This is a genomic window from Shinella sp. WSJ-2 (assembly GCF_003432075.1).
In the GTDB taxonomy this organism is placed as follows: domain Bacteria; phylum Pseudomonadota; class Alphaproteobacteria; order Rhizobiales; family Rhizobiaceae; genus Shinella.
Map to the genome: position 1 here is coordinate 444116 of NZ_QWBU01000003.1, position 55499 is coordinate 499614.

The window sequence follows — 55499 nt, forward strand, 5'->3', positions numbered from 1 at the left end:
GCGCAATCAAGCTGCGCGCTGACGGCACCTTCGGTGGCGTTTCGGTCTTCGCAATGGGTGGCTGGAACACGGACGGCGATCGCAAGAACGTCTACGCTACCTGGGGTGGCGACTGGGCTGTCTGGCTCGGCGCATCTGCCGCTGTTACCGACCGCGTAACGCTGAACGCGCAGGTTTCGTTCGACGATGCTGACGAACTGGCTGTTGTTGCTAACGCCAACTTCACGGTTGTTCCGGGCTTCGTCGTAACGCCGGAAGTTGCTTACTTCGACAACGGTCTGGACGGTGGCGACTCCTGGGGTGGTATGATCCGCTTCCAGCGTTCGTTCTAATCTGACCTAGGTTGGATTACTGACCCGCAGCCCTGAAAAGGGCTGCGGGTTTTTGCGTTCTGGGCTTTTCGCAAAGCTCGCTGAGGCGCAACGCGTGACGGCCTTACGATTTGCTATCAATTTGATTGAAGCCTCAAAATAGATGCTCGGCGTAAAGCCAATCGCCCGCCTCTTAGGCGATCCTCAGAATTCTGAAATAAATGCCGAAAGCGACGGGAAAACATCCTTGTGATGGAGGAGGGGCGCGTGGCCCTGGCCGGATGCCATTCGGGTGGCGACTTTCGCTCGGTCCTGCGCCATCGCCTGAAGCGTTTGCGCGGAAAGGAGTGTTGAATGCGCGCCGCGGATAATCAGCATCGGCTTTTCAGCGAGAACTTCGAATTGCGGCCATAGCGTTGGCAGCGGCTTGCTGAAGTCGATGGCTTGGAGCTGGTCGTTCAAGGCGGGATCGTAGTCGGAAACGAGGGTGTCGTCGCGACTGATATAAAGTGCGTGGGCCATATCCAGCCAGTCAGCGGCGGCGAGGGCGGGGAAGGGTTTGCCGTGAAGCGCCGCCAAGGCGTCGGCAGCCTGCTCGAAGGACGAAAAGGTCGAGCGGCGGCCGAGATAATCCCGGATTTCGATCAGGCCCTCGGACTCGATCGCCGGTCCGATGTCGTTCAGCACCGTCCCCGCGATGAGGTCCGGCCGCAAGGCTGCCAGAATATGCAGGATGAGCCCGCCGCGTGATGTGCCGATGAAGAGGCAATGCTTCAGGCCGAGCAGGTCGCAGAGCGCAATGATGTCCCTGCATTCCACCATCACATTATAATTGACGGGATTGGGATCGTATTGGGAAAGGCCGCGGCCGCGATAATCCACGGCGATGACCCGGCGCGATTTTTCCGGATGATGGGCGAGCAGCAAGGCGAGCTGGTGAAAGTCACGGGCGTTGCGGCTGAGGCCGGGAAGACAGATGACCGGCAGGCGATCCCTGCTCTCCTGTGCCGCTGTTGGCGGATAATCACGGGCATGGAGCCTCAGCTCGTCTTCGCTTGAGAAGAAGATGTCGCGGAATGCCGGTGCGTCCGAAGAGGTCATGCGCGTGCCTTGCCTGTCAAAGGGAAGCCATCATCGCCAATTCTGCCGGCAAGTCATCCTGAAATGTGGCCTCAGCGCCCGACGCTGAGATCGTGCTCGATATCGGCGGCCTGGCCGAGGCGGGTCTTGTATACCTGGTAGTTCTCCATCACGCGCTGCACATAGCCGCGGGTTTCGGAGAAGGGAATGCGCTCGATCCAGTCGACCACCTCGTCGACCGGCTTGCCGCGCGGATCGCCATAACGCTTGATCCATTGCGGCACGCGGCGCGGGCCGGCATTGTAGGCGATGAAGGTCAGCACGTAGGAGCCGCCGAAATCGCTGATCTGCTCGCCAAGATAGTGCGCGCCAAGCGTGGCATTATAGGCGGCGTCTGTCGTCAGCCGCTCCTTGGAATAGGCAAGGCCGTAGCGCTTGGCGACGCCCTGTGCGGTGCCCGGCATCAGCTGCAGCAGGCCCTGCGCATTGGCAGGCGAGATGGCGGCCGGGTTGAAGGCGCTTTCCTGGCGCGCGATCGCATAGGCGAGCGCCTTGCCAGAGCCGGAAATGTTGGCGCCGTCGGGAATGACGCCGATGGGGAAGGCAAGCGCCGCGACATCGATGCCGCGACCGAAGGCGATCTTGCCGATCTGCAGAGAAAGCTGGTGATTGCCGCCCTTTTCCGCCTGCGCTGCCAGCAGCGCAAGCTCGCCGGGGCTCATCAATTCGCCGGCTAGGGCGCGATAAAGACTATCGCCGCGCCAACCATGGCCGGCGGCCTGGAGGCGGGCGATGGCCTGCACGGCCTCGCGCTGGTTGAAACTCGCGCGCTCTTCCGCTGTCGGCGTGGGATAGGTGACGTTCAGCGTCTTGCGTCCGAGCCGCGCGCCGGCAAGCTGGCCGTAGAAGGTGCCGGGAAAATTCGCCGCCTTGGCGAAATAGTCCTTGGCATCACCCGGCCCGCCTTTTTCTGCGGCCCGGCCGAGCCAGTACCAGGCGCGGGAGACCGAAAGCGGCCGGTCGGAGGTCTGCAGGATGCGCTGGAAATGACCGGCGGCCGTCTTTGCGTCGCCGAGATCGCGCAGGGCATACCAGCCGGCATGAAATTCCGCCTCGACGATATCGGTCGGATCGTCCGCTCCGTGCCGGGCCGCGACATTATAGGCATCGCGATAATCGCCGAGATCGGCAAGGCCCCGGCTGACGATGCGCTGTTCGTTCCACCAGGCACCGGGATTGATGAGACGGGCGGGATCCTCCGGCATGGCGACAAAGAGTTTCGCCGCCGCGCGATAGTCCTGCTTGCCGCGCAGGTTGCGGATGCGCAGGAACGTATAGGCCGGGTCCTTCTGCCAGCTGGCATCCACGGCCTTGATCAGATCGCCGGCATTCTTGTTCTTGCGGATGACTGCCGCCCAGGCGCGGTAGAGCGACTGCGCCTTGCCGAGATCGCCGAAACGCTGCGCCTGGTCGGCGCGGTCGCGGTACAGCAACATCTCCATGCGTGACTTGTGGTCCTCGACACTGAGCAGCGCGCCGAATTCGGCAAGAATCGTATCCTCGATATCCTTGGAAAGCGTGTCCTTCTGCCAGAACGAGCGCAGGATGTTCGTCGCCCGCGGTGTGTCGCCCGTTGCGACGAGCGCACGCGACAGCACGATGGCGCCCTCCGCCGTCTCCGGCGTGGTGGTGCCGAAGGCGGCGAGCACATCTGCCGTCGCCGGGTTTTCCCGCGCCATCGCCTTTTCGGAATTGGCGCGCAGCACCGTCAGACCCGGCCAGCCTTTCAGTTCGCGCTGAGCCTTGGCGATCTCCCAGGAGGGCACGCCGCGCTGGCCGGAAACGGCGATCGCCCAGGTCAGGATATGGCGGTCGAGGCTGGAGGAGGGCAGGCGGTTGCGCGCGGCAATTGCCGCCGCGGCATCGCGATTGGAGAGGGCGTCGAGCCCTTCGCGCAATTCGGGGCTCACCGCCGGCACGCTGTCGGCGCGCGGAATGGCACTGGTGATGACCTCCTTCGAGGGCATCTCGGCGGCAAAGCCAAGCGGTTTGATGTCGGCGGTACTGTCGGCCTCGACGGGCGATGAGCGCAGCGCAAGCCCGGCTATACCGGCAAGCAGCAAGGCGCAAAGAGCGAAACTGTTTGTCGAGATCATGCTACATCCCGGATGCCGTGGCAGGCGACGCGTCGGTGCGTGATTTTCCGCCTGTTTGTGAACACTCATTAACCCTTTGTTGCCTTAACGAAACCTTAACCGCTCATCTCACTAAGCCGTGAAGGCAATTTCATCGAAGGCGACGGATCAGGTGAAACGAATATTCGTGTCCCAGAGCCAATTCCGCCTTGTTTGTGCATGAAAAACGCCCGTCGCGGCGCTTGCCGCATGACCGTCACCCGACTATTGTGCCAGCGTTTTTAACCACGGAATACGGCCAAAGCATGTAAGCCCAAGGGCGGCTTTGGCCTCAGGAGTTCTGGATGTTCAAGGGATCCCTTCCCGCTCTCGTCACCCCCTTTACCGATGCCGGCGCCGTCGATGAAGACGCGTTCGCGGCTCATGTCGAATGGCAGATCGGTGAGGGCAGCCACGGTCTCGTTCCGGTGGGCACCACCGGCGAGTCGCCGACGCTGTCCCATGACGAGCACAAACGGGTGGTGGAACTCTGCATCAAGATCGTGAAGGGTCGCGTTCCGGTCATCGCAGGTGCGGGATCGAACAATACCAAGGAAGCGATCGATCTCGCACTGCATGCCGAAAAGGCTGGTGCGGACGCGGTTTTGGTAGTGACGCCCTATTACAACAAGCCGACGCAGAAGGGCCTGTTCGCGCACTATGCCGCGATTGCCGGCGCCGTGAAGCTGCCGATCGTCATCTACAACATTCCCGGCCGTTCCGTCGTCGACATGACGCCGGAAACGATGGGCGCGCTGCACAAGGCGCATCCCTCGATCATGGGCGTCAAGGATGCGACGGGCAAGATCGAGCGCGTGTCCGAACAGCGCATCACCTGCGGCAAGGATTTCGTCCAGCTTTCGGGCGAGGACGCAACCGCGCTCGGCTTCAACGCCCATGGCGGCGTCGGCTGCATCTCGGTCACGGCCAATGTCGCGCCGCGCCTTTGCGCCGAATTCCAGGAAGCGACGTTGGCGGGTGATTACGCCAAAGCACTGGAATACCAGGACAAGCTGATGCCGCTGCACAAGGCGATCTTCCTGGAGCCCGGCCTTTGCGGCGCGAAATATGCGCTGAACCGCACCCGCGGCATGAACCGCTTCGTGCGTTCGCCGCTTCTGCCCACTCTGGAGCCCGCCACGGAGGCTGCCATCGATGCGGCGCTGCGCCATGCCGGTCTGCTGAACTGATATGGCAACAAAAGCACGCCCAGCGACGGTCAAGAAGATTGTAGCGGAAAACCGCAAGGCCCGCTTCAACTACGAGATCATAGACACCTACGAGGCCGGTCTGGTTCTGACCGGCACGGAGGTCAAATCGCTGCGTGAAGGCAAGGCCAACATTGCGGAATCCTACGCCTCGGACGAGGGCGGCGAGATCTGGCTGATCAATTCCTACCTGCCGGAATATCTGCAGGCGAATCGCTTCAATCACGAGACCCGCCGCCGCCGCAAACTGCTGCTCTCCAAGCGCGAGATCCATCGCCTCCGCGTTGCGATCAATCGCGAGGGCATGACGCTGGTGCCGTTGAAGGTCTATTTCAACGATGTCGGCCGGGCCAAGCTCGAACTCGCGCTCGCCAAGGGCAAGAAGCTGCACGACAAGCGCGAGACCGAGAAGGAACGCGACTGGAACCGCCAGAAGGGCCGCCTGCTGCGCGATCGCGGCTGACGCTGTTTCTCAAGCGCCGGCGATCAGGCCGGCGCGTATCCCGATTTCAAGATGAAATTCAGAACTGCGCGTAAAGCTGCGCGATGACCGACTGTTGCGCGGCGCGGGCAAGCTCCGCACCGTTCGTCTCGGTCGGCACGTCCGGCGAGGGAGCCGGGTTGGCGCTCGGCGTGCGCGGAGCGAGGAAGGACGAGAGCAGGGCGTTGAGATCCGTGCTCTCGATCGCCAGACGCGCCGTCGGACTGCGCTCTGCGGAAATGCGCGCTTCGCCTGTCGCCTGGGCGGACGGCACCGCATAGACGGGGACGTTGGAAATACCCGGCTGGCCGTTCGGCGCGTAGAGGAAGCTTAGGTCGCCGATATCCTCGGCGGTCTCCGACGGTGTCGAGACCTGCGTGACGGGCTGCGGCACGGTGAGCGCGGCAAGGGCGGAAACAGCGGGACGGTTTTCTACCGCAGGCGTCGCCGCACGCATTTCGAGCGCGTTCGATACGGCCCGGTAGCTGTTGCCCGAAAGCGAGACTGCGTCCACCATGTTGTAAGATGTCCCAATGCGAAATGACTGTACGGCAATGGGGATATCAGGAGAGTCTTGCGGAACATTGATGGTCCGCAGGCGCATTTGAATCAATGTTTAACGGAACATGGAGACGCCTGGAATTTCAGGCTTGCCGTCTCGCGAAATCTCACAAAAATCGCGGGCACTGCCCTGAACGCATTAACGTCCCGGAGCGGGACGTTAAGGACGACGGCGAAAGAGGGTTTACTCGGCGACGTTGTCTGCCGCCGGCTCGACATTGCGCTGCGGGCGCTCGGACGGGTCGCGGCCGATTTCGGCCTTCAGCGTGCCGAGATCGATGAAATAGTCGGCCTGACGGCGCAGGTCGTCGGCGATCATCGGCGGCTGGGTCTGCATGGTGGATACTACGGAAACCTTGCGGCCCCGGCGCTGCAAAGCCTCGACGAGCGTGGTGAAATCGCCGTCGCCGGAGAAGATGACGAGATGGTCGACCGTCTCGGACTGCTCCATGGCATCGATCGCAAGCTCGATGTCCATATTGCCCTTGATCTTGCGGCGGCCGAGCGAGTCGGTGAATTCCTTGGCGGGTTTGGTGACGACCTTGTAGCCGTTATAGTCGAGCCAGTCGATCAGCGGGCGGATCGAGGAATACTCCTGGTCTTCGATGAGGGCGGTGTAGTAATAGGCGCGCAGCAGGTAGCCGCGTTTCTGAAAGGCCTTCAGAAGCTTCCTGTAGTCGATGTCGAAGCCGAGTGTTCTGGAAGCCGCATAGAGATTTGCACCGTCGATGAAGAGGGCGATTTTCTCGCGGGGGTCGAACATGTCGGGAAATCCTTTTAAGTAGAAGTTGAGTTAAACAGGTTAGTTTTGAACATGTTCCGGCCCTTTCGGATGCACTGGCCGGTTGAATTATCTCTTTTTCATATAATCTTCATTTAGGGCAGCCGAAGACGCTTTCCAAGCAAACCTAGGTTGCGGATACGATTTTTGTCGCCGGCAACGTTTCCGCAAATTCAACGGCCTCGGAATTGGAGAACAGTTCCCGCGCCTTATCTCATTTGTCGGATATTTAGACTTTCATCCTGACGTAACGTCAGGGCTCAACCGGAAATTACATGGGCAGGCTTATGACACGCGAGCGGGCGGATAAAGAAGGAAAAACTTGAATTTTTCCTGCGTTGCCTGTATCGGGCATGCAAACTCCTGAAATTCTCGATCACAAAGGACAGGCAATGGCCCGTGTCACCGTTGAAGATTGCATTGACAAGGTAGACAACCGCTTCGAGCTGGTTCTGCTTGCAAGCCATCGCGCCCGCCTCATCTCGCAGGGGGCCGCCATCACCATCGACCGCGACAACGACAAGAACCCCGTCGTTGCTCTGCGTGAAATCGCCGACGAAACACTGTCGCCCGACGACCTCAAGGAAGACCTGATCCACTCGCTGCAGAAGCATGTCGAAGTGGATGAGCCCGAGCCCGATCCGGCAAGCCTCGTTGCCGACACGGCATCCACGACGGCAGCCGTCGACGAGGACGAGGACCAGCCGGAAACCATCACCTTCGACCGCATGTCGGAAGAGGAACTGCTGGCCGGTATCGAAGGTCTCGTACCGCCGGAAAAGAGCGACGATTACTGATTTCGGTAACTTACCGAAACCTTTGATATTGCGAATGCCGGTGCGCCCCTCTTATGGTCGGGGCGCACTTTTTTTTGCCCCGCCGCGCGGGGAGGGAGCCGATCGAGAATGATGCGCCAATATGAACTCGTCGAACGGGTTCAGAAGTACAAGCCCGACGTCAACGAGGCCCTGCTGAACAGGGCCTATGTCTATGCGATGCAAAAGCATGGGCAGCAGAAGCGGGCGAGCGGCGACCCCTATATCTCCCATCCCCTCGAAGTCGCCGCCATCCTGACCGACATGCGCCTCGACGAATCGACGATCGCGGTCGCCCTGCTGCACGATACGATCGAGGACACCAGCGCGACGCGCGGCGAGATCGACGAACTGTTCGGCGAGGATATCGGCGCGCTGGTCGAAGGTCTCACCAAGATCAAGAAGCTCGATCTGGTTTCCAAGAAGGCCAAGCAGGCGGAAAACCTGCGCAAGCTGCTGCTTGCCATTTCCGATGACGTCCGTGTGCTGCTCGTCAAGCTCGCCGACCGGCTGCACAATATGCGCACGCTGGACCATATGACGCCGGAAAAGCGCGCCCGCATTTCCGAGGAGACGATGGATATCTATGCGCCGCTCGCCGGCCGCATGGGCATGCAGGACATGCGCGAGGAGCTGGAAAACCTCTCCTTCCGCCATATCAATCCCGAAGCTTTCGAGACCGTCACGAAGAAGCTGGAGGAGCTTTCTCGCCGCAACGAAGGCCTGATCCGCAAGATCGAGGACGAGCTGCGCGAATTGCTCGTGGTCAACGGCCTCGACGACGCGCTCGTCAAGGGCCGGCAAAAGACGGTCTATTCGGTCTTCCGTAAGATGCAGTCGAAGTCGCTGTCCTTCGAGCAGCTCTCCGACGTCTACGCCTTCCGCATCCTTGTCGACGATATTCCGGCCTGTTACGCCGCGCTTGGCATCGTGCACACGCGCTGGCGCGTCGTGCCAGGCCGCTTCAAGGACTATATCTCGACACCGAAGCAGAACGACTACCAGTCGATCCACACCACGATCGTTGGCCCCTCACGCCAGCGCATCGAGCTGCAGATCCGCACCAAGCGCATGCACGAGATCGCCGAATACGGTATCGCGGCGCATTCGCTCTACAAGGACAAGGAAGTGGTGAACGGCGACGAGCGCACGACGTCGCCGCGCTCCAATGCCTATGCCATGCTGCGCCGGACGATCGAGTCGCTGGCCGAGGGCGACAATCCGGAAGAGTTTCTTGAGCATACCAAGCTGGAACTGTTCCAGGACCAAGTCTTCACTTTCACGCCGAAGGGCCAGCTGATCACGCTGCCGCGCGGCGCTACCCCCATTGATTTCGCCTATGCGGTGCACACCAATGTCGGCGATACCTGCGTCGGCGCCAAGATCAACGGCCGTATCATGCCGCTCGTCACACGGCTCTCCAACGGCGACGAGGTGGAAATCATCCGCTCCGGCATTCAGGTGCCGCCGCCTGCCTGGGAAGAGATCGTCGTCACCGGCAAGGCGCGCGCCGCCATTCGCCGCGCCACCCGCGCCGCCGTGCGAAAACAATATGCCGGGCTCGGCTATCGCATTCTGGAGCGCACGTTCGATCGTGCTGGAAAATCCTTCTCGCGGGACGGTCTGAAGCCGGTGCTGCACCGGCTCGGCCAGAAGGATGTCGAGGACGCCATCGCGTCCGTCGGCCGCGGTGAGCTGTCCTCGCTCGACGTGCTGCGCGCCGTCTTCCCGGATTATCAGGACGAGCGCGTGACGGTGAAGCCCAACACGGAGGAGGGCTGGTTCAATATGCGCAGCGCCGCCGGCATGGTCTTCAAGCTGCCCGGCAAGGCGAAATCCGCGCTGGAAGGCGCAGAGACGGAAACCGGTCCCGAAGCCCTGCCGATCCGCGGCCTCTCCGGCAACGCCGAGGTGCATTTCTCCGCCGGCGGCGCCGTGCCTGGCGATCGCATTGTCGGGATCATGGAAAAGGACAAGGGCATCACGATCTATCCGATCCAGTCGCCGGCGCTGCAGAAGTTCGACGACGAGCCCGAACGCTGGATCGACGTGCGCTGGGATCTGGATGAGGCCAACAACACCCGTTTTATGGCGCGCATCATGATCAACGCGCTGAACGAGCCGGGCACGCTTGCCGAAGTCACCCAGACGATCGCAACCAGCGACGTCAATATCCGCTCCATGTCGATGACGCGGGTGGCGACGGACTTCACCGAAGTGCACATTGATCTCGAGGTCTGGGATCTGCGCCAGCTGAATCAGCTGATGGGCCAGCTCAAGGAGCTCCAGTGCGTTTCGACGATCAGTCGTGTGTTCACATGACGGTTCCCATGCAAAAATATGGCATCCTGCCTTGAATGAGGCAGGTTTGCCCAAGATTTGACCAGTCGTTATGCGCTTTACGCATGGCTGTATTGGAATAGTGTCGCTGGTGCCTTTGGGTGTCTCATCCTATCTTCTGCATCGGGAGGTAACCGAAAGAGGTTTACCATGTTGAAGCAGATCAAGAACTTCGCCCGCGCCCTGCGTGTACCGAACTCCGAAGAGCGCGAAATCGCCTATCTCAACGGTGCGATCGACCGGATCGACCTGGAATATCGCCAGCGTCAGATCGACCGCGGCCTGTTCCGCAAGTCTTTCTAACTCTTGAGATCGAGTGGCGCACAGGGTGCGCCACGGCCGTCCGCGGCGCCGTGATGGCCGCCCGTCAGCGCCCCCTTGGCGCCATTGAAATGCCATTAACGGATCGGCTATGTCTTGGGCATGTTGTTCAGACGCCGAAAAAAGGCCTCGATGGCTGACCGGTTGCGCGAATTCTTCTGGCCGCGCAAAGGGTTGACGCGTCCGGCGCGTTATCTTGCCAAGCGAATCCTGCGTCTCTCCGCGTCACCGCACGCGGTGGCCGCAGGGGTTGCGGCCGGTACGTTTTCGGCTTTCACGCCGCTCATCGGATTCCATATCATCTTTGGCATGGCGCTCGCCTATCTTGTAGCCGGCAATCTGCTGGCCGCAGCGCTTGCCACGACCATCGCCAATCCGCTCACCATTCCGCTGATCGCCCTCGCGACCTTCCGTGTCGGCGAGGCCCTTCTCGGTATTACCTCCAGCGAAGCGGTGACGGCGGCTGAACTCTTCCATCGGCTGGAGCATCTGCAGCTTTCCGAACTCTGGCAGCCGGTCTTGAAGCCAATGCTCGCAGGCGCCGGCCTTCTCGGCCTTGTAACCGCCGCCATCGCCTATGGCGTGACACGCTTTGCCGTGCGCGCCTTCAAGGCGCGGCGTCACGCACGCCTTCTGGACCGCGCCGGCCTTTCCCCGACCCGCACAACACCACTTTCCCCCGGAGAAACGACCCTATGATCATCGGTATCGGCAGCGACCTCATCGACATCCGCCGGGTGGAGAAGTCGCTGGAGCGGTTCGGCGAGCGCTTTACGGAGCGCTGCTTCACCGAGGTCGAACGGGCGAAATCCGACGGGCGCAAGAACCGTGCGGCATCCTACGCCAAGCGCTTCGCCGCCAAGGAGGCCTGTTCCAAGGCGCTTGGCACGGGTCTGGCGCAGGGCGTGTTCTGGAAGGACATGGGCGTCGTCAATCTGCCGGGCGGCAAGCCGACGATGAAGCTGACGGGCGGGGCGCTGGAACGGCTGAAGCAGATGCTTCCCGCAGGCCACGAGGCACGCATCCACATTACCATCACCGACGACTTTCCGCTGGCCCAGGCCTTCGTGATCATCGAGGCGCTGCCGCCGGTAACGCCCGGATAGCCGGTATTCCGCGTCTTTTTGACCGACGCGATTTCCAACAGACAACCTTTCCTCTATAGAGGGCCAAATGTTCGCAAATAAGGAAAAGTCCGGCGTGGCAGAGAAGACAGAAAAGGCCGAAGGCGGCCTGTGGGAAAACGTCAAGGTCATCATCCAGGCGCTGCTGCTCGCCGTGGTGATCCGAACCGTGCTCTTCCAGCCCTTCACGATCCCTTCCGGCTCCATGATGCCGACGCTGCTGGTCGGCGACTACCTCTTCGTCAACAAGTTCTCCTACGGCTATTCGAAATATTCGCTGCCGTTCTCGCCGAATCTGTTCTCCGGCCGCATCTTCGCAAGCGAGCCGAAGCGCGGCGACATCGTCGTCTTCCGCTTCCCGCCGAACCCCGATATCGACTACATCAAGCGCCTCGTCGGCCTGCCGGGTGACCGCATCCAGGTCAAGGACAGCGAGCTTTACGTCAATGGTGTCGCTGTGCCGCGCGAGCACAACGGCTTCTTCCGCGCCGATGACCAGTACGACACCGGCGAAGACGTTCCGGTGTTCCGTGAGACGCTCGACAACGGCGTGACCTACGACACGCTCGACACGCGCCCTGGCACGGTCGGCGACAACACGCGCGAGTTCATCGTGCCCGAAGGCCACTATTTCATGATGGGCGACAACCGCGACAACTCGGCCGACAGCCGCTTCGACGTCGGTTTCGTGCCGGCGGAAAACCTGATCGGCCGCGCCAGCCTGATCTTCTTCTCGCTCGGCCATGACACGTCCTTCAGCGAAATCTGGAAGTGGCCGACGAATCTGCGCTGGGATCGCCTGTTCAAGGTCGTTGAATGAAGGGCGCCATTCCGCTGAACGACGTCAACCGCAAGGCTCTCGAGGAGCTGATCGGCTACGCCTTCACCGACAAGGACCGTCTCGACCGGGCGATCACGCATGCGAGCGCTCGGCCGGGAAAAGGCAGCAATTACGAACGGCTTGAATTCCTCGGCGACCGCGTGCTCGGGCTCTGCGTCGCCGAGATGCTGTTCCGCACCTTTCGCGATGCGAAGGAGGGCGAGCTTTCCGTTCGCCTGAACCAGCTGGTCAGTGCGGAAAGCTGTGCGGCGGTCTCCGACGACCTTGGCTTGCACCGCTTCATCCGCACCGGCGCGGATGTGAAAAAGCTCACCGGAAAAGCCATGCTGAATGTGCGCGCCGATGTGGTAGAGTCGCTGATCGCCGCGATCTATCTCGACGGCGGGTTGGAAGCCGCCCGCGGCTTCATCCTGCGCAACTGGGAGGGCAGGGCGGCCCGTGCGGAAGGCGCGCGGCGCGATGCCAAGACCGAATTGCAGGAATGGGCGCACGCCCGTTTCGGCCTGACGCCGAACTACAAGGTGGACGAGCGCTCCGGCCCGGACCACGATCCCCGCTTCACCGTGACGGTGGAAATCAGGGGCGTGAAGCCGGAAACCGGCATCGACCGCTCGAAACGGGCCGCCGAACAGGCGGCCGCAACGAAGATATTGGAACGCGAGGGCGTCTGGCCGAAGAGCCAGGGCGCGGATTAAACGGACAACATGACCGAAGAACAGAACAACCCCGCCGAGACTGGCGCTGCCGTCGAAGGCCCGACCCGCTCGGGCTTCGTGGCGCTGATCGGTGCGACCAATGCCGGCAAATCGACGCTGGTCAACCGCCTCGTCGGCGCCAAGGTGTCGATCGTCAGCCATAAGGTGCAGACGACGCGCGCCATCGTGCGCGGCATCGCCATCCACAACAACGCCCAGATCGTTTTCATGGACACGCCCGGCATCTTCAAGCCGCGCCGAAGGCTGGACCGCGCCATGGTCACGACCGCCTGGGGTGGCGCCAAGGATGCCGACTTCATCATGTTCCTGATCGACAGCGAGCGCGGCCTGAAGGGAGATGCCGAGACGATCCTGGAAGGGCTGAAGGAAGTCCACCAGCCGAAGATCCTCGTCTTGAATAAGGTCGACCGCGTCAAGCCGGAGGACCTCCTGAAGCTGACGGCTGCCGTCAACGAGGTGGTCAAGTTCGAGCGCACCTTCATGATCTCGGCGCTGAACGGCTCGGGCTGCGAAGACGTGATGGATTACCTCGCCGCCGCGCTGCCGGAAGGCCCCTGGTACTATCCGGAGGACCAGATTTCCGACCTGCCGATGCGCCAGCTCGCGGCCGAAATCACGCGCGAAAAACTGTTCCTGCGCCTGCATCAGGAGCTTCCCTATTCCTCGCATGTCGAGACGGAGAAGTGGGAGGAGCGCAAGGACGGTTCGGTGCGCATCGAACAGGTCATCTATGTCGAACGCGACAGCCAGAAGAAGATCGCACTCGGCAAGAACGGCGACGCGATCAAGGCGATCTCCACGGCGTCCCGCAAGGAGCTGTCGGAAATCCTCGAGCAGACCGTGCACCTCTTCCTCTTCGTGAAGGTGCGCGAAAACTGGGGCGACGACCCGGCCCGCTTCCGCGAAATGGGGCTGGATTTCCCGACGTCTTGATTTTGAGAGTGGGGCTGCAACGCAGCCCCATCTGCTTTACGCCCGCGCCCGACGCTCCGGGCTTTGCGCCGCATCGCGCGCCTTTTCCACCAGCCGCTGCATTGCCCAGATGCCAAGGTCTTCGAGTGGCTGCGGTTTGCAGATGAGATAGCCCTGGTAGAGGTCGCAACCGGCGGCGGCGAGCAGGCCCATCTTCTCCGTCGTATCGACACCTTCTGCGATCACCGACATATCCTGCGCATGGCAGAGGGCCACGAGGGCGCGCAGCGTCGGCAAGGCAGCCGAACGGGTGAGGCTTTCAACCAGTTCGCGGTCGAGCTTGATGGTCTCGGCGGGATATTCGATGATCTGCTGCACCGACGTATAGCCCGCTCCGAAATCGTCGATAGAGATGCGGAAGCCGCGGCTGCGCAGGATCTCGATATTGCGGCGCGACTGCTCGCCGAGCTTGACGGCGAAGGTCTCGGTCAGCTCGATCTCGATGAGACGCGGATCGACGCCATGCCGGTCCGCGCAATCGCAGAAATGATCGCTGATCGACTTGGTATAGAGCTCGGCCGAGGAGATGTTGATGCAGAGGATCGTTTCGGCGCCGAACAGCTTCTTGATCTGGCCGTATTCGGCCATCGCCCTGTCGATCACCCACCAGTCAATCTTGCTGAACAGGCCGGTCGTCTCGGCGATCGGGATGAATTCGTCGGGCGTGACGCGGCCGAGAACCGGCGAATTCCAGCGCAGCAACGCCTCGCAGCCCATCACCTTGCCGTGACCGTCGACGATCGGCATGTAGACGAGGTGGAATTCGCGGTCAGGATCGAGCACCCGCAGCTCTTCCTCGATGCGGCGCTGGCGGTTGCGCTTCTCGTGCAACGAACGGGAATAGCGCGCCGAGCCGTTCTTGCCCTGGGACTTCGCCTGGTACATGGCGGCATCCGCATTGGCGATGAGTTCGGGCAGGGTGCGGGCGTCCTCAGGATAGACGGCGATGCCGATGCTGGCGGTGACGGGATAGGCCTTGTCCAGCACCTCGAACCCTTCGCCGAACAGCGCCAGGATCTGGTTCGACGTCTCGGTAATCGTGCCGCTGCCCGGCTGGCAGCGCAGCATGATGGCGAATTCGTCGCCGGAAAGCCGCGCGAACAGACCATCCGGCAAGCCGCGTTCCGTGACGGCGCGCGCGACGATCGCCGAAATTCGGGCGGCGAGAACCTTCAGAAGCTCGTCGCCGATTTTGTGGCCGTGTTTGTCGTTGACGAACTTGAAGTTGTCGACGTCGATGAAGAGCAGGGTGCAGCCGATATCCTCGGCTTCTGCCTCTTCGAGGATCTGGGTGGAACGGATGTTGAAATATTCGCGGTTGGAAATGCCCGTCAGTGTGTCCGTCCAAGAGGCGTTGCGCACGAGATCGAAGGATTGCATCGAATGGTCGTGCAGGCGCTTGACGTTGGCCGAGAGGCGGCCGATCTCGCCGGCCTCGTTCATGTCCGGCAATGCGCTGCGGCTGCCGGTCATGACGTCGGTGAGCTGTCGGTCGAGGCGGGCGATGGGATTGGTGATGTAGCGGCGCACAAGGCCGAGCACGAGCACGATGGTGCACAGGCTGAGCGCGATGGCGCCGAGCGCCAGCAGCGACTTCAGCGTCCAGAGCCGTTCATCGAGGAATGTAGGGTCAGGCGTCAGGCGTGCGAAGAGCGAGGGGCTGAGCGTCGCGGTGGCCGAAAGCGCGCCCTGGGCCAGAAGCTGGTGCTGGCCGATTTCGATCTCGGCGCCGTATTCCTTCTCCAGCGCGCGCTTCATGTCGAGGAAGAGCTTTGGCCTGACGGCCGTCTGCACGAGGATCGCGCCGTTCTTTGCGCTGGCGACGGGGCGGTTGAAGGTCAGCGGATCGATGAATTCCGAATGCACGATCAGCGGCTCGATGCCCTCGACATTGAGGTAGCTCCAGGAGGACAGCCGCGGGCTCGCGATCACCTGGCGGGCATGCTCGACCTGCTGGCGCGTGATCTCGGCAAAGGGGTCGTCGCTGTTTTCATAATAGTAATCGACCGTCAGCGGCGGGCGGATGATGGCGACGGAGATGAATTTCTTGCCGTCTTCGGAGAGCGAGGTGATGCTCTGCTGCAAGCGCACGCCGAGCGCGTTCGAGCGATAGGCGGCGTCGGGCTCGTTGACGAAGAGACGCACGGCGCCGCCCTCGACGAGCGAGTAGATCAGGCTGCGGTTCTGAGTCACCTCGTTCTGGAAGACGGCGGTCAGCAGGCCCATCTGCTGCCACAGGCGCGCGCGCTCCAGCCCGATGACCGAGGCGCTCTGCACGTAATAGATCAGCGAGGCGGCAAGAACGTAGCCAGCCAGAATGACGGGGAAAATGAGGGAGAGGGCGCGTTTACCGAGCGTCACTGATCTTAGCCAGACTGCTGATGATGCGGCGGCGGGCCTGCACCGATTGCACGGTCAGTTCCTCCTGAAATTGGCTTTTGGCCAGGATTTCCGGTGCGGCATAGATTTCGGGATTGGAGCGCATGTCTTCCGGCAGCAGCGCCAAAGCGGCGGTGCTGGCGGTCGGCATGTTGAGTTTGACGGCGTTGCGGGCGCCGTTCGTGGCGTTGCTGATATAATCGACCAGCTTGAGCGCGAAATCCTTGTTCTGCGAGCGCGCGGTTATGGAAACGCAGTCGAGCCAGGAGAGCGTGCCCTCCTTCGGCACGACATAGCGCCAGAGACCGGGCGCGGAAACCTTGTCGTTCAGCGTGTACTGGTCGCCGCTGTAGCCGAGCGCCATCCAGATGTTCGGCCCCTTGTCGGCGCTCTGGATGGAGGTGATGACATAGTCGTAGGTGAGCACATAGGGCAGCTGCGCCTTCATCAGCTCATAGGCCGCCTTCAGCGTGTCGTTGTCATTGGCATTGACCGACTTGCCGAGCAGCGCCAGGGGTGCGACGAAGGCCTCGGCATGGTCGTCATACATCGCGATGTGGCCGCGCAGGCTCTCGGCGGGCTTCATGATGTCCGCCCAGGAAGTGGGCGGCGTGGTGATTTTGTCCGAGCGGTAGAGGATGCCCATTGTGCCCCAGAAATAGGGCACGCCGAAGCCGCCGCAGCGTTTCGTCCAGCTGTCGGCATAGTCCTTCAGCGACGGCACATTCGTAGCGTCGATGGTCACGATGACGCCGCGATTGCCATAGAGCCGCGCGCCGTTCTCATTGGTGAGCACCACGTCGATATTGCTGTTGGGGTCGGCGAGGATTTCGTCGCGCGCGTCGCCGCTGTCGTAGAAGGTCTGGCGGACTTCGACACCCGTCTCGGCGGAGAAATCCTTGAGGATCTGCTCGTCGATATAGGATTCCCATATGAGCAGGTTGAGCGTGGTCGCGCTCACGGGGGCAGCCGCGGCGAAGGCCGTCAGTAAGACTGCTGCAAAGAGTGCGCCGCGCATGCCGAAGGCCCCGTTTCCCCTATGGGGGCAAGATAGGCGGCAAGACTTTATGAAGCGTTACAACCGGTAAGCTCCTGTTATTGTCCATTCAACCCTGATGCGCTTCTGCGCAGCCGGGAAGGGCGTGATATATGTTGTGGACGTGGCGACGGCCCGCTCGCCGCGCGATTGGCCTGTTTACGGCCGCGCACTATGGTCGCCGCCCGCAAGGCACCTGCCTTCCAGAATGCCAGCCAGAGGAGTTCGCCATGGCCCCGACACCGCAGAAGATCGCAAACCTGATCGCATCCGAGATCAAGGCGAGCGCCGCGCAGGTCTCCGCCGCTGTCGGGCTCTTGGACGAGGGCGCCACCGTGCCCTTCATCGCGCGCTACCGCAAGGAGGTAACCGGCGGTCTCGACGATACGCAGCTGCGTACGCTCTCCGAGCGTCTGACCTATCTGCGCGAACTGGAAGCCCGCCGCGCCTCCATTCTCGAATCCATCGCGGGCCAGGGCAAGCTGACGGATGACCTTGCCGGCAAAATCGCCTCCGTCATGACGAAGGCTGAGCTCGAAGATATCTACCTGCCCTACAAGCCGAAGCGCCGGACCAAGGCGGAGATTGCCCGCGAGCGTGGCCTTGGCCCGCTTGCCGAGCAGATCCTTGCCGACCGCGCGCTGGTGCCGGCGGAACTCGCTGAAAAATTCCTGTCGGCCGAGGTGCCAGATGTGAAGACGGCGCTGGAAGGCGCGCGCGACATCGTCGCCGAGCAGCTGACGGAAAATGCCGATCTCCTGAAGCGCCTGCGCGGCTATATGAAAGACAATGCCTTTCTGCGCTCGCGCGTGGTCGAAGGCAAGCAGGAGGCTGGCGCGAAGTTTTCCGACTATTTCGACCACACCGAACGCTGGGCGACCGTTCCCGGCCACCGGGCGCTCGCCATGCTGCGCGGCTGGAACGAGGAATTCCTGTCGGTCGATATCGTCGTCGACCAGGACAGTACCGAGCCGGTCAAGCCTGTCGAGCGCATCATCGCCTCTTTCTATGCGGTCGGCGTGAAGCCGGGCGACAAGTGGCTGGCCGAGGTCATCGGCTGGACGTGGCGCGTGAAGCTCTCCATGTCGCTGTCGCTCGACCTGATGCGCGAGATGCGCGAGCGTTCGGAAGAGGAGGCGATCCGCGTTTTCGCCCGCAATCTTAAGGATCTGCTGCTCGCAGCCCCCGCCGGTACGCGCGCCACGATGGGCCTCGATCCGGGCATTCGCACCGGCGTCAAGGTGGCGGTCGTCGACAATACCGGCAAGCTGCTCGAAACGACGACGGTCTATCCGTTCCCGCCGAAAAACGACGTGCGCGGCACGCAGGCCGAGCTCGCCTCGCTCATCCGCAAACACAAGGTCGAGCTGATCTCCATCGGTAACGGCACGGGCAGCCGCGAGACGGAAAAGCTGGTCGCCGACATGCTGGCGCAGCTGCCGGGCGCAAAGCCCACCAAGGTCATCGTCTCGGAGGCCGGCGCCTCGGTCTATTCGGCCTCGGAAACGGCGGCCGCCGAATTTCCGAATCTGGATGTTTCCCTGCGCGGCGCCGTCTCGATTGCGCGCCGCCTGCAGGATCCGTTGGCCGAACTGGTGAAGATCGAGCCGAAATCGATCGGCGTCGGCCAGTATCAGCACGATGTCGACCAAGGCAAACTCTCCCGCTCGCTCGATGCCGTCGTGGAAGACGCGGTGAACGCGGTGGGTGTGGATCTCAACACGGCGTCGGCGCCGCTGCTTGCCCGCGTCTCCGGCCTTGGTAAGTCCTCGGCGGAAGCGATCGTTGCGCATCGCGATGCCAATGGTCCCTTCGAAAGCCGCAAGGAGCTGATGAAGGTCTCCCGCCTCGGCGCGCGCACCTTCGAGCAATGCGCCGGCTTTCTGCGCATCCCGAACGGCAAGGAACCGCTCGACGCCTCCTCGGTGCATCCAGAAGCCTATGGTGTGGCGAAAAAGATCGTCGCCGCCTGCGGCCGCGATGTGCGCAGCCTTATGGGTGACAGCGCCGCGCTGAAGCAGCTTGATCCGAAGGTGTTCGTCGACGAGCGCTTCGGCCTGCCGACCGTCAAGGACATCCTCGCCGAACTGGAAAAGCCCGGCCGCGACCCGCGCCCGGAATTCAAGACCGCGACCTTCGCCGATGGTATCGACGACATCAAGGATCTGAAGGTGGGGATGTTGCTGGAAGGCACCGTCACGAACGTCGCCGCCTTCGGTGCCTTCGTCGATATCGGCGTGCATCAGGATGGTCTCGTGCATGTCTCGCAGCTGGCCGACCGTTTCATCAAGGACCCGCATGAGGTGGTGAAGGCCGGCGATGTGGTGAAGGTGCGGGTGACGGAAGTCGATGTGCCGCGCAAACGCATCGGCCTCACCATGCGCAAGGATGGTGGTGCGCCTGCTGCACGCGACAACGGCCCGCGCAACGACCGAAATGCCCCCATGAAGCCGAAGTTCAGCCAGGCGGCACCCAAGCAGCAGGCACCATCGCAGGGTGCCTTCGGTGCGGCCTTCGCCGAGGCGCTAAAAAAGAAATAAGCCCCAGTTTTTCTAATGGCTGCCGGCAGAAATCGTCGTTTGTTTTGACCCGCCCTCTTGCGCATAGTCGCGCCATGGGCGGGCTCAAAGCGGGCCGGGCGCAAGGCGCTCGTTGCCTGAAAGACAGGAAAATTGACGATGACAATGACGATTTCACGCCGGCAGGCGATTGCCGGCGCTCTCCTTGCGATACCCGCTGTGTCGGTCCTGGCCGGCGTGGCAGGGGCAGCCTCCGGCGGCACGCCGCAGGAGCAGCTTGCCGAACTGGAAGCGCGCCATAAGGGCCGCATCGGCGTTGCCATACATAATCTCGCAACGAACGCCCGGCTCAGCCACCGCGCCGACGAGCGTTTCCTGATGTGCAGCACCTTCAAGGCCTTGCTGGCCGGGCATATCCTCGCCCGCGTCGATCGCAAGGAGGAGGCGCTGGACCGGCGCATCGTGGTCAAGAAATCGGATCTCGTCGAATGGGCGCCGGTCGTCGAAAAGCGGGTCGGCGGCAAGGGCATCACGATTGCCGAACTCTGCGAGGCGACGATCACGCTCAGCGACAACGCAGCCGCCAATCTGCTGCTCGGCGCGTCGGGCGGGCCCAAGGCAGTCACGGCCTTCCTGCGCGGTTTCGGCGATAAGGTCACCCGCCTCGATCGCAGCGAGCCGGCGCTCAACTACCATGAAGCGCCTGACGACGAGCGCGACACGACCACCCCGGTCGCGATGACGGAGACGCTGCGCAAGCTGCTCTTCACGGATGTGCTTTCGCCGCGCTCCAAGGCCCAGCTTGCCGCCTGGCTCGTCATGAACAAAACGGGCGATACGCGGCTGCGCGCCGGCTTCCCGGCCGACTGGATGACCGGCGACAAGACCGGCACGAATGGCGACAAGGCCGGCAATGCCAATGACGTGGCCGTCGCCTGGTCGCCGAACCGCGGCGCCATCGTCGTTACCGCCTTCGTGGAAATGCCCGGCATTTCCGGCGACGAGCGCAATGCCCTCATCGCCGAAATCGGCCGCATCGCCGCCGCTGTCTGATCTTAGAGCTTGCCAGGGAAAAGTGGGAACCGGTTTTCCCGAAAAGACAAACGAAAACAAAAAAAGCTAGAGTCTGTGTGGTTCAGTATGGACCTGACAGACTCTACGAGGCGCTGCCGCAAGGGCGGCGCCTCAGCTCTCCAGTTCACCCTTCAGCGCCGAAAGCACGCTCATCGCGTGGCCGGCATATTGGCTGATCCAACGGTCGTGGATGGCCTGGATGGGCAGCGCGTTGAGGTGGTTCCAGCGCTCGCGCCCCTCCTTGCGGGGAATGATCAGGTCCGCTTCTTCCAGCACCTTCAGATGCTGCATCACCGTACAGCGATCCATTTCCGGAAACCTCTCGCACAGCGCGCCCGTGGTCAGCGGTGCATGCTTGATCGCATCCAGCATCTGCCGCCGCTTTCCATTGGCGAGCGCCTTGAAAACGGCGTCCTCTGTCGATTCGCTTGACATGTTATATTTTTATAACATATTTTGGCCGGGTACAAGGCAGAGGAGGGCCGTGCGCCCCAAGGAGGACGGCATGACGCTGGAATTTCGTGTGAATGGGCGGATTGGCAAGCCGGTCGCCGAAGTCTTCGACGCGGTGATCAATCCGAAGAAGCTGAGCGGTTATTTCACGACGATCGGCGGCGCGAGCGCGCCGCTTGTCGAGGGTACCACCGTGACCTGGTGGGGCATGGCGCCGGTCATCGTCGACAAGGTGGAGGAAAACACGCTGATCGTCTTCCGCTGGGATGCGATGGTCGACGAGGGGGAAGAAGCCTACAAGACACGCGTCGAGATGCGCTTCAAGCCGCTCGACGACGGCGGAACGATGGTGACCATCGCCGAGACCGGCTGGCGCGAAAACGACCGCGGCCAGAAATCCTCCTACATGAATTGCGAGGGCTGGTCGCAGATGTTGGCCTGCATGAAGGCTTATGTCGAATACGGCATCAACCTGCGCGACGGCTATTACCCCAGCGAACTCAAGGGCGTCGTTACCGCCGAGCAGCAGGATTTCACATGAGGAGGCCGCGATGAGCGTGCAGATCAAAGGCGGCATCAACATCGCCATGAAAGTGCCGTCGCATCAATATGCGGCAACCATCGCCTTCTATCGCGATGTCGTCGGCTTGAAACCCTTCGAGGCAAAAGCGCCTGCCATCGGCTTTGAACTCGGCCCTAACCGGCTGTGGATCGACGAGGCGCCGAATTACAGCCAGGCCGAAGTCTGGCTCGAGCTTTTCACGCCTGACCACGCGAATGCGCTAAGCCATCTGGAGAAGAGCGGCGCCGTGCGCTGCGACGCCGTCGAGGATTTGGGCGCGGGCTTCCGGGGTGGCTGGATCATGAACCCGGCCAATATCGTGCACATGGTGCGCGAGCCCGACGCCTGGTGATCCTTAAATCGCGGCTGGCGGCACGAGGCCGTTGGCGGCGGCCATCGGCGTCGCGTCGCTGGCCGGCGTCTGGTGCTGCAGCACGACGACGCGGCTGCCGGCCGGCACGCGGCTGTAGAGATCGATGATATCCTGGTTGAACAGCCGGACGCAGCCGCTCGATACGGCCTTGCCGATCGACCACGGCTCGGATGTGCCGTGGATGCGGAAGAGCGTGTCCTTGCCGTCCTTGTAGAGATAGAGCGCACGCGGGCCGAGCGGGTTGGTCAGGCCCGGTTCCATGCCGCCGGCCCATTTCAGATTTCGCTCCGGCTCACGCGCGATCATGTTCGGCGTCGGCGTCCAGCGCGGCCATTCCGCCTTGCGGCCGATGCGCGCCGCGCCCTCGAATTCCAATCCCGCCTTGCCGACGCCGATGCCATAGCGCATCGCCATGCCGCCGTCCTGCACGAGATAGAGGAAGCGGTTCTGCGTATCGATAACGATGGTGCCGGCCGGCTCCATCGTCTGATAGGCGACCTGCTGGCGGAAATATTTCGGATTGACCCGGCTGATATCCATCGCCGGCAGCGGGAAGCGCTCGTCGGGATGCGGCCCGTACATGGCGACATGCATGGGATCCGGCCCCTTCCTCTTCACCTCCATCGTGGTGGTGGCGCAGCCGGCCAACGTGGCGGCAAGGGCAAGAAGGGCAAGCGGGCGGAACACACACATCAAGACGGCACCTGTCATTTCGAATGTCACATCTGGCCTTTGCGGCCTTTGGCCGGTTCTTCGAGGGCAAAGCCGGCACGGGCAGGGCAAGAAAAAAGCGAAACTGTGGCAAGGGCTTAGGTGTGGCCAATGCGCCACGCGTCGTTCCGACGCGTAGGGCAGGGTGCCCCCGCTTGCGGCGAACCGGCGGACGGCGTAAGGCTTCCTGCATGCAATGGAGTGACGAGGCCATCGTTCTGGGCGTGCGGCGCCACGGCGAGACATCCGTGATCGTCGAGGTGATGACGCGCGAGCGCGGGCGCCATCTCGGCATGGTGCGTGGCGGCCGTTCACGGACCATGCAGCCGGTGCTCCAGCCGGGCAACTCCGTCGATGTCACCTGGCGGGCACGGCTCGACGAGCATCTCGGCGAGTTTCGCGTCGAGCCGCTCGAACTGCGCGCCGGCCGGCTGATGGAAACGGCGACCGCCGTCTATGGCGTTCAGGCCATGGCCGCACTCTTGCGCTTCCTGCCGGAACGCGATCCGCATCCGCATCTCTACGAAGCGCTCTCCGTCATCCTCGGCCATTTGCACGAGCCCGCGGATGCCGGCGAGCTGTTCATCCGCTTCGAGCTCGCCGTGCTGAACGATCTCGGCTTCGGCCTCGATCTGCTCGAATGCGTCGCGACGGGCGCGAAGGACGATCTTTGCTACGTCTCACCGAAATCCGGCCGCGCCGTGTCCCGTGCCGCGGGCGCGCCCTGGGCCGACAAGATGCTGGCCTTGCCCGCCTTCCTTGGCGATGAAAGCCGGCATGCGGCCGATGCCGCGGCCCTTGCCGATGGCTTCCGGCTGACGGCCTTTTTCCTCAACCGCCATGTCTGCGAACCGCGCGGGCTGGAGCTCGCCAATGCCCGCGAGGGCTTCGTGCAGGCGGCGCTGAAGGCGCTCGGCGGACCCAAAAACGATCAACCCGAAGAGGCGCATGCATGACGGTGGAAATCTATCCGGGGCTCACGGTCGGCGGCATCGGCACGCTGCCGCTCGACGTCGTGCAGCGTGACGGCGGCCTGAAGGTCCTGCAGGCGATGCTGTCGGGCGAATTGCCCGCGCCGCCCATGTGCCGGACGCTCGCCTTCTCGATGCGGGAGGTGGAGGATGGCCGCGTCGTCTTTTCTGGCATGCCCTCGGCCGATCACCTCAACCCGCTCGGCACCGTGCATGGCGGCTGGACGGCGACGGTGATGGATTCAGCACTCGGCTGCGCGGTCTTCTCCGTCATCAAGCCGGGCGAGGCCTATACCACCATCGAATTCAAACTGAACCTCGTGCGCCCCGTATTGCCCGGCATGGGCGAGGTGTTCTGCGAGGGAAAGATCGTCCATCGCGGCCGCACCATTGCGACCTCGGAGGCCTGGCTGCGCGACAAGAACGGCAAGCTTCTGGCGCACGGTACGGAAACCTGCGCCATCTTCCCCATCGAAAATCTCATGCGATAACCCCGAAGAGATTACTGCGCTGAAACGTAACCCCGTTTGGCGTTTGGATAAAACCGGGTAGTCTCGCCGCCCGGACTGTGCCGTGCTGGAGACGCAATGCTCGAAATACTCTCTTTGGTCGCGATTGGCCTCGCGCTCTATACCCTCAACGCCTCGCGCAACAGTGCGCAGAAAATCGGCGCCGAGGTGATGCGGCTGAAGGGCGAGATCGAGGCGCTGAAGGCGAGCGGCGTCACGCTGCCGGCCGCGGAAGCCGAACCCGTTTCCGAAACGCTGGAAACCGCACGGGAAGAGGCGAAGGAGGAGGCGGCACCGACCGATTTCGCAAGCCCCTGGACGGCAAAGAGCGGCGAGGCGGATGCAGGCCGCGCGATTTTCGGTGGCGAGGCGCCTGCCGTGCCGGCCGAGACCGTTGCCGCAAGCGAAACGGTGGAGGAGGCGGTGCCCGCACCGGCCGCCACGCCGGCCAAGCCGAAAGAGAGTTTCGAAAGCCGCATCGGTGCACGGTGGGCCGTCTGGGTGGGTGGCATTGCCCTGGCGCTCGGCGGCATCTTCATGGTGAAATATTCCATCGAGGCCGGTCTGCTCAGCCCCGCCGTGCGCCTGTCGCTGGCCGCCACTTTCGGCCTGGTCCTGATGGCCGCGGGCGAATTCGTGCGCCGCCGCACCCAGCCGCTGATCGCCAATGCCTTCCAGAACGCCATGATCCCCGGCGTGCTGACGGCCGCCGGGGCCATCACGCTCTTCGCCGTCACCTATGTCTCTTACGAATTCTACAGCTATTTCGGCCCGGTCACGGCCTTCGTGCTGCTCGCCGCCGTCTCCTTCGCCACCATCGGCCTGTCGCTGCTGCACGGGCAGGCGCTCGCCGGCCTGGGCCTCCTGGCCTCCATGCTCACACCGGCGCTGGTCGCGACGGAAGAGCCGAGTGCCTGGGGCCTGTTCGGCTTCCTCACCGTTGCCTGGCTTGCCAACTTTACCGCCTCGCGCATTCGCCGCTGGCAGGTCGTGCCGGCGCTCGCCAATGCCGGCATGGCGCTGTGGTCGGTGCTCTATCTTTCGCAGGGAAGCACCCTCGATGTGGTGCCGGCCCTTGTCGCGCTGCTGGTGCTTGCCGTCGGGCATGGCGTGATCTGGCCGGGCAATGTCACGGCCGAAGACCTGCCACAGCCCGTCGATGCCAAGCCGGCCGATGCGCTGGATCGTCTGCTCGCCCCGCCGGCTGTTGCCGTCTCGCTCACCGGCGCGTTGGCCATGACCTTTTCGGCACTGGTGCTCGCCAGTGCGGTTCCGGCGCTTGCCCATGCCGACTATGCCTTCGTTATCGTCGTCCTTGCGCTCGCCATTCTCGGCGCGGTGCGCAGCTGGGCAATTTATCCGGCGATCCTGTCTGCTGTCGCCGCCTTTGTCGGCGTGGCGACGATGGTCGGCCTGCCGGATCAAGGGCTGATCGATGGTTTCGGCAGTCTCGCGCTGCCAGCGGTGGAGGGCGTTATCCCGGCGCCGCCGATGGCGGAAAGCGTCTTGCCCGTGCCTGTCCTCGCTTCGGTTCCGGTCAATCTGCTGCTGATCCTCGCGGTTGCCTATGCCGCCGTCGGCCTCGTGGCGATACGCCTGCGCATGGCAGGCTCCACCGCGTTCGCAGCCCTCTGGAGTGTGCTTGCGCCCACAGTGCCCTTCGCGATACTCGCTATCAGCTTCTTCAACTTCGGCAACCTCTCCTTCGACGCCAAACACGGCCTTCTCGCCGCGCTGCTCGGCCTCGTCTTCTTTGCCGCAGCGGAAGGCTTTTCCCGCGCAAAAGGAGAGGAGGAGGGCCTCTTCCTCCCGCAATGGACGCTGTCCGCTGGCGGGTTCGCCTTCCTCGTTCTTGCGCTGCAGGCCCTGACGGATGGCCTCGTCACCACGCTCGGCATCATCCTGCTCGGCACCGTCGCCGTCTTCGCCACCCGTCTGCGCCGCTGGCCGGTGCTCCCCTGGCTGATGGCCGGTGCCGCAGCCGTCGTCGCCGGCCGCATCGCCTGGGAACCGACGATCGTCGGTGCCGCGAACCTCTCGAAGACCCCCGTCTTCAACCAGCTTCTCGCCGGCTACGGCATTCCCGCCGCACTTCTCGCGCTCTCGGCCTTCGAACTGCGCCACTGGCCGGGCGAGCGCATCCGCAATCTCCTGCAGGCCCTTGCGAGCCTCTTCCTGCTTCTGACGGCGGCGATCCTCGTGCGCCATGGCATGAATGGCGGCGTGCTCGACAGTTCTGTGCCGACGCTCGGCGAACAGGCGACCTACACGCTGCTCGTCATCGGCGCCTCCGCCGTCATGATGTCGCTCGACCTGAAATCGCCAAGCCCCGTCTTCCGCTACGGCTCGATGGTCGTCGGCGGTCTCTCGGTGCTTTCCGTGCTGAGCGCCCATTTCATCGGCCTCAACCCGTATTTCACCGGCGAACTGCTCGGCAAATGGCCGGTGCTCGATCTCCTGCTCGTCGGCTACCTGCTGCCCGGTATCGCCTATGGCGGCCTGGCCTGGTATGCGCGCGGCCGCCGGCCGATGCCCTATGTCATCCTGCTCGCGCTCTCCAGCGTCGCGCTGGTCTTCGCCTGGGTCACGCTGTCGGTGCGCCGCTACTGGCACGGCGAGGGCATCGCGGACTGGAAGGGTTTCCTCCAGTCGGAGACCTATACCTATTCGGTGGTCTGGCTGCTGCTCGGCGTGCTGCTTCTGGCGGTCGGCTCGAAGTTCGATTCCAAGAGCATCCGCCTAGCCTCCGCCGGCCTGGTGCTGATCGCGGTGGTCAAGGTGTTCCTGATCGACATGGCCAATCTAGAAGGCATTTTGCGCGCGCTGTCCTTCATCGGGCTCGGCGCGGTGCTGATCGGCATCGGCCTGTTCTATCAGAAAATCCTCTCGGGAAAGTCCGGGGCGGGCGAAAAGCCGGAATTGAACGTCGAGACGTGACGCGGTAGGTCTGCGGCGATCGAAACGGATTGCCCATGTCCTTCACCTGCCTTGCGGCCGCCTTCACGCCCCTGGGACCGCTCGCCAAGCGCCTGCTGCCGCAGGCCTTCGCGGTCGATGACGGCTCGCATGACGCTGCCCATCTCATCCGCGTGTGGAAGAACGCCCGCCGCATCCAGGCGGAGGAGGGCGGCGATCCGCGTCTGCTCGCCGCCGCCGTGCTGTTGCACGATTGCGTGGCCGTGGAGAAGAATTCGCCGCTGCGCGCCGAGGCCTCGCGCCTTGCCGCCGAAAAGGCCGCCACGCTTCTCGCCGCCGAAGGCTGGAGCGATGCGGATGTCGCCGCTGTCAGCCACGCCATCCTCACCCACAGCTTTTCCGCCAATATCGCGCCGGAGACGCTTGAGGCGAAGATCGTGCAGGATGCCGACCGGCTCGATGCCATCGGCATGGTGGGGGCTGCACGCTGCTTCTACATTGCCGGCCGCATGGGCAGCGGCCTCTACGATCCCATGGATCCGCTCGCCGAAAATCGCCCGCTCGACGACAAGGCCTTCGCTATCGATCATTTCGAGGTCAAGCTGTTCAAGCTGGCGGATGGTTTCCAGACGGCGGCGGGCGCCCGCATGGCGATGGAGCGCACGCAGCGCCTGCGCGCGATCCGCGACATGCTTCTGGATGAAATCTGAACGAAAACATGCTTTTGTGCCGCCGGATTGAATCGTTTCGGCAGAGCGTTGAATCAAAGTTTGAAGGAAGGGACGTGCGATGAAGATCGAGGGCCTCAACATTCACCCGCTGAAGAGCGGCCGGGCCATTCCCGTCGACAGCGCGACGGTGCGCCTCGACGGTCTCGCCGGCGACCGCCGCTTCATGATCGTCGAGCCCGACGGCCGCTTCATCACCCAGCGCGAATTGCAGGCGCTCGCCCGTGTCGAGGCGACAATGGTGGGCGAAAGCCTGCATCTCGAAATGGAGGGCCGCCAGCTCTTCGCGAGCTTCGAGCCGGAAGACCGCCTCGATGTCACCGTCTGGGACAGCCCCGTCAACGCCGCCGTCGCCGACGGGGCGGTGAACGACGTGCTGTCCGACTGGTTCGAGCGGCCGGTCAAGCTCGTCCACATGGATGCGCTGGCGCACCGCGCCGAAGGCGAGGACTGGGCCGGTCAGCCGGCGCCCGTCGGTTTCGCCGATGGTTTCCCTGTTCTCGTCACCACGACGGGCTCGCTGGCCGATCTCAATCGCACGCTGGCCGCCAAGGGCCAGGAGCCCGTCGGCATGGACCGTTTCCGCACCAACATCCTCGTCTCCTGCGACGATCCCTGGGAAGAAGACCTCTGGGAAGCGATCGAGATCAACGGCATCGTCTTCGACTTCGTCAAACCCTGCGCGCGCTGCATCATGACCACGCAGGACCAGATGACCGGCGAACGCATCGGCGGCAATCCCATCCAGGGGCTGGCCGAAAAGCGCATGTCCGCCGACCGCCGCGTGCCCGGCGTGCTCTTCGGCTGGAACGCCGTGCCGCGCGGCGAGGGCGAAATCCGCCTCGGTGATGCGGTGCGCGTGACGAAGACGCGCACCGAACGCTGGCCGATGAAGGTGCGGGCCTAAACCCAGCCGCGCCGCTTGAAATAGAGATAGGGCATCAGCGCGGAGATGATCATCAGGCCGACGGCGTAGGGATAGCCGAAGTGCCATTGCAGCTCGGGCATCAGCTCGAAGTTCATGCCATAGGCCGACGCGACCAGCGTCGGCGGCAGGAAGACCACCGAGGCGACTGTGAAGATCTTGATGATCTGGTTCTGCTCGAGATTGATCAGGCCGAGCGTCGCATCGAGCAGGAAGTTGATCTTGCCCGACAGAAACGCGGCGTGGTCGCCAAGCGAAGCGGCATCGCGCTGCACAAGCTTTACCAGCTGGCGGATTTCCTTCGAGGGCTTGCGCGTCGGCGTCTCCAGCGCCGCATGATAGGCGACGAGGCGGGAGATGCTGACGAGGCTTTCGCGCACGCCGCTCAAAAAGTCGCCCTTGCGGCCGAGCTGTTCGATCAGTGCCTCTAGGTCACGCGTCTTCTTGGTGGATGACGCCTTCTTGCTGCGGAAGACTTCGCGCGAAATGCCGTCGATCTCGTTTCCCAGCCGCTCCAGCACATCCGCCATGCGATCGATCACGGCCTCGATGACGCCGAGCATGACATCCTCCCCGTTTTCGTAGCTGTGGCCGTTGCCGCGCAGCGCCCGCGCGCAGAAGGTGGCGAAGGGCTTTGCGTCGGCATGGCGCACCGTCACCAGGGTCGGGCCGCGCAGGATGAAGGTGATCGGCGTTTTGGCCGGCTCGTCGCTGTCGAGATTGGTCAGCGCCGTCATGGTCATGAAGGCGGCGCCATCCTCCTGGTAGAGGCGGGCGGAAAGCTCGATATCCTCCATCTCCTCGCGCGTCGGCATGGCAATATGCAGCGCGGCCTCGACGTCCTTTACCTCTTGTGTCGACGGGTTGAGGAGGTCGTACCAGAGGGCAGGCGCAATGGCCTGTTCGATGGCGGGATTGGAGATTTCGCGCAGGCAAAAACGGTCAGCCTTGCGGGCATAGATCTGCAGCATGCTTTGCTCCTTGGAGGGCGCTCTCGCCATCCGGAGCAAGCCGAAAAGCTGCTACCGGACGGGTCGCTTCATCGCTCTCGATAGTCGACTGTCGGGGTCCATTGATCTTATCCGGGTTCAATTGGCGTCCTATGACACCTCAGGGTGGGATGCGCCCAAAATCGTTCCGCGTCAAGCACATCCGCGGGCCGCTTGAATCGAAATATTCCATCAACAGGGCTGATCGCTCGGTCAATTAAATTCGCTTTTGTTAATTGATGGCGCGACGTAGGTTTTGGCATTCGATCTGGAGACGACCATGTCCGCCCCATCCACCGTTGCGGCGCCTGCCGCGAGCCGGCCCATGCCCTGGCTCATCATCATCGCCGGCTCGCTGATTGCGGTGCTGACTTTCGGCCCGCGCTCGGCGATGGGCTTTTTCCAGCTGCCCATGCTGCAGGATACCGGCTGGGACCGCACGACCTTCGGTCTCGCCATGGCCTTGCAGAACCTCGCCTGGGGCGTGAGCCAGCCGTTCTTCGGCGCCATCGCCGACAAGTTCGGCACCTGGCGCGTGCTGCTGATCTCGGGTCTCGTCTATGCGCTCGGCCTGTTCCTCATGTCGCTCGGCACCTCGCCGCTCTGGCTGCATATCGGCGGCGGCGTGCTGGTCGGCCTCGGGGTTGGCTCCGGCTCCTTCGGCATCCTGCTGTCGTCCTTCGCGCGCAATGTCACGCCCGAGCAGCGCTCCATGGCCTTCGGCATCTGCACGGCCGCTGGTTCGGCCGGCATGTTCCTGTTCGCGCCGCTGTCGCAGGGTCTGATCAGCGCCTATGGCTGGTCGGACAGCCTCGTCTATCTCGGCATGCTGATGCTGCTCGTGCCGCTGATCGCCATTCCGCTGCGCGGCAATTCCTCCTCCGGCATCACGTCGGCTACCGAATACAAGCAGACGATCGGTGAGGCGCTGAAGGAAGCACTGGGGCATCGCAGCTATCTGCTGCTGGTGTCCGGCTTCTTCGTCTGCGGCTATCAGGTCGCCTTCATCACCGCGCATTTCCCGGCCTATCTCGGCGATCTCGGCATCGATGCGCGTTACGCTGTAATCGCGCTGGCGCTGATCGGCTTCTTCAACATCATTGGTTCGCTTGCCGCCGGCTTCATCGGCCAGCGTTATTCGAAGCCTTACTTCCTCGCCTATATCTATCTCGCCCGATCGGTTGCCGTTTCGGCCTTCATCCTGCTGCCGAAATCGCCGGCCTCCGTCATCATCTTCGCCATCGTCATGGGCCTGCTCTGGCTCTCCACGGTGCCGCCGACCAACGGCCTCGTCGCCATCATGTTCGGCACGAAGCATCTCGGTCTGCTCGGCGGCATCGTGTTTCTGTCGCACCAGATCGGCTCCTTCCTCGGCGTGTGGATGGGCGGCTATCTCTACGACCATTTCGGCACCTACGATCCGGTGTGGTGGCTTGGCGTAGCACTCGGCATCTTCGCGGCCGTCGTCCACTGGCCGATCCAAGAGAAGAGCGTGCCGCGCCCGGCGATGGCCTGATTGAAAACCATGGCGCCGCCCGAAGGAATTCCGGCGGCGCTTCTTGCAAACCGTCACAAAAGTTTTTAAATCTAAACCACCGGCCAATGCCGGTTTTGTTTTGAAGCCATTATGCTCAAACTGAGCAAAATGGCTGACCCGCCAGAAACGGCGGAGGAGAAGGAGGGTTTCATGACCATTCTGGCCCCGCATGCGGCGGAAGCCGAAAGCGCACGTTCGCTGACCGCAGCCGAGCGCTTTGGCGTACTGGAGAAGCCCGATCTCACCTTTACCCCGGAGATCGCCCGTGAGACGGAGCATCTCTATGAGAAGGTGAAGCAGTTCATCCCCGCCTTTGAGTGGCCTGTCTATGCGCCCTATGTCGCCGCCATCAACCGGCTGAAGCGCGAGCGCGGCGCGGTCATTCTCGCGCACAATTACCAGACACCGGAAATCTTTCACTGCGTCGCCGATATCGTCGGCGATTCGCTGCAGCTCGCACGCGATGCCATGAAGGTGGACGCCGAGATCATCATCCAGTGCGGCGTGCATTTCATGGCCGAGACCTCGAAGCTGCTGAACCCGGAAAAGACCGTGCTGATCCCGGACTCGCGCGCCGGCTGCTCGCTGTCGGAATCGATCACCGGCGAGGATGTGCGCCTCTTGAAGCAGCGCTATCCCGGCGTGCCCGTCGTCACCTATGTCAACACCTCGGCCGACGTGAAGGCCGAGACGGACATCTGCTGCACCTCGTCCAATGTGCTTTCCGTAGTGGAAAGCCTGGAGAGCGACACCGTTCTCTGCATTCCCGACGAATATCTGGCGATGAACGTCGCCAAGCAGACCAACAAGAAGATCCTGACCTGGAAGGGCCATTGCGAGGTGCATGAGCGCTTCACGGCGGCCGAGCTGCTCTCCTATAAGGAAGCCCATCCCGGCATCGAGATCATCGGCCATCCGGAATGCCACCCCGATGTCATCGCCGTCTGCGATTTCGCCGGTTCCACGTCGGGCATGATCAACTATGTGAAAGACAACCGTCCCTCGCGCGTGCTGCTCGTCACCGAATGCTCGATGGCGTCGAACATCCAGGCGGAACTGCCCGGGGTCGATTTCATAAAACCCTGCAATCTCTGTCCGCACATGAAGCGCATCACGCTGCCGAAGATCCTCGACAGCCTGGTGAACATGACGGAGGAGGTTCTGGTCGACCCGGCAATCGCCGACCGTGCCCGCCTCGCCGTCGAGCGGATGGTGAATTTGAAGCAGTAGGTCTCCTCTCGTTTGGGGAGAAGGGGCGGGAGTGCCCCCGCAGCGCGCCTTCCAGACAGGAGGGTTAAGCGGCGTGTCGGAGGAAAGAGCATGCCCATTGATAGTTTCCGCCCGCAATCCTGGAACGGCATCGACGATATCGTCATCGTCGGCGGCGGTCTCGCCGGCCTGTTCTGCGCCCTGAAACTCGCCCCGCGTCCCGTCACGATCCTCGCCGCCGCGCCCATCGGGCAAGGCGCGTCGTCGGCTTGGGCGCAAGGCGGCATCGCTGCGGCGATGAGCCCCGGCGATACGTTCGACAAGCATGTCGCCGACACGCTGGAAGCCGGTGCCGGCATCGTCGACGAAAAGATGGCGCGCTTCATGGTCTCGGAGGGACCTGCGCGCATTCACGATCTGCTCGATTACGGCGTGCCCTTCGACCGCGATCTCGAGGGCAAGCTGATGCTGTCGCGCGAGGCGGCCCATTCCGAGCGCCGCATCGTGCGTGTCAAGGGCGACATGGCCGGCAAGGCCATCATGGAGGCGCTCATTGCCGCCGTGCGCAACACGCCGTCGATCCGCGTGCTGGAAGGCTATGTCGTCGAGGAACTGGTGAGCGAAGGCCGCTTCATCTCCGGTGTCATCGCGCGTCCCGATGCCGGTCAGGCGAAGAACCGCGTGCATTTCCCGGCCCGTGCCGTGGTGCTCTGCTCGGGCGGCGTCGGCCATCTCTTTGCCGTCACTACCAATCCGTGGCAGGCCTGCGGGCAGGGGGTCGGTATGGCGGCCCGCGCCGGCGCAATTATCGCCGATCCGGAATTCGTTCAGTTCCACCCGACCGCCATCAATATTGGCCGCGACCCCGCACCTCTTGCCACCGAGGCCTTGCGTGGCGACGGCGCGCATCTCATCAACTCCACCGGCCACCGCTTCATGCTGGATATCCACGCCGATGCCGAACTCGCCCCGCGCGATATCGTCTCGCGCGGTGTTTTCGCCGAAGTGCAGGCCGGCCGTGGCGCGTTCCTCGATTGCACCAAGGCGGTGGGCGCGCATTTCGCGGAAATGTTCCCGACGGTCTATGCCTCGTGCAAGGCAGCCGGCATCGATCCCGTCACCCAGCCGATCCCCGTTGTGCCCGCCGTACATTACCACATGGGCGGCGTGCTGACGGACGCCGAAGGCCGCACCTCGATTGACGGCCTCTGGGCCGCCGGTGAAGTCACCTCGACCGGCGTGCATGGCGCCAACCGGCTTGCCTCGAACTCGTTGCTCGAAGCCGTCGTCTTCTCCGCCCGCATCGCGGAGAACATCAAGGGCATGCTGCCGGAGCCGAAGCTTAACGACTGGGGCAAGAATGCCGGCGAGAGCGACGACCTCGTGACCATCGAGGACAGCGCTGCGCTGAAGCGCCTGCGCCGCATCATGAGTGATTGTGTCGGCGTGATCCGGAGCCGTGACGGCCTCAAGGCGGCGATCCGCGAAATCGCGACGCTGGAGCGCGAAAACAGCCGCATGCGCTTCCACAACATCGTCACGACCGCCAAGCTCATCGCAACGGGTGCTTACCTGCGCGAAGAAAGCCGCGGCGGCCATTACCGCTCCGATTTTCCCGAGCAGAAGGCAAGCTGGAAACACCGCACCTTCATCACGCTTGCGGAGGCCGACAAGGTGGTCGCGGAACTCTCGGAAACGGCGGCGGCGTGAGCCTGCCGTCTTCCTCTCGAATTTGAACAGGACAAGCCCATGACCACCTCCTATCTCCCCGTCCTCTCCCCTCTGATGGTGGAAGATCAGGTGCGCGCAGCCCTTGCCGAGGATCTGGGCCGGGCCGGCGATATCACCAGCCAGGCGACGATCGGGCCGGAGATGAAAGCGACGGCCGAGCTGAATGCGCGCGAGCATGGCGTCGTGGCGGGGCTCGATCTGGCGCGCGAGGCGTTCCGGCTGATGGACCCTTCGATCCGTTTCGAGGCCTTCGTGCAGGACGGAGACAAGTTGGCGCCCGGCACGATCATCGCGAAAGTCTCGGGGCCGGCCCGGGCGGTGCTGTCGGCCGAGCGGGTGGCGCTGAATTTCCTCATGCATCTCTGCGGCGTCGCGACCCATACGGCCCGTTTTGCCGAAGAGATCGCACATACGCCGGCAAAAGTCTGCTGCACGCGAAAAACCATCCCGGGGCTCAGGGCACTAGAGAAGTATGCCGTGCGCATGGGGGGCGGTTCCTCGCACCGCTACGGGCTCGACGATGCGATCCTCATCAAGGACAACCACATCGCGGTGGCCGCCGGCGTCGAAGGCGCCATCCGCTCGGCACGCGCCTTTGCCGGCCATCTTGTGAAGGTGGAGGTCGAGGTGACGACACTGGAGGAGCTGGAGGAGGCGCTGGAGGCGCAACCGGACGTGATCCTGCTCGACAATATGGGGCCTGAACTCCTGCGCCGGGCCGTCGAGATCAACCGTGATTGCGCGGGCCTGACGGACGAAGCCTATGTCGCCGACGCGCGCCGCGTAAAGCTCGAAGCTTCGGGCAATGTCAATCTCCAGACTGTCAAACTGATTGCCGAAACCGGCGTAGACTATATCTCGACTTCGAAGATCACCATGGCGGCGCCGACGCTCGACATCGGCCTCGACGTCGTGGTGCGCTGAGCGGAACACCCAGGAGAACGATGCGTTCCGTTTCCATGTGCAAACCATGGAGGACGCATCATGTGGAAGATTTTGACGCTCGCGACGATGGCCGGGGCTCTTGCAACGCCCGCGCTCGCCCAGCAGGCGAAGACCACGGCCGAGGCGAATTTTGTCGATCTCAAGGGCAAGGAAACAGGCCGGGCGCATCTGACGGCGGGCAATGACGGTGTCCTTTTCGAGGTTGAAATTTCCGGCCTCGAGCCGCGCAAGTGGGTGGCGCTGCACGTTCACGAAACCGGCAAGTGCGACCACGAGCACGGCAACAAGGCGGCCGGCGGCCATTTCAATCCGGACAAGAAGGAACACGGTTTCATCGCGGCCAATGGACCGCATGCCGGTGACTTGCCAAACCAGTATGTGGCTGATGACGGCGTGCTGCGGGCGCAGATCTATTCGACGATGGTGCGCCTCGACGATGCCGAACGCGGCATTCGCGGGCGTGCGCTGATTGCGCATGCCGGTTCGGACGATTATCGCACCGACCCGGCCGGCGGCGCGGGCGACCGCATCGCCTGCGCCGTGATCAAGTAAGCTATTCGGCCGGGGCCGCATCCGGCCCCGGTCCGGCCAGATTCTGGCCGAAGGCGATACGTACGCGCCGGTTCATGTCGCGTGTCGTCTTGAACCATTGTGGAGTCGAAACCCAATAACGCAGCGTCAGCGTGGCCGAACTGTCGCCGAGGCTGTCGACGAAGACCTGCGGCGCAGGCACAGATTCGATGGTCGGGTCCTCGCGCGCGATCTCCATCAGGCGGTCGATCTCGTCGTCGATATCCTTGTTGTCGGGCACGGTGACTTGCAGGTCGTGCTTACGCGTGCGCTCGCGACTGTAATTGGTGACCGGTGTGTTCCAGAGCGTCGAATTCGGCGCGAGACGATAGAGGCCGTCGCTGGTCCTGAGTTCGGTGGCAAACAGGCCAACCTCGGTTATCGTGCCGGTCACATCCTTCGTCTCGATATATTCGCCGACGCGGAAGGGGCGCAGCACCAGAAGCATGATGCCGGCCGCGATGTTCTGCAGCGTGCCCTGTAGGGCGAGGCCAATGGCGAGGCCGGCGGCACCCAGCGCGGCGATGATCGACGCGGTCTGCACACCGAACTGGCCGAGCACCGTTACGAAGACGAGTATGAGCACGGCGTAACGCAGGATATTGGCGAAGAAATGCGCGAGTGTCACGTCGATACCGCGCACATGCGATAGGCCTGAGAGGGCCCAGCTGTGCAGCACCCGCGACAGAAACCAGCCGAGCAAGAGCAGGACCAGCGCGCCGAAAATGGAAAAGGAATATTGCACGGCGAGCGCACTCGCCTGGGTGAGCGCCGCGCGCGAAGCGACGATGATATCGGTGGCTTGTTGTTCCATAGATACTTCCCCATCTGTTGACGTCGATGGGGGAAAGGCAGGGATACCGGATAAGTTCCGGCTCAATGTCGCCAGTCCCTGCGCTACCGAGTCCCGACCTTGAGGCCAGGCGCTGGACGCTCCTCCAGAATGCGGCGGCGGAAGCGGAAGAGCGCGGCGGGGCGCCCGCCGGTCGCCGCCGTGGAGCCGCCGGTGGGTTCGACGAGTTCGGCGCCCTCGACCAGCCGGCGGAAATTCTGCTTGTGCAGGTGCCGGCCGGAGATCGCCTCGACGGTCGCCTGCAGCTCAGTGAGCGTGAATTCCGGCGCCATCAGCTCAAAGATGACAGGGCGATATTTGATCTTGCCGCGCAGGCGCGCCATCGCGGTCGCGACGATGCGGCGGTGATCGTGCCGCATGGCGATGCCGGGCGAAGAGGTGCAGGGGCGGGTACGCCCGTCCGTCACCGCCTCTTCGGCGAGGCCCGCTTCATAGAGCAGCTCGTAGCGCTCCAGAACGCGCTCCTCGTCCCAAGGGAAATCGTCAAGGCCGAAGGCAAGCCGGATGCGCGTCAATGGCATCGGCGTCGTGTTGAGGCGCTCCTCGTGCATGTCGTCAACCGCCCACTTTTTGAGGGCGGGAATGATGAGCTGATCGATGACAGGCGGACGGCCCTGCCGCCAATCCTCCCATGGGAGGTAGGTATACCAGTTGCGCCAGGCCGCGCCGGCCTGCGCCAGCCGATCGTTGGCTTCGGCATCGGTGCGGGTCAGCGCCAGATAACCGACGGACACCATATGCGTGCCGGCCTCGTCCGGCAGCTTCTGGCGGCCGCGATCACCGAAGGTGTAGAGCTGCTCGATATAGCCGAGCTTCAGCGCCGTCTGCGCCTCCACGCTGGCACGCAGGCTGGTTTCGAAGGTGCGGTGCTGCTGCGGATCGAAAGGACCGAAGGGCAGGGCGTCGCGCTCAACAGCCGGGCCGCCGATCGCCAGAATGCAGGGACTGCGGCCAGAGATCGCGACCACCGCCGCATTGAGGCCGATTTCAACCGGGGGACGGGCGCGCTGTTCGGTCATTGGTGCACCGGACTGGCGGAAAAGAGGAAGGGGCTGTCGCCGACATAGTCCGCCCCACGGCCGATGGCCTTCACGGCAGCGACGAGCCGGCCGCCTCGACCGAGAACGTAGTCGCCGATCTCGATCAGCCGCGCATTCGGCGTCGACTGCACGGAGGCTTTTCGCAGGCGCTGCGCCAGGTCGTGTTCGTCCTGATCGGGTTCCACCGCAAGGGCAGAGATGAGCGCGGCGGCGGGCGAGCGGGAGACGCCCATCATGCAATGCACGAGCAGCGGCGACTGCCGGTCCCAGCCGCGCGCGAAATTGACGATGGCGGCGACATGCTCCTCGCCGGGCGCGACGAGGTTGCCCGTACCGGCAAAGGCGATGTCGTTGACGCCGACGATCAGATGACGCCCGACGTCGATGACGGCGGGGCGATGGAAATTCTGCTTGGGCGCGACGAGGCTCAGCATCTCGCGACAGCGGTGCCGGATGGCGAGTTCCGCGATCTTTCCAAGCGGCGCGACGACGATCGTGCCCATGTTACACCGCCGCCGTGAGGGTGGCGCGCTCCCGTTCCAGCGTTGCGAAACGCTCGGCAAAACGCCGCTGCGCCTCGGCCGTGGGCACGGGGACGATCTCGATCATCTCGAGCGTGATGCCGCGCGGCGCACCGAAGAATTTTACGGCCTCGGCATGCGAGAAGCCGGCAAGCTCCGTCGCCTCGAAGAAGGCTGCGACCTGATCGGCTTTCTTGATCTTCGCCTTCAGCGTCGCAGGTGTCGCGGGCGGCAGGCCGAAGCGCAGGTGCACGGCGGTCTCCAGCCGCTTTTCCACCGTCTTGTAACCGCCGCCGACCACCGCCTTGAAGGGCGAGATCATGTCGCCGATCACATATTCCGGTGCGTCGTGCAGCAGGGCGATCAGGCATTCGTCCGCGTTGCAGCGGTTCTGCCGGCGGAAGATCGTCTCGACGATGAGGGAGTGCTGCGCCACCGAAAACGCGTGCTCGCCATGCGTCTGACCGTTCCAGCGCGCAACGCGGGCAAGACCGTGGGCGATGTCGGAGAGTTCGATGTCGAGCGGCGAGGGATTGAGCAGATCGAGGCGGCGGCCGGACAGCATGCGCTGCCAGGCGCGTGGGTCAGCCTTGGCGCGGGCCGTGCCGTTCATTGCGCGGGCACCTCGGAGGCCTCTTCGGGGAAGGCAAGACCGGTCCAGCTGGGCAGGGCGACCGTGACGGTGACGCCGTCGGCCGTAATCGGCGTACCGGCACGCATGGCGTCGGCCGCGCGGTCGATGCGTACGATGGCAAGTCCCTGTTTGCCCGAGACGCTGCCGAGCGTGCCGATCGGCTTGCCGCCGGCCATCAGCTCCGTGCCGTTGGCGGGCAGCGCGCTTTCCCCCGTGACGGTGACCGGGCGCCGCCGGGCGGTGCCGCGGTGCTGCATGCGCGAGACCACCTCCTGGCCGACATAACATCCCTTGCGGAAAGACAGCCCGCCGCTCAGATCCAGGAGCACATCATGCGGGAAGGCATCGGAGAGGGGGTAATCGCGTCCGGCTTCCGGCAGGCCGGCGGCGATGCGCAGCGCATCGTAGAGGACGGGATCGTCGCTGCCGCCGTCACCCGGGCGGCGAGAAACCGCGATCCCGGCCTTGGCGAATCGGGCATCGCGGGCTGCGTCATCTTCTGCATCGTCCCAGGAGACTGTCGCTTCATTGCCTTCGACCACGGCAAGATCGACGGCGGCGCGCAGCTTGTACATGGTCAGCCGCTTGAGGAGCGCATCGCGCTGGTCCTCGGTCGTTTCGAGGAGGAAGGCGTCCGCGCCGTCGCGGCGGATCAGGAAGTCGAAGAAGATCTTTCCCTGCGGCGTCAGCAGAGCACCCGGCCGGATTTCACCCGCAGTCAAGGAGGGCAGGTCGGTGGTGATCAGCGATTGCAGGAAGGGCTCGGCATCCTTGCCGGAAAGGCGGAGAAAGGCGCGGCCGGAAAGCGTGACGGAAGGCATGTTTCGATCCAGATTTCATTGGCCGACGGTATGCGCCGACGCCTGGCGCATCAGCGCGCCTTTGAAACAGAGGTAGAACGCCGGAGGCGCTTTCGCAAGGTCGGGGAACCATCTGTCCGGATCGGCTCAGTCGCCAGTGATGAAGAACTTCCACTGCCCGTCCGGCGTGATGCCGACGCGGTAGAAATTGTAGCTGCCGAATTCCTGCATGTCAGAGAAATCGCCGGCCGTCACGATGCGCAGCAGCTCGACCTTCTCCGGCGGCGTCAGACCCGCGAGCGGCTTTTCGGCGAAATAGGGCCACACATACATTTCGTCGGGCGTGCCCTGGCCGACATGCACGAAGCCGGTCGCCAGCACATCGAGCAGGATTGCCAGCACCTCGATGCCGTCGCTGTCGCCCGACTGGCCCTTCAGCGTCTCGACCGGGCCTTCCTCGGTCTCGACGATGGAGACCTGGGTTTCCGTCACGCCCTTGCCGAGCAGCGGGCGCAAGCGCTCGATATCGCCGGAGGCGGCGGCCTCGACGATGAGCTGGCGCATACGGCGCACGGCTTCCGGTGCCTTGTTGATGTCGTAGAGCACTTCGACGGGCGTTTGCGGCTCGTCCGGTTTGTCGTCGGTGACGGCGGGCTCTTCGCCGGCGGGCTCGGTCACGGTCTCGCCCTTGCGAATCAGCGGATCGGGCAGCGGCAGTTCGAGCGGCGATGCGTCTTCCTGCTGTTCCTTTTCGACGGGGGCTGCCTTGTCGGCCTCGTCCGCCGGCTTTTGCGGCGTTTCGCCCGGCTGGTGCTTCAACTCGCTCAGCGCGAAAGCGGGGCGCGCGGGCGTGACGAGCGCCGTCGTTCCTGCAAGCACCGACAATACGATAAGGCTGCTGCGAAACAGCTTTTTGCCGTCAGCGGACGTCTGCATGACCTATGTCTTTCCAGCCTGGAGCAGTTGAACGCAATTCTGCACGCAGCACGGCTGCGCACTGTGGCGGAATTGCTTTATTGCAGGATGCGCTCGGGGGAGAATTCTCCAGCCAGCAGGCGCTCGCGTAGCGAATCAAGCATCGCCTCCGCACCCTTTTCTCCATGGACGCGGATGGTTTCGCGCAGAGCCAGCGCAATGGCGGCGTCGGCGATGATTTCGAGCTCGATGCCGTCGGCCATGCCGTCAGCCCAGGCTTCGTTCTGGTATTCCAGAGCGGCCTGCATCTTCTCGTGCACGATCATCTCGTCGATATCGTTGAGGCTAGGTTCCATTGAGCCTTCCATACGCGGCATTCAGTTCTTACTGCACTGTTAACGACCTTAGCAGCCTTTTCCCAAAACGGCACTGGGTCATGAGAAAAGAGGTTAATTAACCGCTAATTTCCGAACCTTGCGGTAATTTCTGTGGCAAGTGTTGCACCTTCGTTACGGTATCTCTCTTCTGCGACAACAGCCGAGTCGGTGCAAGCGGTATAGATGGCGGCAAAAGAGCGATATCCTCTGTTGAAGGCCGCCGTCAGCTTCTCCTGTCGCCCCGGTTCCTTGCCCGCCTCGAGCTGAATGAGCTGCTGCATCGAGGCCCGCCAGTTATCCTCGGCCTTGTGGGCGCAGAGGTTTCGCAGGTAATGCAAGGCGCCCAAAATCTCCGAAAGACGCTCTAGCCGCTCATCATAGGGCGCCGGCTTTTCCTCGATTGCGGTAGCAGACGGCGTTTCTTTCGCCTTGTCGACGGCTGCCTTCTGGGCGAAGGAGGGGGCGGCGAGCACAAGGCCGATTAGGAGTGCAGCGCGAATCACTCTCATGCCGAAAGCCTCGCCCGCTCGGCTTCCAGCCGCGCGATGCATTCGCGCACGCTGTCCGGTGCGGGCATTTTCGCGATCTCGTCGGCCGTGTACCAGCCGACGCTCGCCGCGTCGTCGGCGGCGACAGCAACCGCCGAGGTATCCGCCTTCACCTTGAAGACCGAGAGAAAGAAAGAAGGGCTGCCGGGGCCGTCCTCGCGGCCCGGCAAATCATAGGTCGCGAAAAGCATTGGCTTTTCGGCCCTTATGCCGGTTTCCTCGAAGAGTTCGCGCAACGCCGTCTCGGCCGGGGTCTCGCCGTCCTCGCCGCGTCCGCCCGGAAAGGCATACATGGCGTCCGACGGCGGCTTGGTGCGCAGCACAAGCAGGTAGCGCCCGTCGCGCTCGATGATGGCGGAGGAGGCGGGCTGGGGCGTCTTCGACTTCTTCATCGTTCTCAGGTGTTCTCGCGCTTCATTGACCCCTTATAGGCAAAGTGCGATGACGGCGCCATGTGTGGACGCTATGCATTGCTGGCCAGGACGGACCTGATGAAGGCGTTTCTCGATGTCCTTGATATCGAGGATACGCCGGCGCGCTACAATATCGCGCCGACCCAGCCGATCCTCGTTGTCGTCGCCGGCGAAAAGCAGGAGCCCGGCAGCAACCTGCCGGAGCGCAGGGCCATGCTGGTGCGCTGGGGCTTCATGCCCGGCTGGGTGAAAGATCCGCGCGATTTTCCGCTGCTGATCAATGCGCGCTCGGAAACGGCTATCGAGAAGGCGTCGTTCCGCGCCGCCATGCGCCACCGCCGTATTCTCGTGCCGGCCTCCGGCTTCTTCGAATGGCGCCGGCCGGAAGACAAGAGCGAGAAGGCGCAGGCCTATTTCATTCGCCCGAAGAAAGGCGAGATCGTCGCCTTCGCCGGTCTCATGGAGACGTGGTCTTCGGCTGACGGTTCCGAGGTCGATACCGGCGCGATCCTGACGACGAAGGCTAATGCCGACATTGCGCGTATTCATGACCGCATGCCCGTCGTCATCCGGCAGGAGGATTTTTCGCGCTGGCTGGACTGCAAGACGCAGGAGCCGCGCGACATCGCCGACCTGATGAAGCCGATCGACGAGGGCTTCTTCGAAGCGATCCCGGTCTCCGATAAAGTCAACAAGGTTGCCAATATGGGGGCCGATATCCTCGAGCCCGTCGAGGAGCCGGCCGAATCGGCGCCGAAAAAGACAAAGGGCGGCGACGCGCCGCCATCTTCCGACCAGCTATCGCTGTTCTGAAGCAACTCCAGCAAAAATGTAAAACGGTTTGTGTCCGGAATTGCGTAAATAGTCTCAGTCGTGGAGCGGCTGAAGCACGGCCGGAATATCGCGCTCGCGGCGCGGCTTTTCGGACTTTGTCTCCGGCTTGCACTGGGTCGCGGCGACGACGGCGCGCAGGCCGATCGGCTTGTAGCGCGCCTGGAGGTTCTCGTTGGCAACGGCGGCGGGCTTTTGGGCCGGGTGTGTCTTGGCAGTCGACATTTTCATTCTCCTGAAGTGTTGCTCATCAGGCAGCCCCGTTTCCCCCGGTTGCTACCCCCATGAGCTATGCGTTTAGGGAACCCTTTCGGCTAAATTCTGCTCAAACTTTGATCGCTCTGCGGCAAAGCGCGGAAAAGGCGGTTTTTCCCGGTCAAGATTTGTGACCGATGTAACATCACTTGGGGGGTGTCTGGCGTATCCTGATCTGCAGAAAGGCGGTGATGATGGCCCGCAGGCTGAAGGGATTGTCGCAACCCGTCTTGTCGGGGTGCGGGCGAGTGTTCTGGTCTTCGCAGTCCTCGTGTCTGGTGTTGCGCATCGTCGTTCCCCTTGGTGTGCGGCGGTTTCGACCGCTTCGATGCCCTCTTTTTCGCATGGCGCAGGGGGTGGCCGTGTCACCGTGGTAACAGGGTGCAAGGTCGGGGATTTTCGTCGGGAAAGGCTTTCGCCCGCTTGACCGGACGAGCGCGGAGCGCGATAAAGCGTGCCATGAAAACGGTACTCTGCATTCGCCGGAGCATTATTCGCTAGCGCTCGCGCTGGCCCGGCCGTTTTCGTCCCCCAAAATCCCTGGATGACAAACGACCCGGCCAGCCGGGTTTATGCATTTTGGGAGAATTCCATGGCCGAAAAGCCGGTCCTGACACTGTACAATACGCTCACGCGCTCGAAGGCGGCTTTCACGCCCATCGATCCTGAAAACGTGCGCATGTATGTCTGCGGCCCGACGGTCTATGACCTCGCCCATATTGGCAATGCCCGGCCCGTCATCGTCTTTGACGTTCTGTTCCGCCTGCTGCGACTCGTCCATGGCGAAAAACACGTCATTTACGCGCGCAACATCACGGACCTTGACGACAAGATCAACGCCCGGGCGCTGCGTGATTTTGGCGCCGAGATCGAGAACGGCACGCTGTCGCTGAACGAGGCGATCCGCCGCGTGACGGAAAAGACCGCCAACCAGTTTCATTCAGACGTTGCGATGCTCGGCTGCCTTCCGCCGACACACGAGCCGCGCGCCACTGAATTCGTGCAGCCGCGCGAAGACGGAAAGGCGGACATGATCACCTTGATTCAGCGCCTGATCGAACGCGGTCATGCCTATGAAACCAATGGGGAAGTTCTGTTCGATACCAGCTCGACGGCCGATTACGGCGAACTTTCGAAGCGTAACCTCGACGAGCAGCAGGCCGGTGCCCGCGTCGCCGTCGACATGCACAAGAAGAACCCGGGCGACTTCGTTCTGTGGAAGCTCTCTTCGTCCGAAGAGCCTGGCTGGACGTCACCCTGGGGTCGCGGCCGCCCCGGCTGGCATATCGAGTGCTCCGCCATGGCGGCGGCCTATCTCGGCGAAGTGTTCGACATCCACGGCGGTGGTCTCGATCTCATCTTCCCGCACCATGAAAACGAGATCGCCCAGTCGCGTTGCGCCCATGACACCAAGGTCATGGCGAATGTCTGGATGCACAACGGCTTTGTGCAGGTCGAAGGACGCAAGATGTCGAAGTCCGAAGGCAATTTCGTCACGATCTACGAACTGCTGCACGAGGAAAAATTCGGTGGCCGTAAATGGCCGGGCGAGGTGCTGCGCCTCGCCATGCTGATGACGCACTACCGCGAGCCCATCGACTTCTCCGTCAAGCGCCTGGAGGAGGCCGAGCGCCTGTTGGCAAAATGGCCGGCCGGCGGCAATCCGAACGAAGGCCGCGTGGACGCGAGCGTGCTGACGCCGCTCTTCGACGACCTCAACACGGTCGGCGCTGTGCAGGCGCTGCACGCGCTCGCCCAATGCGCCAACAACGATCCGCTGATGATGCCCGTCTTCGCCGCGAGCGCCGAGCTTCTGGGCGTCCTGCCGAAGAAGGTCGAGGTTTCCAAGGCGCTGGAAGACAGCGTCGAAAGCCTCATCCAGCTGCGTCTGGAAATGCTGAAGGCGAAGAATTTCGACGAGGCCGACAAACTGCGCGATGACCTAGCCGCCAAAGGCATCCAGCTCAAGGACGGCAAGGACCCGGCAACGGGCGAGCGCGTGACGACGTGGGAGGTGAAAAGGTGAGCACACCTTTCTACACCGGCGGATGCCAGTGCGGTGCAGTGCGCTTTCACGTCGAGGGTGCGCTGGGCGATGCATCGGTCTGTCATTGCCGCATGTGCCAGAAAGCGAGCGGCAATTTCTATCTGCCGCTGGTGTCCGTTCGTGAGGCCAAGCTCACCTGGACACGCGGCGAACCGAAGCGGTTCCAGTCGTCCAACCACGGGTTTCGCGGTTTCTGTGGCGACTGCGGCACGCCGCTGACCTACGAGGCGCCGGATGGCGTGGCGCTGACGATTGCCGCCTTCGACGATCCGGCCGAGATCGCTCCGCGTATCCAGTGGGGCATCGAGGCGAAGCTGCCCTATGTGGATGCGATACATGGCCTTCCGGGCGAGGACACGATGGCCGATCAAGATGCGTCCTCGTTCCTGGCCGATCTCGTCTCCTACCAGCACCCCGATCACGACACCGACACCTGGCCGCCGGAGCGCAAGCGATGAGCATTTCGCGCATCTATACGGGCGGCTGCCAGTGCGGCGCGGTGCGCTACCGTGTCGAGGGCACGCTCGGCGATCCGCATCTCTGCCACTGCCGCATGTGCCAGAAGGCGGCCGGCAACTATTTTCTGCCGCTCGCCAATGCTCCGCGTGACAAATTCTCCGTCACGCGCGGCGAGCCCGGCTGGTTCCAGTCGTCGGAGATCGTGCGCCGCGGTTTCTGCCCGGCCTGCGGCACGCCGCTGTTCTACGATGCGCTCGGTGCCGACCATATCAATGTGACGCTCGGCTCGCTCGACGATCCCGATGACGTGCGCCCGATTGCCCAGACGGGCATCGAAGCGCGCGTCGTCTTTTTCCAGCAACTGCAGAAGCTGCCCGAGCACGAAAGCAACGAAGGCGAGGACGGCGCGGCACGGCACCGAACGATCCGCGACTCGAATCGCCAGCATCCCGACTACGACACAGACCATTGGCCGCCCGAAGATTGAGAAATGGGGACTGAATGATGACAGAGACCGTTCGTACCGGAGGTTGCCAGTGCGGCGCCGTGCGTTTCCGCATCAAGGGTCAGCTCGGCCGCCCGTCGATCTGCCATTGCCGCATGTGCCAGAAACAGTTCGGCGGCTTCTTCGGCCCGCTGGTCACGGCCAAGGGCGAGGTGGAATGGCTGCGCGACGAGCCGGCCTACTTCCAGTCCTCGATCAACATCGCGCGCGGCTTCTGCAAGCAATGCGGCACGCCGCTGACCTACAAACATCCCGGCGGCCTGGAGATCGCCATCGGCGCCTTCGACGATCGTTCTGATCTCGCGCCGCAGATCCAGGTGAATTACGGCTCGCGCCTGCCGTGGGTCGAGCAAATCTTCTCCGCCCCCATCCACGAGGACCCCAACTACTATAGTCAGCAGGAACAGATCATCTCCTTCCAGCATCCCGATCATGAAACCGAAAACTGGCCTGCCCACGGAATGAAATTATGAGTGAAGCGCTGCGCACCCTCTATCCCGAGATCGAACCCTATGCCTCCGGCCATCTCGATGTCGGCGACGGGCACGTCATCTATTGGGAGCGCTCGGGAACGCCGGGCGCGAAGCCGGCGGTGTTCTTGCATGGCGGTCCGGGCGGCACGATCTCGCCGACCCATCGCCGCCTGTTCGATCCGGCGCTTTACGATGTGATGCTGTTCGACCAGCGCGGCTGCGGCAAGTCCACGCCCCATGCGGAACTGGAAGCCAACACGACCTGGCACCTCGTCGCCGATATCGAGCGCCTGCGAGAAATGGCGGGCGTCGACAAGTGGCTGGTCTTCGGTGGCTCCTGGGGCTCGACGCTGGCGCTCGCTTATGCGGAAAAACACCCGGAGCGCGTGTCGGAACTCGTCGTGCGCGGTATCTACACGCTGACCAAGGGCGAACTCGACTGGTATTATCAGTTCGGCGTCTCGGAAATGTTTCCGGACAAGTGGGAGCGTTTCGTAGCACCCATTCCGCCGGAGGAGCGCCACGAGATGATGCACGCCTATCATCGTCGCCTGACCAGCGACGACAAGGCGACGCGCATCGAGGCCGCCCGTGCCTGGAGCCTGTGGGAAGGCGAGACGATCACGCTGCTGCCGGAGCCCTCGACGAGCGGCAAGTTCGGCGAGGACGAATTCGCCCACGCCTTCGCCCGCATCGAAAACCATTTCTTCGTCAATGCCGGCTGGATGGATGAGGGGCAGCTGTTGCGTGATGCGCACAAGCTCACGGGCGTTCCCGGCGTCATCGTGCACGGCCGATACGACATGCCATGCCCGGCCAAATACGCCTGGCAGCTGCACAAGGCCTGGCCGGAGGCGGAGTTCTATCTCATCGAAGGCTCGGGACATGCCTTTTCGGAGCCGGGCATTCTCGATCGCCTGATTTACGCGACCGATAAATTCGCCGGCAAGAAGTAAGAGAGACCGTTCCCAGGGAGGGAACACATGCAAAAAGACCGTATCCACCTTTTCGACACTACGCTTCGGGATGGCCAGCAGACGCCCGGCATCGACTTTTCCGTCGAGGACAAGATCGCGATTGCCGGCATGCTGGATGAATTCGGCCTCGATTACGTCGAGGGCGGTTATCCTGGCGCGAATCCGACGGATACGGCCTTCTTCGCCAAGAAACGCACCGGCCGCGCGAAATTCGTCGCCTTCGGCATGACGAAGCGCGCCGGCGTATCCGCGTCTAACGATCCGGGCCTCGCGGCACTGCTCGATTCGCGCAGCGATGCGATCTGTCTCGTGGCGAAGAGCTGGGATTATCATGTGCGCGTGGCGCTCGGTTGTTCCAACGAGGAGAACCTCGAAAGCATCGAAGAATCCGTGAAGGCCGTGGTCGCCTCCGGACGCGAATCCATGGTCGATTGCGAGCATTTCTTCGATGGCTACAAGGCCAATCCCGACTATGCGCTCGCCTGTGCGAAAACCGCCTTTGGGGCGGGCGCGCGTTGGGTGGTGCTTTGCGACACCAATGGCGGCACGCAACCCTCGGAAGTTCAGGCCATCGTCAAGGCCGTCATCGCCGCCGGCGTGCCGGGCGACAATCTCGGCATCCACGCGCATAACGATACGGGACAGGCCGTTGCCAATTCGCTTGCCGCCGTCGAGGCCGGCGTGCGCCATATCCAGGGTACGCTGAACGGCATCGGCGAACGCTGTGGCAACGCCAACCTAGTGACACTCATCCCGACGCTGGCGCTGAAGGAGGCCTATAACGCTCGCTTCGAGATCGGCATCGATACGGAAAAACTCGCCGGCCTCACCAAGCTCGCCCACACCTTCGACGAGCTTCTCAACCGTTCGCCGGATCATCAGGCGCCCTATGTCGGCGCTTCCGCCTTCGCCACCAAGGCCGGCATCCATGCCTCGGCGTTGCTGAAGGACCCGCGCACCTATGAGCATGTCACGCCCGAAAGCGTCGGCAATCTGCGCAAGGTCATGGTGTCGGACCAGGGCGGCAAGGCGAACTTCATCAATGCGCTGAAGCTGCGCGGCATCACGGTGCGCAAGGATGATCCGAAGCTCGACCAGCTCATCCAGATCGTCAAGGAGCGCGAGGCGACGGGCTATGCCTACGAGGGGGCGGATGCCAGTTTCGCGCTGCTCGCCTCCCGCACACTCGGCACGGTGCCGGATTTCTTCCATGTCGAGAGTTTTCGCGTGATGGTGGAGCGTCGCTATGACGCCAACGGTCAGCTGAAGACAGTCTCGGAAGCCGTTGTACGCGTCATCGTCGATGGCGAGACCATGATGTCGGTTGCCGAAGGGCACGGCCCGGTCAACGCGCTGGACCTCGCGCTTCGAAAGGACCTCGGTAAGTACCAGACCGAGATCGCCGATCTGGAGCTGGCCGACTATAAGGTCCGTATCCTCAATGGCGGCACGGAAGCCATCACCCGCGTGCTGATTGAATCGACCGATGCGTCCGGCGCCCGCTGGTGGACGGTCGGCGTCTCCGACAACATCATCGATGCTTCCTTCCAGGCGCTGATGGACTCGATCATCTACAAGCTCCTGAAGAACCGCGGCGAGGCGGGCAGGGAGGCGGCAGAGTGACGCGGAAGGTTCAGCACTGCTCAACCATCCCTTCACCCGAATGAACTGGTATATTCACGGTCCTTGGAGTATTCCGTCGGAAAATCCATAAATCGACGGGAAATGACACAATGGCCGACGCAAATTCCACCAGCGCGCCTCAGACAGGCGATTCGCCGCGCGGTTTCGCCTTCGCGCTGACGGCTTACGTGCTCTGGGGCTTCCTGCCTTTCTTCATGAAAGCGGTCGCCCATATTCCGGCTTCCGAGGTCGTCGCGCACCGTATCGTCTGGTCGGTGCCGCTAGCCGGCCTCGTGCTCATCTGGCTCGGCCGCACGTCGGAGATCAAGGTAGCGCTGCGTTCGCCGCGCATGCTGGCCATGGCAACGCTGACGGCCACGCTCATCACGATCAACTGGGGCATCTATGTCTGGGCGATCGGCGCCGGCCGCGCTATCGAGACGGCACTCGGCTACTACATCAACCCGCTGTTCTCAATCTTCCTCGGTGCTGTTCTCCTGAAGGAGAAGCTGGACCGCGCGCAGATCGCGGCAATCGCGCTCGCCGCCATTGCCGTTGCCATCCTTGCCTTCGATGCGGGCGGCCTGCCTTGGGTGTCGCTTAGCCTTTGCATCTCCTGGGGCTTTTACGCCTTCTGCCGCAAGGCATTGCCGATCGGTCCCAACCAGGGCTTCTTCCTGGAGGTTCTGATCCTCAGCGTGCCAGCGATCGGCTACATCATCTGGCTGGAATCGACGGGGCAGGGCCATTTCGGCGATACGGGCATGGCGGACGTGTTGTGGCTGCTCTCATGCGGTCTCGTAACCGCAGTTCCGCTGATGATATATGCCAATGGCGCCAAGCTACTTCGGCTTTCCACCATTGGCATCATGCAATATATCGCGCCGACGATGATCTTCATCATCGCGGTCTTCGCCTTCGGCGAACCCTTCGGCACGACCAAGCTCATCGCCTTCGTCTTCATCTGGGCCGCCCTCTTCATCTATTCCGGCTCGATGCTGCGCAGCGCCCGTGCCCGCCGCATGGCGGCCGCCGAGCTGAAGCCGGCGGAATAGGCGTCAGCTCAGTGAGCGCAGGATCGTGCAGACGCAGACCGTGGTGAAGATCGCGGGAAGCGCGTAACGTGCATAGGCGCGCAGCTCGCCCGTCAGGGCCGGGTTGCGTGTCGCTCCGGGCAAGCGCCCGCTTTCCAGCACGAGATCCACCAGAAGCACGAAGATCAGGTAGAAATAGCCAAGCGAGATCATGAAGGCGATCGGCGAATTGACCGACATGCTTCCGGGAAAACTCGCCTCGAAGGTGAAGCTCAGCGCCGCCAGCGCCAGAAGCGCGCTGTAGGTGATGCCGATCGTATCGGAAATCGTGCCTCTCGGCGTCCAGAGGATGAAAAGCGACACGGTGAGCACCGCCACGAAGGGCACGAAGATACGCAGGAAATAGCGTGGCCAGGCGCGTTCGACGGTCAATACGGCCTTCGTCCGCATGAACGGGCGCGCATTCCAGCCATAGAAGGTTTCCACGGCGAAGCGCAGCGAGGTTGCGGTCCAGTCCGATGCGGTCAGGCGTTCGCCGTAGCTGGAGAGTTCGCGGTCCCGGTCGTCGACCACGAAAATCACCTCATCCGTGGAGTGGCGTTGCGACACGAAGGGGAAGGTCAGCATTTGCCGGTCGAATGGAAAGGCCGAGAGATCGACGGTGATCCGGAAATCCGCATCGAAGCGCTGGATCAGCACGACGCGCCCATCGGCGAAGATCGACAGCGCCGTGGTTTGCGCCCGCGGATCGCTGATCCTGTTTTCCAGCGAAATGTCCGGCGTCCAGATCCGGTCGATCTCCTTCGCCGCATCGTCGCCGGTGAAATCGCGGCGGGCAGAGCCGAATTTTATCGGATCGAAGGCAAGGGTCGGGTCGCGCCAGCGCGCGGTATATTCAAGCGAGGCCGCGGTCTCGCCCGATGTCTCGGCGATCTTCACGATATCGATGACGCGCAGCGCCAGATTGACCCGGACGGGCAGCGACATGCCCGCCGACATATCGGTCTGCGCCCATGCGGGAGAGGCGGCGAGGCTGGCGACGAGAAGCATTACCGCGCCAAGAAGCGTTGCTATGCGTCTCACGACGGCTGCTCCAGGTTTTTCTGCGCAACGACGGCCTTTTGCAGGGCAAGAAATTCCGGCAGGCTCGACAGGGTCTCGGTCTCATCGGCCGTGTTGGCTTTCACCTGCTCCGTCAGGGTCTCCAGCGGGCGCAGCACGAGGCTGCGCAGCGTCACCATGATCAGCGAGAAGGTGATGAGAAAGCCGACGATGACCACGGCGGCGATGGTGACGAGCGAGCGCGACAGATGCCCTTCCAGGCCGGTGAAATCACGCGTGACGACGATGGTGCCGATTATGCGGCCGCTGAAATCGAGCAGGGGGCGCCCCATGATCCCGAGCGTGCGTCCGTCGACCCTCACCTTGTCCAGATAGGCGGCGCGCGACAGCCGGATGCTGCCGGTCTGCTGGAGGGCCTGGAAGAGGCCGGCATCGGTTGCCGCTTCGATCTTCAGGCCGGTCTCCGGGCTCGGTTCGCCCTTGTCGGTGATGCCGGCGGCGGCATCGAGAAAGAAGGCATAGTCGGCGCCGGTTGCCGCCTTCGACAGTTCGGTCAGCGATTTGAGGTCGACACCCACCTCGATGGTCCCGATCAGGTTTTCTTCGTCCACGACGGCCGAGACGGCGCGCAGGCTGAGGCCCCGCACGCCTAGTTCCAGCCCCTTGCGCACCCGCCGGTCATGGTTGGCGGCAACAATCATGGGACGGAAGCGTGACAGATCCTGGCCGAAATTCTCGGGCTCCCAGACACGCAGGAAGGAATGCATGTCCGCACTGTGGAAATGCAGGACATCCACGCCGCCAAGTTCACGCAACCGCTCGAAAACCGGCTTGGCATAGGCCTGAAGTCCGGCGCGGTCGCCGGCCTTGAGACGCATGATGATCGCGGGATCGCGGGCAAGGCCTTCTGCGTGGGTGGCCGAGAGTGTGGCGGCCTGATCCATGGCGGTGGAAAGAACGAGGCTCGTGGCGTCGATCTCCTGTTCTTCAGCCTGTGTCAGCAGGGCGCGCGTATCCAGTTGCAGCACCCATCCGCCGACGCAGAGCGTCAACGCAAGCGTAGCGGCCGCGACGAGCGAAAGTGTTTTGTCGAGTGTCATGAAACGGTCCGGGATGACGTGTGGCAGGGACCTGCCGCCGGACACGATAGCAATGCCTTCCGTTTCCGTAAACCGTCAGCGAAGGCAGATGGCTCAAGGAATAGTACTTTCGCTTCAACGACATGAAGACGGCGGAACGAAAAAGCGGAGCGCTGCGATAGCGCTCCGCTCAGGCCTTTTCAAATGACAGGCACGCCTAGAGACGGGCGATGATTTCCGATTCGCCCTCGCGGTCCACTTCGCTGGCCCAATGGTTCAGAAGCGCTGCGACGATCTCGTCGGGGTCGTCGATGACGAGCGGTTGGACGAGATGGGCGGTGTGGATGAAGCCTTCGTCGGCCATGTGGCGGATGAGCTTCAGCATGGGATCCCAGAAGCCGCCGATATTGGCGAAAACCATCGGTTTGCGGTGGCGGCCGAGCTGCGCCCAGGTCATCACCTCGACGATCTCTTCCAGGGTGCCGATGCCGCCCGGCAGCGCCACGAAGGCATCGGCGCGATCGAACATCTTGTGTTTACGCTCATGCATGTCGGGCGTGATGATCAGCTCGCTGAGCTGCCCGAGGGAATGACGGGTGGCCTCCATATCCACGAGGAATTGCGGTATAATGCCGGTGACGCGCCCGCCATGCGAGAGCACGCCGCTGGCGACGGCGCCCATGATGCCTTTGGTGCCGCCACCATAGACGAGGCGCAGGTGATTTTCCGCCATCGCCTTGCCGAGGCTTCGCCCGGCATTGATGTAGGCAGAATCACGTCCGGGCTGGGAGCCGCAATAGACGCAGACGGATCGAATCGGAAGATTTTGTTCGCTCATGGCGGGATTCAGCCACCCGCCCGGATGCCCGTCAAGGATAATGACGGAAAAAGAGAGGGTCTGACACCCCGGAATGTCCCCGAAAGCTTGTGGAAGGCATTGGGAATCGATAGCAATTTCCACAGGGGACTCCCGGGAAACCGGGACAGAGAGAGATTAGATGATGAAGAACAAGACCGGCTTGGTGGCCTTAATCGTGCTGGCGGTGGCGACACTGTTCATGGTTTTCTTCGTGCTGCCCAGTGTGAACAAGGACAAGCCGGCCGAAACGCCGGTCGCCAAGCTGGCTGAAACGCCGGCTCAGGACGGCGAAACGACGACGGCCGACGGAAAACAGGCGCGCGCCACGACCGAGACCGGCGTGGCGGCGACAGGCGAGGTTGTGACCGGCGACAAGGCCGCCGCGACGGGTGACCAGCCCGCCGCCGGCACCGAAGCGGCCGCTACGCAGGAAACGGCCTCTGCCGAAGCGACGCCCACAGATCCGACCGCAGGCTGGGTCACGCCCGCGTTCGATCTCCTGCGTGTCGAGCCCGACGGCTCGACCGTGATTGCCGGTCGCGGCCAGCCGAACACCAAGCTGGAAATCAAGAACGGTGAGACTGTTGTCGCGACGGCCGATATCGGTCCCACCGGCGATTTCGCCGCCGTCTTCGACCAGCCGCTCGCGGCCGGCGATTACCAGCTGACGCTCAACGTCAAGGACGACAAGGGCGACAGCAAGGTTTCCGAGGAAGTCGCGACCGTTTCCGTGCCGAAGGATGCCAGCGGTGAACTGCTTGCCATGGTGTCTAAGCCGGGCGAAGCGAGCCGCCTGATCACCGTTCCGGAAACGAAGGAAAAGGCCTCTGGCGACGCTGCCGCCGCCACGACTACGGAAAAGACAGTCGAGCAGCCGGCGACGGCAACCGAAACGGCCAAGGCGACCGATACCGGCACGGCAGCGACGGGCGACCAGCCCGCCGCAACCGAGACGGCCCAGGCAACCGCCGAAGGCGCCGCATCGGGCGAGACGGCCACGACGACGGAGGCTGCGGGAACCGTTGCCAGCGAAGCCAAGGCTGAGGCCCGCGTTTCGGCCGTCGAGCTGGAGGGCGACCACATGTTCATCGCCGGCACGGCCAAGCCCGGCGCGCTGGTGCGGCTCTATGCGGACGACAAACTTGTCGGCGAAGCCAAGGCCGACGAACAAGGCCGCTACGTGGCTGATGGCAAGATGGACCTGACGGTCGGGCGCCACGCGATCCGCGCCGATGTTATGAGCGCTGACGGCAGTAAGGTTGAGTTCCGGGCGTCCGTGCCGTTCGACCGGCCGGAGGGCGAGCAGATCGCCGTCGTGGCGCAGGAAACCGGCACCGGCGGTGCTGGTCCGGCGCTCGGCCTCATCGGCGGTGGCACCTTCGACAAGCTGCGCGGCGATGCCGACAAGGCTGTGGCGCTTCTCAAGGGCCTCTATGCGAACGGTCGCCTGCCGAGCGTCGAGGAGCTTGCTGCCGCACGTTCCGCGACCGAAATAGCGCTGAAATCGCTTGCCGAATTCAAGCCCGGCGCGGAAGAGGGCGAAGCGGCCCGTGAAATGGCTGATAAGGCCTCCAAGGCTGCGGCCTCCGCACTTGCCACGCTGCAGGCGCTGCCGGCGGATGCAACGGCGGTCGGCGCGGCCCTCGGTTCTGTTGAATCGGCTGTGGCGGATGCGCTGGCACCGGCCATCGATAAGGCGGCCACTGTCGTCGAGACGGTGACAGCTACCGCAGACACCTCGATCGAGGTGCTCGCCGGCCAGGCGACCGCCTTGCAGCAGCAGTTCGTCGGACTGTTTTCTGATGGCCGCAATGCGACCGCCGCGGAAATCCAGACGGCCCGCACGGGGCTGGAGGGTGCGCTGAAGGCCATCACCGGTTTCACCGTACCCGCGGGTGCGAGTGCCGATGTGCAGGCCGCGATCAACAAGCTGAAAGGCTGGGCTGCAACCGCGCTCGAGCGCTTCGCCGCCGTTCCGGCTGGTGCTGGCAAGGAAGCCTACCAGCAGGCGCTTGCGTCGCTGGAGGGCATGCCGTCCTTGCAGGTGACCGCGACGGCAGAAACGGCTTCCGGCACCGCGCAGACCGGTACGACCAATAACGGCCAGGCCGTTGCCGGCACGGACACCGGTGGCGGTGCTCCGGCGAGCAACGAGACGGCCACGTCGGGTGAAGGGCAGACGGTTGCCGGCACCGATACGGCGGCCGGCAAGGCCGAAAGTAGTGGTGACGTGAAGATATCAAATGGCACCGATGCCGTCGCCGAGGAGCCAGAGACTGTCGAACAGGCGCCACTCAAGGCGAGCAAGACCTCGGTCATCATCCGCCGCGGC

57 protein-coding genes (2 of these 57 running past the window's edge) are annotated in these 55499 nt (G+C 63.1%); 34 read left to right on the plus strand and 23 right to left on the minus strand.

What is annotated here, in order from left to right; translation table 11 throughout:
- Positions 1–332 carry the 3' end of a porin gene (locus tag D0Y60_RS09840; protein ID WP_117369253.1) on the plus strand. Its footprint begins 718 nt before the window's first position, so only the last 332 of its 1050 coding nucleotides appear in the window; its start codon lies beyond the left edge, outside the window; it ends in the stop codon at positions 330–332.
- Positions 333–515: 183 nt separating this feature from the next.
- On the opposite strand, the gene D0Y60_RS09845 is transcribed toward D0Y60_RS09840, so the two are convergent.
- Complete coding sequence (locus tag D0Y60_RS09845; protein ID WP_117369255.1) at positions 516–1412, minus strand: alpha/beta hydrolase; 897 nt, start codon at positions 1410–1412, stop codon at positions 516–518.
- A gap of 71 nt (positions 1413–1483) precedes the next feature.
- Complete coding sequence (locus D0Y60_RS09850) at positions 1484–3547, minus strand: lytic transglycosylase domain-containing protein (RefSeq protein WP_117369257.1); 2064 nt, start codon at positions 3545–3547, stop codon at positions 1484–1486.
- Positions 3548–3870: 323 nt separating this feature from the next.
- On the opposite strand from D0Y60_RS09850, the gene dapA reads away from it, so the two are divergent.
- Positions 3871–4755, plus strand: a complete 885-nt coding sequence (dapA, locus tag D0Y60_RS09855; RefSeq protein WP_117369259.1) for a 4-hydroxy-tetrahydrodipicolinate synthase — start codon at positions 3871–3873, stop codon at positions 4753–4755.
- Position 4756: 1 nt separating this feature from the next.
- Positions 4757–5236: an SsrA-binding protein SmpB gene (smpB, locus tag D0Y60_RS09860; protein WP_117369261.1), complete on the plus strand. Its 480-nt coding sequence runs from the start codon at positions 4757–4759 to the stop codon at positions 5234–5236.
- Positions 5237–5294: 58 nt separating this feature from the next.
- On the opposite strand, the gene D0Y60_RS09865 is transcribed toward smpB, so the two are convergent.
- The gene (locus tag D0Y60_RS09865) at positions 5295–5771 is read right to left on the minus strand and encodes a hypothetical protein (RefSeq protein ID WP_117369263.1); all 477 of its coding nucleotides are present in this window, start codon (positions 5769–5771) and stop codon (positions 5295–5297) included.
- 228 nt (positions 5772–5999) lie between these two features.
- Positions 6000–6578, minus strand: coding sequence for an NYN domain-containing protein (locus D0Y60_RS09870; protein WP_117369265.1), 579 nt, complete (start codon positions 6576–6578; stop codon positions 6000–6002).
- A 410-nt stretch (positions 6579–6988) separates the two neighbouring features.
- Here D0Y60_RS09870 and rpoZ point away from each other — a divergent pair, with 410 nt between their 5' ends.
- The 8 genes from rpoZ to era all read left to right on the plus strand — a co-directional run bounded on the left by rpoZ (position 6989) and on the right by era (position 13686).
- Positions 6989–7393 (plus strand): DNA-directed RNA polymerase subunit omega, encoded by a 405-nt coding sequence (gene rpoZ / locus D0Y60_RS09875; RefSeq protein WP_117369267.1) that lies wholly within the window; start codon positions 6989–6991, stop codon positions 7391–7393.
- 108 nt (positions 7394–7501) lie between these two features.
- A complete protein-coding gene (locus D0Y60_RS09880) occupies positions 7502–9733 on the plus strand; it encodes a bifunctional (p)ppGpp synthetase/guanosine-3',5'-bis(diphosphate) 3'-pyrophosphohydrolase (protein ID WP_117369269.1) in 2232 nt (743 codons plus the stop codon).
- A gap of 168 nt (positions 9734–9901) precedes the next feature.
- Positions 9902–10054 carry a DUF3563 family protein gene (locus D0Y60_RS09885; protein WP_117369271.1) on the plus strand — a complete coding sequence of 51 codons (153 nt, stop codon included), beginning with the start codon at positions 9902–9904 and terminating at the stop codon, positions 10052–10054.
- Positions 10055–10204: 150 nt separating this feature from the next.
- The gene (locus D0Y60_RS09890) at positions 10205–10771 is read left to right on the plus strand and encodes a DUF2062 domain-containing protein (RefSeq protein WP_348627855.1); all 567 of its coding nucleotides are present in this window, start codon (positions 10205–10207) and stop codon (positions 10769–10771) included.
- Positions 10768–11178: a holo-ACP synthase gene (gene acpS, locus D0Y60_RS09895; protein WP_117369275.1), complete on the plus strand. Its 411-nt coding sequence runs from the start codon at positions 10768–10770 to the stop codon at positions 11176–11178. Before D0Y60_RS09890 ends, acpS begins: the two co-directional genes overlap by 4 nt.
- Before the next feature lie 67 nt (positions 11179–11245).
- A complete protein-coding gene (gene lepB, locus D0Y60_RS09900) occupies positions 11246–12016 on the plus strand; it encodes a signal peptidase I (protein WP_199564140.1) in 771 nt (256 codons plus the stop codon).
- Positions 12013–12732 carry a ribonuclease III gene (gene rnc / locus D0Y60_RS09905; protein WP_117369277.1) on the plus strand — a complete coding sequence of 240 codons (720 nt, stop codon included), beginning with the start codon at positions 12013–12015 and terminating at the stop codon, positions 12730–12732. Before lepB ends, rnc begins: the two co-directional genes overlap by 4 nt.
- Before the next feature lie 9 nt (positions 12733–12741).
- Positions 12742–13686 (plus strand): GTPase Era, encoded by a 945-nt coding sequence (gene era, locus D0Y60_RS09910; RefSeq protein WP_117369279.1) that lies wholly within the window; start codon positions 12742–12744, stop codon positions 13684–13686.
- A gap of 36 nt (positions 13687–13722) precedes the next feature.
- On the opposite strand, the gene D0Y60_RS09915 is transcribed toward era, so the two are convergent.
- Both D0Y60_RS09915 and D0Y60_RS09920 read right to left on the minus strand, forming a co-directional pair.
- A complete protein-coding gene (locus D0Y60_RS09915; RefSeq protein WP_117369281.1) occupies positions 13723–16086 on the minus strand; it encodes a bifunctional diguanylate cyclase/phosphodiesterase in 2364 nt (787 codons plus the stop codon).
- Positions 16073–17122 (minus strand): spermidine/putrescine ABC transporter substrate-binding protein, encoded by a 1050-nt coding sequence (locus D0Y60_RS09920; protein WP_117369283.1) that lies wholly within the window; start codon positions 17120–17122, stop codon positions 16073–16075. Before D0Y60_RS09920 ends, D0Y60_RS09915 begins: the two co-directional genes overlap by 14 nt.
- Positions 17123–17370: 248 nt before the next feature.
- On the opposite strand from D0Y60_RS09920, the gene D0Y60_RS09925 reads away from it, so the two are divergent.
- Together D0Y60_RS09925 and bla are read left to right on the plus strand one after the other, a co-directional pair.
- Entirely contained in the window at positions 17371–19680 is a 2310-nt protein-coding gene (locus D0Y60_RS09925) for a Tex family protein (RefSeq protein WP_117369285.1), read from the plus strand.
- A 138-nt stretch (positions 19681–19818) separates the two neighbouring features.
- Positions 19819–20712, plus strand: coding sequence for a BKC/GPC family carbapenem-hydrolyzing class A beta-lactamase (gene bla, locus D0Y60_RS09930; RefSeq protein WP_117369287.1), 894 nt, complete (start codon positions 19819–19821; stop codon positions 20710–20712).
- A gap of 132 nt (positions 20713–20844) precedes the next feature.
- On the opposite strand, the gene D0Y60_RS09935 is transcribed toward bla, so the two are convergent.
- Positions 20845–21168 carry a metalloregulator ArsR/SmtB family transcription factor gene (locus tag D0Y60_RS09935; protein ID WP_117369289.1) on the minus strand — a complete coding sequence of 108 codons (324 nt, stop codon included), beginning with the start codon at positions 21166–21168 and terminating at the stop codon, positions 20845–20847.
- Between the two features lie 70 nt (positions 21169–21238).
- Here D0Y60_RS09935 and D0Y60_RS09940 point away from each other — a divergent pair, with 70 nt between their 5' ends.
- Together D0Y60_RS09940 and D0Y60_RS09945 are read left to right on the plus strand one after the other, a co-directional pair.
- Entirely contained in the window at positions 21239–21727 is a 489-nt protein-coding gene (locus D0Y60_RS09940; RefSeq protein WP_117369291.1) for an SRPBCC domain-containing protein, read from the plus strand.
- Between the two features lie 10 nt (positions 21728–21737).
- On the plus strand, positions 21738–22100 hold the full coding sequence (locus D0Y60_RS09945; protein ID WP_117369293.1) for a hypothetical protein: 363 nt from the start codon (positions 21738–21740) through the stop codon (positions 22098–22100).
- Between the two features lie 3 nt (positions 22101–22103).
- Here the strand turns inward: D0Y60_RS09945 and D0Y60_RS09950 are convergent, their stop codons facing one another.
- Positions 22104–22814 carry a L,D-transpeptidase gene (locus tag D0Y60_RS09950; RefSeq protein ID WP_199564141.1) on the minus strand — a complete coding sequence of 237 codons (711 nt, stop codon included), beginning with the start codon at positions 22812–22814 and terminating at the stop codon, positions 22104–22106.
- A gap of 209 nt (positions 22815–23023) precedes the next feature.
- Between D0Y60_RS09950 and recO the strand changes: the two genes are divergently transcribed.
- The 5 genes from recO (at position 23024) to D0Y60_RS09975 (ending at position 28863) form a co-directional block, all read left to right on the plus strand.
- Positions 23024–23788 carry a DNA repair protein RecO gene (gene recO, locus D0Y60_RS09955; protein WP_117369295.1) on the plus strand — a complete coding sequence of 255 codons (765 nt, stop codon included), beginning with the start codon at positions 23024–23026 and terminating at the stop codon, positions 23786–23788.
- A complete protein-coding gene (locus D0Y60_RS09960) occupies positions 23785–24294 on the plus strand; it encodes a PaaI family thioesterase (RefSeq protein ID WP_117369297.1) in 510 nt (169 codons plus the stop codon). The genes recO and D0Y60_RS09960 overlap by 4 nt, the downstream gene beginning before the upstream one ends.
- 96 nt (positions 24295–24390) lie before the next feature.
- Positions 24391–27249, plus strand: coding sequence for a DUF2339 domain-containing protein (locus D0Y60_RS09965; protein WP_117369299.1), 2859 nt, complete (start codon positions 24391–24393; stop codon positions 27247–27249).
- A gap of 35 nt (positions 27250–27284) precedes the next feature.
- Positions 27285–27938, plus strand: coding sequence for an HD domain-containing protein (locus tag D0Y60_RS09970; RefSeq protein ID WP_117369300.1), 654 nt, complete (start codon positions 27285–27287; stop codon positions 27936–27938).
- A 79-nt stretch (positions 27939–28017) separates the two neighbouring features.
- Positions 28018–28863, plus strand: a complete 846-nt coding sequence (locus D0Y60_RS09975; RefSeq protein WP_117369301.1) for an MOSC domain-containing protein — start codon at positions 28018–28020, stop codon at positions 28861–28863.
- Here the strand turns inward: D0Y60_RS09975 and corA are convergent.
- Entirely contained in the window at positions 28860–29852 is a 993-nt protein-coding gene (corA, locus tag D0Y60_RS09980) for a magnesium/cobalt transporter CorA (protein ID WP_117369302.1), read from the minus strand. The genes D0Y60_RS09975 and corA overlap by 4 nt on opposite strands.
- A 298-nt stretch (positions 29853–30150) precedes the next feature.
- Here corA and D0Y60_RS09985 point away from each other — a divergent pair, with 298 nt between their 5' ends.
- The 5 genes from D0Y60_RS09985 (at position 30151) to D0Y60_RS10005 (ending at position 35844) form a co-directional block, all read left to right on the plus strand.
- Entirely contained in the window at positions 30151–31386 is a 1236-nt protein-coding gene (locus tag D0Y60_RS09985; protein WP_117369304.1) for an MFS transporter, read from the plus strand.
- 171 nt (positions 31387–31557) lie between these two features.
- A complete protein-coding gene (gene nadA, locus D0Y60_RS09990) occupies positions 31558–32637 on the plus strand; it encodes a quinolinate synthase NadA (protein WP_117369739.1) in 1080 nt (359 codons plus the stop codon).
- A gap of 90 nt (positions 32638–32727) precedes the next feature.
- Positions 32728–34326 carry an L-aspartate oxidase gene (locus tag D0Y60_RS09995; protein ID WP_117369306.1) on the plus strand — a complete coding sequence of 533 codons (1599 nt, stop codon included), beginning with the start codon at positions 32728–32730 and terminating at the stop codon, positions 34324–34326.
- Between the two features lie 39 nt (positions 34327–34365).
- Positions 34366–35271 carry a carboxylating nicotinate-nucleotide diphosphorylase gene (gene nadC / locus D0Y60_RS10000; RefSeq protein ID WP_117369308.1) on the plus strand — a complete coding sequence of 302 codons (906 nt, stop codon included), beginning with the start codon at positions 34366–34368 and terminating at the stop codon, positions 35269–35271.
- A gap of 60 nt (positions 35272–35331) precedes the next feature.
- Positions 35332–35844 carry a superoxide dismutase family protein gene (locus tag D0Y60_RS10005; protein WP_117369325.1) on the plus strand — a complete coding sequence of 171 codons (513 nt, stop codon included), beginning with the start codon at positions 35332–35334 and terminating at the stop codon, positions 35842–35844.
- Position 35845: 1 nt separating this feature from the next.
- On the opposite strand, the gene D0Y60_RS10010 is transcribed toward D0Y60_RS10005, so the two are convergent.
- The 9 genes from D0Y60_RS10010 to D0Y60_RS10050 all read right to left on the minus strand — a co-directional run bounded on the left by D0Y60_RS10010 (position 35846) and on the right by D0Y60_RS10050 (position 41942).
- The gene (locus tag D0Y60_RS10010) at positions 35846–36676 is read right to left on the minus strand and encodes a mechanosensitive ion channel family protein (RefSeq protein ID WP_117369327.1); all 831 of its coding nucleotides are present in this window, start codon (positions 36674–36676) and stop codon (positions 35846–35848) included.
- An 83-nt stretch (positions 36677–36759) separates the two neighbouring features.
- Entirely contained in the window at positions 36760–37734 is a 975-nt protein-coding gene (locus D0Y60_RS10015; protein ID WP_117369329.1) for an NAD regulator, read from the minus strand.
- Positions 37731–38258: a tyrosine phosphatase family protein gene (locus tag D0Y60_RS10020; RefSeq protein WP_117369331.1), complete on the minus strand. Its 528-nt coding sequence runs from the start codon at positions 38256–38258 to the stop codon at positions 37731–37733. Before D0Y60_RS10020 ends, D0Y60_RS10015 begins: the two co-directional genes overlap by 4 nt.
- A gap of 1 nt (position 38259) precedes the next feature.
- Positions 38260–38889 (minus strand): HD family hydrolase, encoded by a 630-nt coding sequence (locus D0Y60_RS10025; RefSeq protein ID WP_117369333.1) that lies wholly within the window; start codon positions 38887–38889, stop codon positions 38260–38262.
- A complete protein-coding gene (locus D0Y60_RS10030) occupies positions 38886–39731 on the minus strand; it encodes a folate-binding protein YgfZ (RefSeq protein ID WP_117369335.1) in 846 nt (281 codons plus the stop codon). Before D0Y60_RS10030 ends, D0Y60_RS10025 begins: the two co-directional genes overlap by 4 nt.
- 126 nt (positions 39732–39857) lie before the next feature.
- Positions 39858–40646: a hypothetical protein gene (locus D0Y60_RS10035; RefSeq protein WP_117369337.1), complete on the minus strand. Its 789-nt coding sequence runs from the start codon at positions 40644–40646 to the stop codon at positions 39858–39860.
- 77 nt (positions 40647–40723) lie between these two features.
- On the minus strand, positions 40724–40993 hold the full coding sequence (locus D0Y60_RS10040; RefSeq protein ID WP_117369741.1) for a hypothetical protein: 270 nt from the start codon (positions 40991–40993) through the stop codon (positions 40724–40726).
- A gap of 92 nt (positions 40994–41085) precedes the next feature.
- A complete protein-coding gene (locus tag D0Y60_RS10045; protein ID WP_245409140.1) occupies positions 41086–41553 on the minus strand; it encodes a TIGR02301 family protein in 468 nt (155 codons plus the stop codon).
- Positions 41508–41942: an NUDIX hydrolase gene (locus D0Y60_RS10050; protein ID WP_117369341.1), complete on the minus strand. Its 435-nt coding sequence runs from the start codon at positions 41940–41942 to the stop codon at positions 41508–41510. The genes D0Y60_RS10045 and D0Y60_RS10050 overlap by 46 nt, the downstream gene beginning before the upstream one ends.
- A gap of 60 nt (positions 41943–42002) precedes the next feature.
- Between D0Y60_RS10050 and D0Y60_RS10055 the strand changes: the two genes are divergently transcribed.
- The gene (locus D0Y60_RS10055; protein WP_117369343.1) at positions 42003–42776 is read left to right on the plus strand and encodes an SOS response-associated peptidase; all 774 of its coding nucleotides are present in this window, start codon (positions 42003–42005) and stop codon (positions 42774–42776) included.
- Between the two features lie 54 nt (positions 42777–42830).
- Here the strand turns inward: D0Y60_RS10055 and D0Y60_RS10060 are convergent, their stop codons facing one another.
- Positions 42831–43019, minus strand: a complete 189-nt coding sequence (locus D0Y60_RS10060) for a hypothetical protein (RefSeq protein WP_199564142.1) — start codon at positions 43017–43019, stop codon at positions 42831–42833.
- A gap of 175 nt (positions 43020–43194) precedes the next feature.
- Entirely contained in the window at positions 43195–43338 is a 144-nt protein-coding gene (locus D0Y60_RS24735) for a hypothetical protein (RefSeq protein ID WP_158565454.1), read from the minus strand.
- A gap of 303 nt (positions 43339–43641) precedes the next feature.
- On the opposite strand from D0Y60_RS24735, the gene cysS reads away from it, so the two are divergent.
- The 7 genes from cysS to rarD all read left to right on the plus strand — a co-directional run bounded on the left by cysS (position 43642) and on the right by rarD (position 50188).
- Positions 43642–45075: a cysteine--tRNA ligase gene (cysS, locus tag D0Y60_RS10065; protein ID WP_117369347.1), complete on the plus strand. Its 1434-nt coding sequence runs from the start codon at positions 43642–43644 to the stop codon at positions 45073–45075.
- A complete protein-coding gene (locus D0Y60_RS10070) occupies positions 45072–45554 on the plus strand; it encodes a GFA family protein (protein WP_117369349.1) in 483 nt (160 codons plus the stop codon). The genes cysS and D0Y60_RS10070 overlap by 4 nt, the downstream gene beginning before the upstream one ends.
- Positions 45551–46042, plus strand: coding sequence for a GFA family protein (locus D0Y60_RS10075; protein ID WP_117369351.1), 492 nt, complete (start codon positions 45551–45553; stop codon positions 46040–46042). Before D0Y60_RS10070 ends, D0Y60_RS10075 begins: the two co-directional genes overlap by 4 nt.
- A 17-nt stretch (positions 46043–46059) precedes the next feature.
- On the plus strand, positions 46060–46533 hold the full coding sequence (locus tag D0Y60_RS10080; RefSeq protein WP_117369743.1) for a GFA family protein: 474 nt from the start codon (positions 46060–46062) through the stop codon (positions 46531–46533).
- On the plus strand, positions 46530–47489 hold the full coding sequence (gene pip, locus D0Y60_RS10085; protein WP_117369353.1) for a prolyl aminopeptidase: 960 nt from the start codon (positions 46530–46532) through the stop codon (positions 47487–47489). Before D0Y60_RS10080 ends, pip begins: the two co-directional genes overlap by 4 nt.
- A gap of 27 nt (positions 47490–47516) precedes the next feature.
- Positions 47517–49133, plus strand: coding sequence for a citramalate synthase (gene cimA, locus D0Y60_RS10090; RefSeq protein ID WP_117369355.1), 1617 nt, complete (start codon positions 47517–47519; stop codon positions 49131–49133).
- 110 nt (positions 49134–49243) lie between these two features.
- A complete protein-coding gene (gene rarD / locus D0Y60_RS10095; protein ID WP_117369357.1) occupies positions 49244–50188 on the plus strand; it encodes an EamA family transporter RarD in 945 nt (314 codons plus the stop codon).
- A 3-nt stretch (positions 50189–50191) separates the two neighbouring features.
- Here rarD and D0Y60_RS10100 read toward each other — a convergent pair whose 3' ends face one another.
- From D0Y60_RS10100 to D0Y60_RS10110, 3 genes are all read right to left on the minus strand, one after another.
- Complete coding sequence (locus tag D0Y60_RS10100) at positions 50192–51250, minus strand: neurotransmitter-gated ion-channel ligand-binding protein (protein ID WP_147324517.1); 1059 nt, start codon at positions 51248–51250, stop codon at positions 50192–50194.
- Positions 51247–52329, minus strand: a complete 1083-nt coding sequence (locus D0Y60_RS10105; protein ID WP_147324518.1) for a cache domain-containing protein — start codon at positions 52327–52329, stop codon at positions 51247–51249. The genes D0Y60_RS10100 and D0Y60_RS10105 overlap by 4 nt, the downstream gene beginning before the upstream one ends.
- Positions 52330–52525: 196 nt before the next feature.
- Positions 52526–53146 (minus strand): TIGR00730 family Rossman fold protein, encoded by a 621-nt coding sequence (locus tag D0Y60_RS10110; protein ID WP_117369363.1) that lies wholly within the window; start codon positions 53144–53146, stop codon positions 52526–52528.
- Between the two features lie 160 nt (positions 53147–53306).
- On the opposite strand from D0Y60_RS10110, the gene D0Y60_RS10115 reads away from it, so the two are divergent.
- Positions 53307–55499, plus strand: the 5' portion of a protein-coding gene (locus D0Y60_RS10115; RefSeq protein WP_245409141.1) for a LysM peptidoglycan-binding domain-containing protein. Its footprint extends 195 nt past the window's final position; 2193 of the gene's 2388 nt are visible here — the first part of the coding sequence; the start codon lies at positions 53307–53309; its stop codon lies beyond the right edge, outside the window.

Coding starts and splice junctions, on each gene's coding strand:
- D0Y60_RS09845 (WP_117369255.1), bottom strand. CDS start 1,412: ATGACCTCTTCGGACGCACCGGCATTCCGCGACATCTTCTTCTCAAGC.
- D0Y60_RS09850 (WP_117369257.1), bottom strand. CDS start 3,547: ATGATCTCGACAAACAGTTTCGCTCTTTGCGCCTTGCTGCTTGCCGGT.
- dapA (WP_117369259.1), top strand. CDS start 3,871: ATGTTCAAGGGATCCCTTCCCGCTCTCGTCACCCCCTTTACCGATGCC.
- smpB (WP_117369261.1), top strand. CDS start 4,757: ATGGCAACAAAAGCACGCCCAGCGACGGTCAAGAAGATTGTAGCGGAA.
- D0Y60_RS09865 (WP_117369263.1), bottom strand. CDS start 5,771: ATGGTGGACGCAGTCTCGCTTTCGGGCAACAGCTACCGGGCCGTATCG.
- D0Y60_RS09870 (WP_117369265.1), bottom strand. CDS start 6,578: ATGTTCGACCCCCGCGAGAAAATCGCCCTCTTCATCGACGGTGCAAAT.
- rpoZ (WP_117369267.1), top strand. CDS start 6,989: ATGGCCCGTGTCACCGTTGAAGATTGCATTGACAAGGTAGACAACCGC.
- D0Y60_RS09880 (WP_117369269.1), top strand. CDS start 7,502: ATGATGCGCCAATATGAACTCGTCGAACGGGTTCAGAAGTACAAGCCC.
- D0Y60_RS09885 (WP_117369271.1), top strand. CDS start 9,902: ATGTTGAAGCAGATCAAGAACTTCGCCCGCGCCCTGCGTGTACCGAAC.
- D0Y60_RS09890 (WP_348627855.1), top strand. CDS start 10,205: ATGGCTGACCGGTTGCGCGAATTCTTCTGGCCGCGCAAAGGGTTGACG.
- acpS (WP_117369275.1), top strand. CDS start 10,768: ATGATCATCGGTATCGGCAGCGACCTCATCGACATCCGCCGGGTGGAG.
- lepB (WP_199564140.1), top strand. CDS start 11,246: ATGTTCGCAAATAAGGAAAAGTCCGGCGTGGCAGAGAAGACAGAAAAG.
- rnc (WP_117369277.1), top strand. CDS start 12,013: ATGAAGGGCGCCATTCCGCTGAACGACGTCAACCGCAAGGCTCTCGAG.
- era (WP_117369279.1), top strand. CDS start 12,742: ATGACCGAAGAACAGAACAACCCCGCCGAGACTGGCGCTGCCGTCGAA.
- D0Y60_RS09920 (WP_117369283.1), bottom strand. CDS start 17,122: ATGCGCGGCGCACTCTTTGCAGCAGTCTTACTGACGGCCTTCGCCGCG.
- D0Y60_RS09925 (WP_117369285.1), top strand. CDS start 17,371: ATGGCCCCGACACCGCAGAAGATCGCAAACCTGATCGCATCCGAGATC.
- bla (WP_117369287.1), top strand. CDS start 19,819: ATGACAATGACGATTTCACGCCGGCAGGCGATTGCCGGCGCTCTCCTT.
- D0Y60_RS09935 (WP_117369289.1), bottom strand. CDS start 21,168: ATGTCAAGCGAATCGACAGAGGACGCCGTTTTCAAGGCGCTCGCCAAT.
- D0Y60_RS09940 (WP_117369291.1), top strand. CDS start 21,239: ATGACGCTGGAATTTCGTGTGAATGGGCGGATTGGCAAGCCGGTCGCC.
- D0Y60_RS09945 (WP_117369293.1), top strand. CDS start 21,738: ATGAGCGTGCAGATCAAAGGCGGCATCAACATCGCCATGAAAGTGCCG.
- D0Y60_RS09950 (WP_199564141.1), bottom strand. CDS start 22,814: ATGTGTGTGTTCCGCCCGCTTGCCCTTCTTGCCCTTGCCGCCACGTTG.
- recO (WP_117369295.1), top strand. CDS start 23,024: ATGCAATGGAGTGACGAGGCCATCGTTCTGGGCGTGCGGCGCCACGGC.
- D0Y60_RS09960 (WP_117369297.1), top strand. CDS start 23,785: ATGACGGTGGAAATCTATCCGGGGCTCACGGTCGGCGGCATCGGCACG.
- D0Y60_RS09965 (WP_117369299.1), top strand. CDS start 24,391: ATGCTCGAAATACTCTCTTTGGTCGCGATTGGCCTCGCGCTCTATACC.
- D0Y60_RS09970 (WP_117369300.1), top strand. CDS start 27,285: ATGTCCTTCACCTGCCTTGCGGCCGCCTTCACGCCCCTGGGACCGCTC.
- D0Y60_RS09975 (WP_117369301.1), top strand. CDS start 28,018: ATGAAGATCGAGGGCCTCAACATTCACCCGCTGAAGAGCGGCCGGGCC.
- corA (WP_117369302.1), bottom strand. CDS start 29,852: ATGCTGCAGATCTATGCCCGCAAGGCTGACCGTTTTTGCCTGCGCGAA.
- D0Y60_RS09985 (WP_117369304.1), top strand. CDS start 30,151: ATGTCCGCCCCATCCACCGTTGCGGCGCCTGCCGCGAGCCGGCCCATG.
- nadA (WP_117369739.1), top strand. CDS start 31,558: ATGACCATTCTGGCCCCGCATGCGGCGGAAGCCGAAAGCGCACGTTCG.
- D0Y60_RS09995 (WP_117369306.1), top strand. CDS start 32,728: ATGCCCATTGATAGTTTCCGCCCGCAATCCTGGAACGGCATCGACGAT.
- nadC (WP_117369308.1), top strand. CDS start 34,366: ATGACCACCTCCTATCTCCCCGTCCTCTCCCCTCTGATGGTGGAAGAT.
- D0Y60_RS10005 (WP_117369325.1), top strand. CDS start 35,332: ATGTGGAAGATTTTGACGCTCGCGACGATGGCCGGGGCTCTTGCAACG.
- D0Y60_RS10010 (WP_117369327.1), bottom strand. CDS start 36,676: ATGGAACAACAAGCCACCGATATCATCGTCGCTTCGCGCGCGGCGCTC.
- D0Y60_RS10015 (WP_117369329.1), bottom strand. CDS start 37,734: ATGACCGAACAGCGCGCCCGTCCCCCGGTTGAAATCGGCCTCAATGCG.
- D0Y60_RS10020 (WP_117369331.1), bottom strand. CDS start 38,258: ATGGGCACGATCGTCGTCGCGCCGCTTGGAAAGATCGCGGAACTCGCC.
- D0Y60_RS10025 (WP_117369333.1), bottom strand. CDS start 38,889: ATGAACGGCACGGCCCGCGCCAAGGCTGACCCACGCGCCTGGCAGCGC.
- D0Y60_RS10030 (WP_117369335.1), bottom strand. CDS start 39,731: ATGCCTTCCGTCACGCTTTCCGGCCGCGCCTTTCTCCGCCTTTCCGGC.
- D0Y60_RS10035 (WP_117369337.1), bottom strand. CDS start 40,646: ATGCAGACGTCCGCTGACGGCAAAAAGCTGTTTCGCAGCAGCCTTATC.
- D0Y60_RS10040 (WP_117369741.1), bottom strand. CDS start 40,993: ATGGAAGGCTCAATGGAACCTAGCCTCAACGATATCGACGAGATGATC.
- D0Y60_RS10045 (WP_245409140.1), bottom strand. CDS start 41,553: ATGCATCGCGCGGCTGGAAGCCGAGCGGGCGAGGCTTTCGGCATGAGA.
- D0Y60_RS10050 (WP_117369341.1), bottom strand. CDS start 41,942: ATGAAGAAGTCGAAGACGCCCCAGCCCGCCTCCTCCGCCATCATCGAG.
- D0Y60_RS10055 (WP_117369343.1), top strand. CDS start 42,003: ATGTGTGGACGCTATGCATTGCTGGCCAGGACGGACCTGATGAAGGCG.
- D0Y60_RS10060 (WP_199564142.1), bottom strand. CDS start 43,019: ATGTCGACTGCCAAGACACACCCGGCCCAAAAGCCCGCCGCCGTTGCC.
- D0Y60_RS24735 (WP_158565454.1), bottom strand. CDS start 43,338: ATGCGCAACACCAGACACGAGGACTGCGAAGACCAGAACACTCGCCCG.
- cysS (WP_117369347.1), top strand. CDS start 43,642: ATGGCCGAAAAGCCGGTCCTGACACTGTACAATACGCTCACGCGCTCG.
- D0Y60_RS10075 (WP_117369351.1), top strand. CDS start 45,551: ATGAGCATTTCGCGCATCTATACGGGCGGCTGCCAGTGCGGCGCGGTG.
- D0Y60_RS10080 (WP_117369743.1), top strand. CDS start 46,060: ATGACAGAGACCGTTCGTACCGGAGGTTGCCAGTGCGGCGCCGTGCGT.
- pip (WP_117369353.1), top strand. CDS start 46,530: ATGAGTGAAGCGCTGCGCACCCTCTATCCCGAGATCGAACCCTATGCC.
- cimA (WP_117369355.1), top strand. CDS start 47,517: ATGCAAAAAGACCGTATCCACCTTTTCGACACTACGCTTCGGGATGGC.
- rarD (WP_117369357.1), top strand. CDS start 49,244: ATGGCCGACGCAAATTCCACCAGCGCGCCTCAGACAGGCGATTCGCCG.
- D0Y60_RS10105 (WP_147324518.1), bottom strand. CDS start 52,329: ATGACACTCGACAAAACACTTTCGCTCGTCGCGGCCGCTACGCTTGCG.
- D0Y60_RS10110 (WP_117369363.1), bottom strand. CDS start 53,146: ATGAGCGAACAAAATCTTCCGATTCGATCCGTCTGCGTCTATTGCGGC.